Source organism: Pseudomonas sp. G5001 (assembly GCF_013385475.1).
Lineage (GTDB): Bacteria > Pseudomonadota > Gammaproteobacteria > Pseudomonadales > Pseudomonadaceae > Aquipseudomonas.
Genome location: NZ_JACAPZ010000020.1, coordinates 55,185 through 111,085, shown reverse-complemented (window position 1 = coordinate 111,085; position 55,901 = coordinate 55,185). Strand labels below are relative to the sequence as shown.

The 55,901-nt window shown below is 61.5% G+C and carries 52 protein-coding genes, 1 tRNA gene and 2 pseudogenes (2 of these 55 cut by a window edge); 27 read left to right on the top strand and 28 right to left on the bottom strand.

Annotation, left to right across the window (positions count from 1 at the left end):
- The 4 genes from HX805_RS18550 to HX805_RS18535 all read right to left on the bottom strand — a co-directional run.
- Positions 1–806, bottom strand: partial view of a hypothetical protein gene (locus HX805_RS18550; protein ID WP_177117159.1) — the 5' portion only. It extends 364 nt beyond the left edge of the window; only the first 806 of its 1,170 coding nucleotides appear in the window; its start codon is at positions 804–806; its stop codon lies off the left edge, out of view.
- Positions 807–928: 122 nt separating this feature from the next.
- Positions 929–2,629: an acid phosphatase gene (gene acpA, locus HX805_RS18545; protein ID WP_177081276.1), complete on the bottom strand. Its 1,701-nt coding sequence runs from the start codon at positions 2,627–2,629 to the stop codon at positions 929–931.
- A gap of 101 nt (positions 2,630–2,730) precedes the next feature.
- Positions 2,731–3,051 (bottom strand): hypothetical protein, encoded by a 321-nt coding sequence (locus tag HX805_RS18540; protein WP_010177091.1) that lies wholly within the window; start codon positions 3,049–3,051, stop codon positions 2,731–2,733.
- Positions 3,052–3,188: 137 nt separating this feature from the next.
- A complete protein-coding gene (locus HX805_RS18535) occupies positions 3,189–4,607 on the bottom strand; it encodes a short-chain fatty acid transporter (protein WP_008437512.1) in 1,419 nt (472 codons plus the stop codon).
- A 188-nt stretch (positions 4,608–4,795) separates the two neighbouring features.
- On the opposite strand from HX805_RS18535, the gene HX805_RS18530 reads away from it, so the two are divergent.
- Entirely contained in the window at positions 4,796–6,079 is a 1,284-nt protein-coding gene (locus HX805_RS18530; protein ID WP_177081278.1) for an MFS transporter, read from the top strand.
- A gap of 106 nt (positions 6,080–6,185) precedes the next feature.
- Here the strand turns inward: HX805_RS18530 and HX805_RS18525 are convergent, their stop codons facing one another.
- Positions 6,186–7,556 (bottom strand): gluconate:H+ symporter, encoded by a 1,371-nt coding sequence (locus tag HX805_RS18525; protein WP_008437508.1) that lies wholly within the window; start codon positions 7,554–7,556, stop codon positions 6,186–6,188.
- A 217-nt stretch (positions 7,557–7,773) separates the two neighbouring features.
- Between HX805_RS18525 and HX805_RS18520 the strand changes: the two genes are divergently transcribed.
- Positions 7,774–8,679: a cation diffusion facilitator family transporter gene (locus HX805_RS18520; protein WP_003214407.1), complete on the top strand. Its 906-nt coding sequence runs from the start codon at positions 7,774–7,776 to the stop codon at positions 8,677–8,679.
- A 3-nt stretch (positions 8,680–8,682) separates the two neighbouring features.
- Here HX805_RS18520 and HX805_RS18515 read toward each other — a convergent pair whose 3' ends face one another.
- Positions 8,683–9,357, bottom strand: a complete 675-nt coding sequence (locus tag HX805_RS18515) for a heavy metal response regulator transcription factor (RefSeq protein ID WP_102604739.1) — start codon at positions 9,355–9,357, stop codon at positions 8,683–8,685.
- A 161-nt stretch (positions 9,358–9,518) separates the two neighbouring features.
- Between HX805_RS18515 and HX805_RS18510 the strand changes: the two genes are divergently transcribed.
- From HX805_RS18510 to HX805_RS18500, 3 genes are read left to right on the top strand one after another with little or no spacing between them, the layout of a single operon-like run.
- A complete protein-coding gene (locus HX805_RS18510) occupies positions 9,519–10,742 on the top strand; it encodes a TolC family protein (protein WP_003214410.1) in 1,224 nt (407 codons plus the stop codon).
- A gap of 18 nt (positions 10,743–10,760) precedes the next feature.
- Positions 10,761–11,873 carry an efflux RND transporter periplasmic adaptor subunit gene (locus tag HX805_RS18505; protein WP_003214413.1) on the top strand — a complete coding sequence of 371 codons (1,113 nt, stop codon included), beginning with the start codon at positions 10,761–10,763 and terminating at the stop codon, positions 11,871–11,873.
- A gap of 18 nt (positions 11,874–11,891) precedes the next feature.
- The gene (locus tag HX805_RS18500; protein WP_177081280.1) at positions 11,892–15,053 is read left to right on the top strand and encodes a CusA/CzcA family heavy metal efflux RND transporter; all 3,162 of its coding nucleotides are present in this window, start codon (positions 11,892–11,894) and stop codon (positions 15,051–15,053) included.
- Between the two features lie 37 nt (positions 15,054–15,090).
- On the opposite strand, the gene HX805_RS18495 is transcribed toward HX805_RS18500, so the two are convergent.
- The 4 genes from HX805_RS18495 to HX805_RS18480 form a co-directional block, all read right to left on the bottom strand.
- Positions 15,091–16,494, bottom strand: coding sequence for a heavy metal sensor histidine kinase (locus HX805_RS18495; RefSeq protein WP_177020529.1), 1,404 nt, complete (start codon positions 16,492–16,494; stop codon positions 15,091–15,093).
- Positions 16,491–17,165: a heavy metal response regulator transcription factor gene (locus HX805_RS18490; protein ID WP_003214417.1), complete on the bottom strand. Its 675-nt coding sequence runs from the start codon at positions 17,163–17,165 to the stop codon at positions 16,491–16,493. Before HX805_RS18490 ends, HX805_RS18495 begins: the two co-directional genes overlap by 4 nt.
- Positions 17,166–17,384: 219 nt before the next feature.
- On the bottom strand, positions 17,385–17,570 hold the full coding sequence (locus HX805_RS18485) for a hypothetical protein (RefSeq protein ID WP_008437498.1): 186 nt from the start codon (positions 17,568–17,570) through the stop codon (positions 17,385–17,387).
- Between the two features lie 160 nt (positions 17,571–17,730).
- Positions 17,731–19,059, bottom strand: a complete 1,329-nt coding sequence (locus HX805_RS18480; protein WP_177081281.1) for an OprD family porin — start codon at positions 19,057–19,059, stop codon at positions 17,731–17,733.
- A 238-nt stretch (positions 19,060–19,297) separates the two neighbouring features.
- Here HX805_RS18480 and HX805_RS18475 point away from each other — a divergent pair, with 238 nt between their 5' ends.
- From HX805_RS18475 to HX805_RS18465, 4 genes and pseudogenes are all read left to right on the top strand, one after another.
- Positions 19,298–19,630 carry a DUF2790 domain-containing protein gene (locus HX805_RS18475; RefSeq protein ID WP_087693789.1) on the top strand — a complete coding sequence of 111 codons (333 nt, stop codon included), beginning with the start codon at positions 19,298–19,300 and terminating at the stop codon, positions 19,628–19,630.
- A 49-nt stretch (positions 19,631–19,679) separates the two neighbouring features.
- Positions 19,680–20,513: pseudogene (locus HX805_RS32625) on the top strand (PAS domain-containing protein); the annotation flags it as partial.
- Between the two features lie 108 nt (positions 20,514–20,621).
- Positions 20,622–21,053 carry a methyl-accepting chemotaxis protein gene (locus tag HX805_RS32620; protein WP_371132413.1) on the top strand — a complete coding sequence of 144 codons (432 nt, stop codon included), beginning with the start codon at positions 20,622–20,624 and terminating at the stop codon, positions 21,051–21,053.
- Positions 21,054–21,107: 54 nt separating this feature from the next.
- On the top strand, positions 21,108–21,683 hold the full coding sequence (locus HX805_RS18465; RefSeq protein ID WP_177081283.1) for a flavin reductase family protein: 576 nt from the start codon (positions 21,108–21,110) through the stop codon (positions 21,681–21,683).
- A 164-nt stretch (positions 21,684–21,847) separates the two neighbouring features.
- Here HX805_RS18465 and HX805_RS18460 read toward each other — a convergent pair whose 3' ends face one another.
- Positions 21,848–22,732, bottom strand: coding sequence for a LysR family transcriptional regulator (locus HX805_RS18460; RefSeq protein WP_177081285.1), 885 nt, complete (start codon positions 22,730–22,732; stop codon positions 21,848–21,850).
- Between the two features lie 121 nt (positions 22,733–22,853).
- Here HX805_RS18460 and HX805_RS18455 point away from each other — a divergent pair, with 121 nt between their 5' ends.
- The gene (locus HX805_RS18455) at positions 22,854–24,224 is read left to right on the top strand and encodes an MFS transporter (RefSeq protein WP_218167388.1); all 1,371 of its coding nucleotides are present in this window, start codon (positions 22,854–22,856) and stop codon (positions 24,222–24,224) included.
- A 122-nt stretch (positions 24,225–24,346) separates the two neighbouring features.
- Here the strand turns inward: HX805_RS18455 and HX805_RS18450 are convergent, their stop codons facing one another.
- On the bottom strand, positions 24,347–25,147 hold the full coding sequence (locus tag HX805_RS18450) for an AraC family transcriptional regulator (RefSeq protein ID WP_003214430.1): 801 nt from the start codon (positions 25,145–25,147) through the stop codon (positions 24,347–24,349).
- 137 nt (positions 25,148–25,284) lie between these two features.
- Between HX805_RS18450 and HX805_RS18445 the strand changes: the two genes are divergently transcribed.
- A complete protein-coding gene (locus HX805_RS18445) occupies positions 25,285–25,923 on the top strand; it encodes a LysE family translocator (RefSeq protein ID WP_008437491.1) in 639 nt (212 codons plus the stop codon).
- Between the two features lie 43 nt (positions 25,924–25,966).
- Positions 25,967–27,061 carry a D-alanine--D-alanine ligase gene (ddlA, locus tag HX805_RS18440; protein ID WP_177117158.1) on the top strand — a complete coding sequence of 365 codons (1,095 nt, stop codon included), beginning with the start codon at positions 25,967–25,969 and terminating at the stop codon, positions 27,059–27,061.
- 223 nt (positions 27,062–27,284) lie between these two features.
- On the opposite strand, the pseudogene HX805_RS18435 reads toward ddlA, so the two are convergent.
- Positions 27,285–28,012 (bottom strand): annotated as a pseudogene (locus tag HX805_RS18435) (polyphenol oxidase family protein).
- A gap of 23 nt (positions 28,013–28,035) precedes the next feature.
- Complete coding sequence (ggt, locus tag HX805_RS18430; protein WP_177117157.1) at positions 28,036–29,862, bottom strand: gamma-glutamyltransferase; 1,827 nt, start codon at positions 29,860–29,862, stop codon at positions 28,036–28,038.
- A gap of 197 nt (positions 29,863–30,059) precedes the next feature.
- Between ggt and HX805_RS18425 the strand changes: the two genes are divergently transcribed.
- The gene (locus tag HX805_RS18425; RefSeq protein WP_218167386.1) at positions 30,060–30,950 is read left to right on the top strand and encodes a bifunctional helix-turn-helix transcriptional regulator/GNAT family N-acetyltransferase; all 891 of its coding nucleotides are present in this window, start codon (positions 30,060–30,062) and stop codon (positions 30,948–30,950) included.
- Between the two features lie 42 nt (positions 30,951–30,992).
- On the opposite strand, the gene HX805_RS18420 is transcribed toward HX805_RS18425, so the two are convergent.
- From HX805_RS18420 to rimJ, 4 genes are all read right to left on the bottom strand, one after another.
- Positions 30,993–33,401 (bottom strand): TonB-dependent siderophore receptor, encoded by a 2,409-nt coding sequence (locus tag HX805_RS18420; protein ID WP_087693778.1) that lies wholly within the window; start codon positions 33,399–33,401, stop codon positions 30,993–30,995.
- A 75-nt stretch (positions 33,402–33,476) separates the two neighbouring features.
- On the bottom strand, positions 33,477–34,421 hold the full coding sequence (locus HX805_RS18415; RefSeq protein WP_177117155.1) for a FecR domain-containing protein: 945 nt from the start codon (positions 34,419–34,421) through the stop codon (positions 33,477–33,479).
- On the bottom strand, positions 34,418–34,933 hold the full coding sequence (locus tag HX805_RS18410) for a sigma-70 family RNA polymerase sigma factor (protein WP_087693776.1): 516 nt from the start codon (positions 34,931–34,933) through the stop codon (positions 34,418–34,420). The genes HX805_RS18415 and HX805_RS18410 overlap by 4 nt, the downstream gene beginning before the upstream one ends.
- Positions 34,934–34,966: 33 nt before the next feature.
- On the bottom strand, positions 34,967–35,551 hold the full coding sequence (rimJ, locus tag HX805_RS18405; protein WP_177117154.1) for a ribosomal protein S5-alanine N-acetyltransferase: 585 nt from the start codon (positions 35,549–35,551) through the stop codon (positions 34,967–34,969).
- Between the two features lie 145 nt (positions 35,552–35,696).
- Between rimJ and HX805_RS18400 the strand changes: the two genes are divergently transcribed.
- Positions 35,697–36,737 (top strand): DMT family transporter, encoded by a 1,041-nt coding sequence (locus HX805_RS18400; protein WP_177117153.1) that lies wholly within the window; start codon positions 35,697–35,699, stop codon positions 36,735–36,737.
- Positions 36,738–36,818: 81 nt separating this feature from the next.
- On the opposite strand, the gene HX805_RS18395 is transcribed toward HX805_RS18400, so the two are convergent.
- Together HX805_RS18395 and HX805_RS18390 are read right to left on the bottom strand one after the other, a co-directional pair.
- Positions 36,819–36,895 (bottom strand) — tRNA-Met (locus tag HX805_RS18395).
- A gap of 269 nt (positions 36,896–37,164) precedes the next feature.
- Positions 37,165–37,485 carry a DUF6124 family protein gene (locus HX805_RS18390; RefSeq protein ID WP_177117152.1) on the bottom strand — a complete coding sequence of 107 codons (321 nt, stop codon included), beginning with the start codon at positions 37,483–37,485 and terminating at the stop codon, positions 37,165–37,167.
- 426 nt (positions 37,486–37,911) lie between these two features.
- Here HX805_RS18390 and HX805_RS18385 point away from each other — a divergent pair, with 426 nt between their 5' ends.
- Complete coding sequence (locus HX805_RS18385) at positions 37,912–39,129, top strand: MFS transporter (protein ID WP_177117151.1); 1,218 nt, start codon at positions 37,912–37,914, stop codon at positions 39,127–39,129.
- A 114-nt stretch (positions 39,130–39,243) separates the two neighbouring features.
- Here the strand turns inward: HX805_RS18385 and HX805_RS18380 are convergent, their stop codons facing one another.
- Positions 39,244–39,789, bottom strand: a complete 546-nt coding sequence (locus HX805_RS18380; RefSeq protein ID WP_008430705.1) for an RNA polymerase sigma factor — start codon at positions 39,787–39,789, stop codon at positions 39,244–39,246.
- A gap of 263 nt (positions 39,790–40,052) precedes the next feature.
- On the opposite strand from HX805_RS18380, the gene sctW reads away from it, so the two are divergent.
- The 11 genes from sctW (at position 40,053) to sctU (ending at position 50,273) form a co-directional block, all read left to right on the top strand.
- Positions 40,053–41,147: a type III secretion system gatekeeper subunit SctW gene (sctW, locus tag HX805_RS18375; RefSeq protein ID WP_008430704.1), complete on the top strand. Its 1,095-nt coding sequence runs from the start codon at positions 40,053–40,055 to the stop codon at positions 41,145–41,147.
- Positions 41,144–43,240 (top strand): type III secretion system export apparatus subunit SctV, encoded by a 2,097-nt coding sequence (sctV, locus tag HX805_RS18370; protein ID WP_177117150.1) that lies wholly within the window; start codon positions 41,144–41,146, stop codon positions 43,238–43,240. Before sctW ends, sctV begins: the two co-directional genes overlap by 4 nt.
- A gap of 85 nt (positions 43,241–43,325) precedes the next feature.
- Positions 43,326–44,225, top strand: a complete 900-nt coding sequence (locus tag HX805_RS18365; RefSeq protein ID WP_008430700.1) for an FHA domain-containing protein — start codon at positions 43,326–43,328, stop codon at positions 44,223–44,225.
- Positions 44,222–45,580, top strand: a complete 1,359-nt coding sequence (locus HX805_RS18360) for a FliI/YscN family ATPase (RefSeq protein WP_008430699.1) — start codon at positions 44,222–44,224, stop codon at positions 45,578–45,580. Before HX805_RS18365 ends, HX805_RS18360 begins: the two co-directional genes overlap by 4 nt.
- A complete protein-coding gene (locus HX805_RS18355) occupies positions 45,567–45,995 on the top strand; it encodes a YscO family type III secretion system apparatus protein (RefSeq protein ID WP_003208357.1) in 429 nt (142 codons plus the stop codon). The genes HX805_RS18360 and HX805_RS18355 overlap by 14 nt, the downstream gene beginning before the upstream one ends.
- Positions 45,992–46,450, top strand: a complete 459-nt coding sequence (locus HX805_RS32410) for a type III secretion system HrpP C-terminal domain-containing protein (protein ID WP_238544201.1) — start codon at positions 45,992–45,994, stop codon at positions 46,448–46,450. The genes HX805_RS18355 and HX805_RS32410 overlap by 4 nt, the downstream gene beginning before the upstream one ends.
- On the top strand, positions 46,447–47,460 hold the full coding sequence (locus tag HX805_RS18345; protein ID WP_008430697.1) for a FliM/FliN family flagellar motor switch protein: 1,014 nt from the start codon (positions 46,447–46,449) through the stop codon (positions 47,458–47,460). The genes HX805_RS32410 and HX805_RS18345 overlap by 4 nt, the downstream gene beginning before the upstream one ends.
- Positions 47,457–48,110, top strand: coding sequence for a type III secretion system export apparatus subunit SctR (sctR, locus tag HX805_RS18340; RefSeq protein WP_003208361.1), 654 nt, complete (start codon positions 47,457–47,459; stop codon positions 48,108–48,110). Before HX805_RS18345 ends, sctR begins: the two co-directional genes overlap by 4 nt.
- Positions 48,111–48,117: 7 nt before the next feature.
- Positions 48,118–48,381, top strand: a complete 264-nt coding sequence (sctS, locus tag HX805_RS18335) for a type III secretion system export apparatus subunit SctS (RefSeq protein WP_003208363.1) — start codon at positions 48,118–48,120, stop codon at positions 48,379–48,381.
- Positions 48,382–48,391: 10 nt separating this feature from the next.
- Complete coding sequence (gene sctT, locus HX805_RS18330) at positions 48,392–49,183, top strand: type III secretion system export apparatus subunit SctT (protein ID WP_003208364.1); 792 nt, start codon at positions 48,392–48,394, stop codon at positions 49,181–49,183.
- Complete coding sequence (gene sctU, locus HX805_RS18325; protein ID WP_177117149.1) at positions 49,176–50,273, top strand: type III secretion system export apparatus subunit SctU; 1,098 nt, start codon at positions 49,176–49,178, stop codon at positions 50,271–50,273. The genes sctT and sctU overlap by 8 nt, the downstream gene beginning before the upstream one ends.
- Here the strand turns inward: sctU and HX805_RS18320 are convergent.
- Genes HX805_RS18320 through sctC form a run of 3 tightly spaced genes read right to left on the bottom strand, consistent with a single transcriptional unit; the run spans position 50,270 to position 52,967 of the window.
- Positions 50,270–50,629 carry a hypothetical protein gene (locus HX805_RS18320; protein WP_008430695.1) on the bottom strand — a complete coding sequence of 120 codons (360 nt, stop codon included), beginning with the start codon at positions 50,627–50,629 and terminating at the stop codon, positions 50,270–50,272. The two genes, sctU and HX805_RS18320, sit on opposite strands and share 4 nt — an antisense overlap.
- A gap of 5 nt (positions 50,630–50,634) precedes the next feature.
- Positions 50,635–50,829, bottom strand: a complete 195-nt coding sequence (gene hrpT, locus HX805_RS18315) for an HrpT family type III secretion system protein (RefSeq protein WP_003208370.1) — start codon at positions 50,827–50,829, stop codon at positions 50,635–50,637.
- Positions 50,826–52,967 carry a type III secretion system outer membrane ring subunit SctC gene (sctC, locus tag HX805_RS18310; protein WP_177117148.1) on the bottom strand — a complete coding sequence of 714 codons (2,142 nt, stop codon included), beginning with the start codon at positions 52,965–52,967 and terminating at the stop codon, positions 50,826–50,828. The genes hrpT and sctC overlap by 4 nt, the downstream gene beginning before the upstream one ends.
- A 72-nt stretch (positions 52,968–53,039) precedes the next feature.
- Here sctC and HX805_RS18305 point away from each other — a divergent pair, with 72 nt between their 5' ends.
- Entirely contained in the window at positions 53,040–53,366 is a 327-nt protein-coding gene (locus HX805_RS18305) for a hypothetical protein (RefSeq protein WP_173406097.1), read from the top strand.
- 9 nt (positions 53,367–53,375) lie between these two features.
- On the opposite strand, the gene HX805_RS18300 is transcribed toward HX805_RS18305, so the two are convergent.
- From HX805_RS18300 to HX805_RS18285, 4 genes are all read right to left on the bottom strand, one after another.
- Complete coding sequence (locus HX805_RS18300) at positions 53,376–53,594, bottom strand: hypothetical protein (RefSeq protein ID WP_003208375.1); 219 nt, start codon at positions 53,592–53,594, stop codon at positions 53,376–53,378.
- Between the two features lie 107 nt (positions 53,595–53,701).
- A complete protein-coding gene (gene sctL, locus HX805_RS18295; protein ID WP_177117147.1) occupies positions 53,702–54,289 on the bottom strand; it encodes a type III secretion system stator protein SctL in 588 nt (195 codons plus the stop codon).
- Positions 54,290–54,840: 551 nt separating this feature from the next.
- A complete protein-coding gene (gene sctJ, locus HX805_RS18290; RefSeq protein WP_102368124.1) occupies positions 54,841–55,647 on the bottom strand; it encodes a type III secretion system inner membrane ring lipoprotein SctJ in 807 nt (268 codons plus the stop codon).
- A gap of 7 nt (positions 55,648–55,654) precedes the next feature.
- Positions 55,655–55,901: the 3' portion of a hypothetical protein gene (locus tag HX805_RS18285; RefSeq protein WP_023659153.1), read on the bottom strand. Its footprint extends 116 nt past the window's final position; only the last 247 of its 363 coding nucleotides appear in the window; the start codon falls outside the window, past its right edge; it ends in the stop codon at positions 55,655–55,657.

Here is a 55,901-nt window from a genome sequence, read left to right as displayed (position 1 = left end):
GCGACCTGGCTCCCGACGGCCGGGCTGATTTGCGCCAGGCCCAGTACGGCAACGGTTTGCCCGTATTGCTGCTTGATCCAGCTGCGCACCGGCGCGCCGAAGGCCACCATCGGCAACGCGCCGCCCGCGTGCTGGCTCAGCTCCTTGACCATCCGGGTCTGATAGTCGGTGAAGTAACCGTACACACCTTCCAGGTCCTTGCCCGCCGTGGCAGGGGCGGCGATCGGGGCGATGTCGATGATGGTCTGGTATTCCGGCGTCTGGGTCGCCGGGATGCCGTTGGCCGTGAGCAAGGTCGCCCAGCGGTCGGTGGTGGCCGACTCCAGGTAGTCCTGGAAGTGGGTCAGGGAATAATCCGGCGGGAAGTGCAGCAGCTCGATGCTCTTGCGGTTTTCCAGGGCCATGCCCAGCGGCAGGAACAGGTACCAGTTGAACTGCCATTTGCCATCACCATTGAGTTTGCTGGCGCCCTGGTAAGCCAGGTCGGCGGTATCGAGCAAGGTGGTCAACGGCTGGCCATAACCGTCTGGCACACCGCTGAACGTGGCCAGCACCTGGTCATGCTCGGTTTTGACGCTGACTTTGCCCCGGCTGTAACCGTCGCGTTGCAGGCTCTGGTTCAGGTAGTGCTCGACGGTCTGTTCCAGCGTCCAGGGACGAAAACAGATGACGCTGCAATTGTTTGGGTACGCGAACAACTGGGTGACCCGTTGCGGGTTACCCAGCGGTACGGTGATGTCAGCCTGTACGACCGCACTCAAGGTCAGTGCGGCCAGGGTGAAGGACAACCTGGTGAGTTTGAACATGGATGGTTCCCTGTCAGCGAAAGCCCGTCTGCGCGGGGTGAATGCCCACCCTCACACAGTAGCGGTTGACCGGGAAAAGCGCGTAGAAAAACTGCGCGCTTGTCGCTTTTGAGCAAGTGCGTCTACACCTTGAAGTGCAGGGCGTTGGTCAGGTCACCCATGGGTTTCTGGCCGCGCGCGGTCATGGCATCGTCACGCTGCTTGAGCCCGTCGAGGGTTTCCAGCTGGAACACCCGGGTGATCAGACGCAGGATCGACGCGGTGTCGTAGACGGTATGGTCCACCGTGCCCTTGCGCGCGAACGGCGAGACCACCAGTGCCGGAATCCGCGTGCCCGGGCCCCAACGATCGCCTTTTGGCGGTGCAACGTGGTCCCACCAGCCGCCGTTTTCATCGACGGTGACGATCACCACCATGTTCTTCCACTGCGGGCTTTCCTGCAGCACCTTCAAGGCGCGGGTGATATGTCGGTCGCCCGAAGCGACGTCGGCGTAACCGGCGTGCATATTCAGGTTGCCCTGGGGTTTGTAGAAGGTCACCGCAGGCAGCTTGCCGGCCTGGGCATCGGCGAAGAACTTGTTGGTGCTGGCGTCATCCCCCAGGCCGCCATCGCGCAGGCGTTTATTGCGCTCAGCCGGGTTTTCCGGGCCTTGCTGCTTGAAGTAGTTGAAGGGCTGGTGGTGGTACTGGAAGTTCGGAATCTTCGGAATGCCGCCCGAGTCCTTGAACTGATCCAGCGTTGCTTGCCACGCACCGGCGTACCAGGCCCAGTCGACGTTCTTTTTCGACAGTTTGTCGCCGATATGTTCGTGGGTTTGTGGCACCAGCACGTTAGGCAAGTCGGGCTTGGAGTAATCCGGGCGCTCGGGGTCGCGAATCCAGGTCGGCCAGTAAGGCGGGGCCAGGGTGTTCACGCCGAAACCGTCCGGGGTCAGTGCGCTGGGGCCGAATTGCGGCGGGCCGGTCATGGCGCTGGCCGGGGACTTGTCCAGAGGCTTGAGGCGCGGGTCGGTCGGGTCGTCGCTTTGCAGCGTGGCGATCTGTGCCTTGGCCACCGATTGCGCAGCGTTTGGGTACACCGGCGGGGTGGCACTGATCAGGTATTGGTGGTTGAGGAACGAGCCGCCAAACGCGCCCTGGAAGAAGTTATCGCAGAGCACAAACTCCTTCGCCACGTCCCACAAGCGCAGGGCGTAACGGCTCTGAGCGTAATGGCCCATCAGCAGGCCGCCGGAGTCGCCCCAGGCGACGAACGCATCGTTTTTACCGCCATTGATCTGCATCTGGTTCTGATAGAACACGTGCCACAAATCCCGGGTGACCAGGCTCAGGGGCTGGTCTTCGCCGTTCGGGCCCTTCAAGGCGTAGGGGGCGTTAGGCAGGTTTTCCTGGTATTGCACTTCGCTGGGGTAGGTCACGCCATCGACGGTCTGCGGGCCGATTTGCAACACGCCGCCCCAGGTCGGGGGCAGCGTGCTCAGCAGGCTGCCGTCACGGTCGCGTTGTTGATACTCAGCGGCGTTGAGGGCCGAGAGGGGTTTCTCGACCCCGGGGAAATCCGCAAACAGGTTGTTGAAGCTGCGGTTTTCGGCGTAGATCACCACCACGGTTTTAACCTGTTCCTGCAGGGCCTTGTCCAGCTCTTGCGGCGTCAGCGGGCGAGCCACCGGCTTGCCGGGTGCCTCGCTGGTATTGCCGCAGGCACTCAGGGTCGCACCCACGCCCAGCACGGCCGCGCCTCCCAGGAAGCGCCGCCGGCTGGTGTCGACTGGCGGTTTGGCTTCAATGTCTTGGGAAGGGCGGTCTTCGTGCTCGTCGCTCATTGCTGGGAGTTCCTGCTGGTTGAATGTTGCAAGATATTTCGCAGGACGGTAGCAATGCAATGTGACGGAACGAAGACAGTGCCTTGAACGCTACAGGCCACTCATAACAAGCGCAGTGCCAATTGGCTGCCGGCGCGCAAGTACTCTACCTGGGACGCCAGCGCATCCTTGACGATGGCTTCGCCCGTGTCAGTCAGCTTGGCTTTCTTGGCATCGATGACGCAGGACTGCAGCAGTTGCATGGCCACATCCATGGCTTTCTGGAACGCCGTCACGTTGTTGTGCAGGCCAAACTCCTTGATAACAGTGGCCATGCGGCAATCGGCATTGTCGCGCAGGCCCTGGTACTCAACGAACGACACGTTGCCGTCCTTGTAAATAGCATTGATCAACTCTTCCAGCGATTTGGATAGGGGCGTCATCGGATTTTCCTTGGGGGGTGTGAGGCGTTATCCGAATCAGGTTAATCAAAGGCGTTGGCGGCAGAAATCAGGGGTTGCCACCGTAGTGAGTGGGACAACCCCGACGCGTTTGATCAGAAAGGTTACTGGCAGCTGCCCTATGGCATCACCGGCGGCAAATATTTAAGCGTCGTGCCCAACGCCCACAGCAGGAACAACACCAGCGGCGTATGCACCAGCAGCTGCACAAACGAAAAACCGATCAAGTCCCGCGCCTTCAACCCCAGCACGCCCAGCAGCGGCAGCATATAGAACGGGTTGATCAGGTTCGGCAGCGCTTCGGCGGCGTTGTAGATCTGCACCGCCCAGCCCAGGTGATATTCCAGGTCATTGGCGACCTGCATCACGTACGGCGCCTCGATGATCCACTTGCCGCCGCCCGACGGGATGAAGAAGCCCAGCACCGCCGAGTACACGCCCATCAACAGCGCGTAGGTGTCGTGGGACGCGATCGAGGTGAAGAAGGTCGAGATATGGTGCGCCAGGGTCGCGCCGTCACTGCCTTTCACCACGGTCATCAGCGCGGCAATCGAGCCATATAGCGGGAACTGGATCAGCACCCCGGTGGTGGTGGGTACCGCACGGGCCACCGCATCGAGAAAACTGCGCGGACGCCAGTGCAGTAGGGCACCGACCATCAGGAACAGGAAGTTATAGGTGTTCAGCCCCGAGATCGCGCTGATCGCCGGTTTGGTCGAGAATTCATGGAACAACCAACCGGCGGCCAGCAACGCCAGCAGGATGGTCAGCAACGGGCTGTGCTCCAGCCACTCGCCCGGACGGGTCGGGGGTTGCGGCTTGGGCATGTTGAAGGCCGGGTCGATACCGCAAGCCTTGGCGTCACGGGCGGAGTTCGGCCCGGGCGCGGTGGCGTAGGCGATGATCAGCGACACCACGATCAGCGCCAGCAACAGCACGCCGGACTGCCACAGAAAGATGGTGTCGGTGAACGGGATCATCCCGGTGATCGACAGGATCGACGGCGGCAAACTGGCCGGGTTGGCCTGCAACTGCGCCGCCGACGACGACAGCCCCAGCGCCCAAACGGCACCCAGGCCGAGGTAGGCCGCAGCACCGGCCGCGCGGTAATCCATGCGCAAATCCGTACGCCGGGCCAGCGCACGCACCAGCAAACCACCGAACACCAGGGACAGGCCCCAGTTGAGCAACGAGGCGACCATCGAAATCAGCGCCACCCAGGCCACGGCAGAACGGCCGTTCTTCGGGATGCGCGCCAGGCGGTCGATCAATTTCACGGCGGGCGGGGAGCTGGCGACCACGTAACCGCCAATCACCACAAAGGCCATTTGCATGGTGAACGGGATCAAACTCCAGAAACCATCACCAAACGCCTTGGCGGCCTCGGTCGGCGCGGCGCCCATGCCCAGGGTCGCCACGGCGACAATGATCACGGCGAGGGCGGCAAACACCCAGGAGTCAGGGAACCAGCGCTCGGCGAAGTTTGAACAACGCAGGGCGAATCGGGCGTAGCGGCTGTCTTCGATAGCATCGGCCACGTTCAGTACCTCTATTTGTATTTATTATGGGGGCGGCAGTTTTGCTGCATGTTCCTCTACGGCTATTCATTTGGGAATGTAGTTATCTTCATTGATCAATGAGTAAAGCAAATATATCCGGCGAGATTGCCATCACCGGGCCCAGCTCATAACCTGCAGGCCATTTTGTTTGTCTGCCGAGCTTTTCCATGACTGCCACCTCTTATCCACAGGCGCAGCGTTTCTCCCGCTCCGACTACAAAACCCTGGGCCTGGCTGCCCTGGGCGGGGCCCTGGAAATCTACGACTTCATCATCTTCGTATTTTTCGCGCTGACCCTCAGCCAGTTGTTCTTCCCGCCGGAAATGCCCGAGTGGCTGCGTCTGCTGCAAAGCTTCGGCATCTTTGTCACCGGCTACCTCGCGCGCCCGCTGGGCGGAATCCTGATGGCACACTTCGCCGATCACCTGGGGCGCAAACGGGTGTTCAGCCTGAGCATCCTGATGATGGCGCTGCCGTGCCTGCTGATCGGCATCATGCCCACCTACGCACAAATCGGTTATTTCGCACCGTTGATCCTGCTGGCGCTGCGCATCCTCCAGGGTGCGGCAGTGGGCGGGGAAGTGCCCAGCGCCTGGGTGTTTGTCGCCGAACACGCTCCGGACAGCCATCGTGGTTATGCCCTGGGCTTCCTCCAGGCCGGGCTGACCTTCGGCTACCTGCTCGGCGCGCTGACGGCGACGCTGCTGGCGCAAGTCTTCACCCCGGCCGAAATCCTCGACTACGCCTGGCGCTTCCCGTTCCTGCTCGGCGGCGTGTTCGGCGTGATCGGTGTCTGGCTGCGGCGCTGGCTCAGCGAAACCCCGGTGTTCCTGCAAATGCAGGCCCGTCGCCAGGCCGGCGCCGAACTGCCGCTGCGTACCGTCCTGCGGGAACATCGCAGCGCGCTGCTGCCGGCGATGATCCTCACCTGCGTGCTCACCTCGGCCGTCGTCGTACTGGTGGTGATCACCCCGACCATGATGCAGAAAACCTTCGGCATGAGCCCCAGCCACACCTTCGCCCTGAGCGCGTTGGGCATCGTGTTCCTGAATATCGGTTGCGTGTTGGCCGGGCTGCTGGTGGACCGCATCGGCGCCTGGCGTGCGGTGTTGGTCTATAGCCTGCTGCTGCCGGTGGGGATTGCCGTGCTCTATGCGAGCCTGATTGCCGGTGGCGTGTGGCTGGGCGCAGCGTATGCAATTGCCGGCTTGAGTTGCGGGGTGGTGGGCGCGGTGCCGTCGGTGATGGTCAACCTGTTCCCGGCGCAGGTGCGGGTGTCGGGGATTTCCTTCACCTACAACATTGCCTATGCGCTGTGGGCGAGTACCACGCCGCTGATGTTGATCGCGTTGATGCCGACCAGCCCGTGGATCTGCGTGGGGTATTGCGTGGTGATGGGCGCGGTGGGCGCAGTGAGTGCGGCGCATTTTGGCAAGCGCCAACCTACCTGATCGTTCCCACGCTCTGCGTGGGAACGCCTCCCTGGACGCTCCGCGTCCGCTTGTGTGACGCGGAGCGTCACGGGATGCATTCCCACGCAGAGCGTGGGAACGATCATTACGTCAGGAAGTGCCACATCAGCAATGTGCCCACCAGGCCCACCACCGACACAATGGTCTGCAACACCGACCACACCCAGATCGTCTGCTTCAGCTGCAAGCCGAAGTATTCGCGCACCATCCAGAAGCCGGCATCGTTGACGTGGCAGAAGAACACCGAGCCGGCACCAATCGCCAGGGCGACCAGTGAGCTTTGCGTCGCCGCCAACCCCGCCATCATCGGCGCGAGGATGCCCGCCGTTGTCGTGGTGGCGACGGTCGCCGACCCCGTGGCCTGACGCAGCGCCACCGCAATCAACCAGGCCAGCAACAGGTACGGCATGTGCGCGCCTTCGGCCACCTTGCTGATGGTCTGGCTCACGCCGGCATCCAGCAGGGTTTGCTTCAACCCGCCACCGGCGCCGATGGTCAGCAGCAGCACCGCGATCGGCGCCAGCGCCTTGCGCAGGGTGTTGCCGACATCGGCCCGCGGCATGCCGCTGGCCCAGCCCAGGCAGATCACCGCGGCAATCACCGCCAGGCCCAGCGCGATCAACGGCTCACCGAGGAACTTCAAGGTCAGTGCCACCGGGCTTTCCGGCGACATGGCAACCTTGGCCAGGGTGCTGCCGAGCATCAGGATCACCGGCAACAGGATGATCAGCAGCGACACACCAAAACTCGGCTGGCGCGGCGCCTTGGGCGGAGCACTGAACAGCGCGCCAATGTCGGCCGGCTCATCCACGTGCATGCGCTTGGACAGCCAGTTGCCGTACAACGGACCGGCCAGAATCACGGCCGGCACTGCCAGGCAAAAGCCCAGCAACATGGTCAGGCCCAGGTCGGCGTGCAACGCGCTGACCGCAATCAGCGGCCCCGGATGCGGCGGCATCAAGGCGTGCAGGGTGGTCATCCCCGCCAGCGCCGGGATCGCGATTTTCAGCAGCGGCTGGTTCGAACGCTTGGCCATCACGAAGATGATCGGCACCATCATCACCAGGCCCACTTCGAAGAACAGCGGCAAGCCAATCACCATCGCCACCAGCGCCATCACCCAGGGCAACGACTTGCCCTTGCCCAACCCCAGCAGGGTGGTGGCGATACGGTCGGCAGCGCCGGACTCGGCCATCAACGCGCCGAGCATCGAGCCCAGGGCAATGATGATCCCGGCTTCACCGAGAATCGCCCCGGCGCCTTTGCTGAAGGCCTTGGCCACTTCTTCCGGCGGCAAGCCCGCGCCGACACCGGCGATAAACGTACCGATCAGGATCGACAGGAAGGGCGGCAGCTTGGTCGCGCTGATCAACACAATGATGCTGGCGATGGCCAGTAATACGCAGAACATGAGGCGGGTGTCGTGAACCATCCACGCGGCAGTCGATAACTCCAAAACGGGACTCCTTATCGAACAGGTTGGCTAATGTGTTTCTTTTTGTTTCCTGCTCGAAAAGCATACCTGATACAACGGTTCCAGAGCGTTCATGTTCAATTTTGGTGCGTATGGCTTAACGCTCAGCTGACGGCGAGATGACAATTTTGCAACTCGTGCCGGTGGTTTTGGCCTATAGCTCTATGATCAACCGGACGACCACCCACGAGGATATTTCATGAGCGCAGGACACAGCCACGCCCAGGTACGCGCCGGCCACGAACGGCTGTTATGGATCGCATTGGCACTGACCGGCAGCTTTATGATCGCCGAGGTGATCGGCGCCTTTATCACCGGCAGCCTGGCGCTGTTGTCCGATGCCGCGCACATGATGACCGACGCCCTGGCGCTAGGGATTTCCCTGGTGGCGATCCAGGTCGCCAAACGCGCCGCCGACCGCAAGCGCACCTTCGGCTATGCGCGTTTCGAGATCCTGGCGGCAGCGTTTAATGCGCTGCTGCTGTTCGGCGTGGCGTTCTACATCCTGTATGAGGCGTATCAACGCTTGCAGGCGCCCGCCGAGATCCAGTCCACCGGCATGCTGGTGATCGCGGTGCTGGGGCTGATCGTCAACCTGATTTCCATGCGCCTGCTGAGTGCGGCCAGCGGCGAAAGCCTGAATGTGAAGGGCGCTTACCTGGAAGTCTGGAGTGACATGCTCGGCTCCATCGGCGTGATCATCGCGGCGCTGGTGATCATGTACACCGGCTGGGGCTGGGTGGATTCGGTGGTGGCGGCAGCGATTGGCTTCTGGGTGTTGCCCCGCACTTGGACGCTGCTCAAGGAAAGCATGAACGTGCTGCTGCAAGGTGTGCCGGATGGCATTGATATCGACAAGGTGGAGCAGGCGATTCGCGGCGTTCCCGGGGTCAAGGACGTGCACGACCTGCATATCTGGGCCCTCACCAGCGGCAAAAATGTGCTGAGTACTCATCTGGTGGCGGATTCGGCGCAAGGCAGCGAGCAACAGATCCTCAGCCAGGTGACGGAGTTACTGCATGAACAATTCGATATTTCCCACGCCACGATCCAGATCGAGGGCGAAGGTTTTCAGCATGACGAGCACGACGAGGTGCATGCCTGACCGTCACTCACGGTCTTCCAGCACATAACCCACGCCGCGCAAGGTATGGATCAACTTGCGCTCGAACGGGTCATCGATCTTCGCCCGCAGGCGGCGGATCGACACTTCCACCACATTGGTGTCGCAATCAAAGTTCATGTCCCACACGAACGAGATAATTTGCGTGCGCGACAGCACCACGCCGCTCTGGCGCATCAGCAGGTGCAGCAGGGCGAACTCCTTGGTGGTCAGGTCGATGCGCTGCAAACCGCGAAACGCCCGGTGGCGGCCCTGATCCAATTCCAGGTCGGCCACCCGCAACACATCCGGCACCGGCGAATGCACGCTGCGGCGCATCAAGTTGCGCACCCGCGCGAGTAATTCGGGGAACTCAAACGGCTTGACCAGGTAATCATCGGCGCCCAGGTCCAGGCCCTTGATCCGGTCGGCGAGGCGGCCCTGGGCGGTCAGCATCATGATGCGGGTGCTGCTGTTCTGGCGGATGCGTTGCAGCACGTCCCAGCCATCCATCAACGGCAAATTCACGTCGAGCATCACCAGGTCGTAGGCGTGCTGGCGAGACAAATGCAGGCCGTCGGCGCCGGTGGCGGCACAGTCGACGATATAGCCACTTTCGCTCAATCCCTGATGCAGATAATCGGCGGTTTTAGGTTCGTCTTCGATAACCAGAATACGCATGTCGAGGATCCCGCTGGGCAGTGGAAAAGTTGCCCGGAGCTTAAAGCAAAAGCCCGCGCCAGAGCCGTTGCTAACGGATTTGTAATGTTCTGGCCACTCCTCTGATAAGTACCGAAAGTTACATTGCCCACCTGTTAATTCATGGGCATGGAACTCTTGTTATGCCAACTTTTGTCCGCACATTTATCGGCGCTTCGGTGCTGTTGCTGATGACGGTCCAGGGCGCAAACGCGCAAACCCTGACCCTCGAATCGGCCCTGCAAACCGCCTTCGCCAACAACCCCGACATGGCCGCTGCGCAGTGGGAAATCGACATCGCCCAAGGCGGTCGCCAGCAGGCCGGTTTGATCCCGAATCCGGTGGCCTCCTGGGATGCCGAAGACACCCGCCGCAACTCGCGCACCACCACCGTGAAACTGAGCCAAACCCTGGAACTGGGTGGCAAGCGCGGCGCCCGGATTGATGTCGCCACCCGTGCCCAGGAGGCGGCCGCACTCACCCTGGAACAGCGCCGCAACGGTCTGCGAGCGGAGGTCATCGACGGTTACTACGGTGCACTTCGCGCCCAGGAACGCCTCGACCTGGCCCAGCGCTCAGTGGCATTGGCCGAGCGCGGCCTGGTGGTGGCCAATGGTCGCGTCACCGCCGGCAAAACGTCCCCGGTGGAAGCCACCCGCGCCCAGGTGCAACTCTCGGAAATCCGCCTGGAATTCAACCGCGCGCAGATGGGCCTGACCGATGCCTACCGGCGTCTCGCCGCCAGTACTGGCGCGGCCAGCACCGATTTCCAGGCCGTCGCCACCCAAGCCCAGGCCGCCCCGGCATTACCGTCGCCCGCGCAGCTGCTGGCGCGCCTGGAACAGACCGCCGAACTGCGCCTGGCCGAGCTGCAAATCGTCCAAGGCGAAGCGGCCCTGGGCCTGGAAAAAGCCCAGCGCATTCCCGACCTCGACGTGTCCATCGGCAGCCAATACGACGCCAGCGTGCGCGAGCGGGTCAACGTGGTGGGCGTGTCGATGCCGATCCCGCTGTTCAACCGCAACCAGGGCAACGTGCTGGCCGCGAGTCGCCGTGCCGACCAGGCCCGCGACCTGCGCAACGCTGCCGAACTGCGCCTGCGCACCGAAACCCGCCAGGCCCTGGACCTTTGGCAAACCGCGAATACCGAAGTGCGCTCGTTCAACCAACAGATCCTGCCCGCCGCCCAAAGCGCGGTGGACAGCGCCACCCGCGGTTTCGAGATGGGCAAGTTCAACTTCCTCGACGTACTCGACGCCCAGCGCACCTTGATTGCGGCCCGCACCCAATACCTCGCGGCGACAGCCCAGGCCACCGAAGCCTGGGTGCGCATCGAACGGATTTACGGCGACCTCGCCCGGTTTTGATTTTTTCAGGAGCGTTCCATGAACAACAAACACAGGATGGCGCTGGCCGTTGCGCTGATGCTGGCGTGGCCGGCCATCAGCGGTGCGGCAGAGGCGGAAGAAGAAGGCAAGATCGAGCTGACCGAACAGCAGGTCCAGGCCGCCGGTATTCAACTGGCCCCGGCGCAATCCCGGCAGATCAGCACTGTGCTTTCGCTGCCGGGCGAGGTGCGTTTCGACGAAGACCGCACCTCCCACATCGTCCCGCGTGCTGCCGGCGTGGTGGAGTCGGTGAAGGTCAACCTCGGCCAATCGGTGAAGAAGGGCGAGCTGCTCGCGGTGATCGCCAGCCAGCAGATTTCCGATCAGCGCAGTGAACTGGCGGCCAGTGAGCGCCGGGTGGTACTGGCCCGCACCACCTTCCAGCGCGAGCGCCAGTTGTGGCAGGACAGGATCTCCGCCGAACAGGATTACCTGCTGGCGCGCCAGGCGCTGCAAGAGGCCGAAATCGCCCTGAACAATGCCCGGCAAAAGATGAACGCCCTGAGCGGCAGCGCTGTATTGGTCGGCGGCAATCGCTACGAACTGCGGGCGCCGTTCGACGGCGTGGTGGTGGAAAAACACCTGGGTGTCGGCGAGGTGGTGAGCGAGACCAGCAACGCATTCACCCTGTCGGACCTGTCCCAGGTGTGGGTCACCTTCGGCGTGTTCCCCAAGGATTTGAACAAGGTCCGGGTCGGCAAACCGGTGAAGGTCACGTCCTCGGAAATGGGCACCGAAGTACTTGGCACCGTGGCCTATGTCGGCAACTTGCTGGGGGAGCAGACCCGCACCGCCACCGTACGCGTCACGGTGCCGAACCCCGACGCTTCGTGGCGTCCAGGGCTGTTCGTTTCCGTGCAGGTCGCCACCGACACCTACCCGGCCAAGGTCACCGTCCCCCAGGAGGCGATCCAGACCGTCGAGGACAAACCCTCGGTGTTCGTGCGCACCAGCGACGGCTTCATGACCCGGCATATCGAACTGGGCGTCAGCGAAAACGGTTTCGTCGAAGTGCGCCAGGGCCTCGACGCCGGCGCGCAGGTGGCCACCGTCGGCAGCTTCATCCTCAAGTCCGAGTTGGGCAAGGCCTCGGCCGAGCACGCCCATTGATCCTGCGAGTGATTTCCCATGTTTGAGCGCCTTATCCAATTCGCCATCGAGCAGCGCATCATCGTGCTGCTGGCGGTGCTGTTGATGGCCGGTGTCGGTATCGCCAGCTATCAGAAATTGCCCATCGACGCCGTGCCGGATATCACCAACGTCCAGGTGCAGATCAACTCGGCGGCGGCGGGTTTTTCGCCGCTGGAAACCGAGCAGCGCATCACCTTTCCCATCGAGACCGCCATGGCCGGGCTGCCGGGCTTGCAGCAGACCCGCTCGCTGTCGCGCTCGGGCTTGTCCCAGGTCACGGTGATTTTCAAGGACGGCACCGACCTGTTCTTCGCCCGCCAGCTGGTCAACGAACGCTTGCAGGTGGCTCGCGAGCAACTGCCCGATGGCATCGAAAGCATGATGGGGCCGATCTCCACCGGGCTCGGGGAAATCTTCCTGTGGACCGTGGAGGCGAAAGACGGCGCGCGCAAGGCGGACGGCTCAGCCTATACGCCGACCGACCTGCGGGTGATCCAGGACTGGATCATCAAGCCGCAACTGCGCAACGTGCCGGGGGTGGCCGAGATCAACACCATCGGCGGCTTTGCCAAGGAATACCAGATCGCCCCGGACCCCAAGCGCCTGGCGGCCTACAACCTGACCTTGGGCGACCTGGTCACGGCGCTGGAGCGCAACAACGCCAACGTCGGCGCCGGCTACATCGAGCGCAGCGGCGAGCAATTGCTGATCCGTGCGCCGGGGCAAGTCGCGTCCATCGACGACATTGCCAACATCGTCATCACCACTTCCGACGGTACGCCGATTCGGGTGCGCAACGTCGCCCAGGTCGACATTGGCCGCGAGCTGCGTACCGGTGCCGCCACGGAGAATGGCCGCGAAGTGGTGCTGGGCACGGTGTTCATGTTGATCGGCGAAAACAGCCGCACGGTGTCCCTGGCGGTCGCGAAAAAACTCGAAGAGATCAACCGTTCGCTGCCTGAAGGTGTGGTGGCCGTCACCGTCTACGACCGCACCAACCTGGTGGAAAAAGCCATCAGCACCGTGAAGAAAAACCTCTTCGAAGGGGCGCTGCTGGTGGTGGCGGTGCTGTTTCTGTTCCTCGGCAATATCCGCGCTGCGCTGATCACCGCGATGGTGATTCCCCTGGCCATGTTGTTCACCTTTACCGGGATGTTTACCAACAAGGTCAGCGCCAACCTGATGAGCCTCGGCGCGCTGGATTTCGGGATTATCGTGGATGGCGCGGTGGTGATCGTCGAAAACGCCATCCGCCGCCTGGCCCACGCCCAGCAGCGCCACGGGCGATTGCTGACCCGCAGCGAGCGCCTGCATGAAGTGTTCGCGGCGGCCAAGGAAGCGCGGCGCGCGCTGATCTTCGGGCAACTGATCATCATGGTGGTGTACCTGCCGATCTTCGCCCTCACCGGGGTCGCCGGGAAGATGTTCCACCCGATGGCGTTCACCGTGGTGATCGCGCTGCTGGGGGCGATGATTCTGTCCGTGACCTTCGTGCCGGCGGCCATTGCACTGTTCGTCACCGGCAAGGTCAAGGAAGAGGAAAACCTGGTGATGCGCAGCGCACGCCGTGTCTACGCGCCGGTGCTGGATTGGGTGATGGCGCGCCGGCCGCTGGTGTTCGGCCTGGCGGTGCTGGCCATCGTTGCGTCTGGGCTGGTGGCCAGTCGCATGGGCAGCGAATTTATCCCCAGCCTCAGCGAGGGTGATTTCGCCCAACAAGCGTTGCGGGTGCCGGGCACCAGCCTGACGCAGTCGGTACAGATGCAGCAGCAACTGGAAAAGACCTTGATGGCCGAGGTGCCGGAAATCGAGCGGGTATTCGCCCGCACCGGCACCGCGGAAATCGCCTCCGACCCGATGCCACCGAACATCTCCGACAGCTACGTGATGCTCAAGCCCAAGGACCAGTGGCCCGACCCGAAGAAGTCCCGCGAGGCAATCATCGCCGACATCCAGCGCGCCAGTGCGATTGTGCCGGGCAGCGTGTATGAACTGTCGCAACCGATCCAGCTGCGCTTCAACGAACTGATTTCCGGCGTGCGCAGTGACGTGGCGGTGAAGGTGTTTGGTGACGACATGGCGGTGCTCAACAAGACCGCCGGGGAAATCGCCGAGACCTTGCAAACCCTCAAGGGCGCCTCGGAAGTGAAGGTGGAACAGACCTCCGGCCTGCCGGTGCTGACCATCAATATCGACCGCGACAAGGCCGCGCGTTTCGGCCTGAACGTGGGCGATGTGCAAGACACGATCGCCGTCGCCGTGGGTGGGCGCCAGGCCGGGACGATGTACGAAGGCGACCGGCGTTTTGACATGGTCGTGCGTTTGTCGGACGCGCTGCGCACCGATATCGAAGGCCTGTCGCGGCTGTTGATTCCGATCCCGGCGCTGGCGAATAACGCGGCGGGGCAGTTGGGTTTTATCGCGCTGTCGGAAGTCGCCAGCCTGGACCTGGTACTCGGCCCCAACCAGATCAGCCGCGAAAACGGCAAGCGCCTGGTGATCGTCAGCGCCAACGTGCGTGGGCGCGATATCGGCTCGTTTGTCGAGGAAGCCGGGACGGCCATCGACACTCAGGTGAAAATCCCCGCGGGCTACTGGACCACCTGGGGCGGCCAGTTCGAGCAGTTGAAGGAGGCCTCCGAGCGCTTGCGCATCGTGGTGCCGGTGGCGTTGCTGCTGGTGTTCGGGTTGCTGTTCATGATGTTCAACAACCTCAAGGACGGGCTGCTGGTGTTCACCGGGATTCCCTTCGCGTTGACCGGCGGGATCATGGCGCTGTGGCTGCGGGACATTCCGTTGTCGATCTCGGCGGGCGTGGGTTTTATCGCGCTGTCGGGGGTGGCGGTGCTGAACGGGTTGGTGATGATTGCGTTCATTCGCAACCTGCGGGAAGAGGGGCGCTCATTGTCGGTGGCCATCAACGAAGGCGCCCTGACGCGCTTGCGCCCGGTGTTGATGACGGCGTTGGTGGCGTCGCTGGGGTTTATCCCCATGGCCCTGGCCACCGGCACCGGCGCCGAAGTACAGCGCCCGTTGGCGACGGTGGTGATTGGCGGGATTATTTCGTCGACGCTGCTGACCCTGCTGGTATTGCCGGCGCTGTATCACTGGGCGCACCGGCGTGAAGAACAGGAAGACCGCCTGATGCCTGACCAATAACCTGTGGTGAGGGAGCAAGCTCCCTCACCACAATGGGTTATTGGCAGATAGCGTTGGTATGAAGGGGAAACACCAACCGAAACACAGTGAAATCTCCGGGCTCGCTGCTGACTTCTGCCCGGCCTTGATGCAGGGTCATGATCGACCGCACGATGGCCAGCCCCAGCCCGGTCCCCCCTTCGGAGCGGGCGCGGCTGCTGTCGACGCGGTAGAAACGCTCGAACAGGTTCGGCAGGTGGTGCGCTTCAATCCCCGGGCCCGGGTTGCCCACCGACAGCGAGACTTGCTGCCCGTGGGTTTCCACCTGCAACGACACCGTGGAAGCGTGTGGCGTATGACGGATGGCATTGGACAACAAGTTGGAAATCGCCCGCTGAATCATCAGGCGATCGCCATGCACCGAGGCATCACCGTGAAGGCTCAGGCTCAGTTGCTTGTCTTCGGCACTCAACGCAAACAGTTCCATCACCCGGCGTGCTTCAGCGGCCAGGGACACGGGCGCAAACGAAACCCGCGCCGCCGGGTGGCTGACCTGTGCCAGGAACAGCATGTCGGAAACGATCCGCGCCAGCCGCTCCATTTCTTCGGTGCTGGATTCCAGCACCGCCTTGTACTCCTCGGGCGGGCGCTCCCGGGACAACGTCACCTGGGCCTTGCCCATCAAGTTGGTCAGCGGTGCGCGCAGCTCGTGGGCCAGGTCATCGGAGAACTGCGACAGCTGCTGCACACCGCCATCCAGGCGCTGCAGCATGAAGTTGATGCCCTGCGCCAACTCGCCCAACTCGTTGGGCAAATTATCCACAGCCAGGCGGTGGGTCAGATCCTGTGTGGTGACCTTGGCCGCGACGCGGCTGAACTGTTGCAGCGGTGCGAGCCCGCGTTGCACCACCCACCACGCGCCGATGCCGATCAGCAGCAACAGCAGCGGCAGGGCGATCACCGTGGAACGCAGGTAAGCACTGAGCAATGCCTGATCGTCCATGCGGTCCAGGGACAGCAGCACCCGCACGCGTTCGCCGCTGGACAGGCGCATCAGGCTGGAGGCGCTGAGCACCTGGTTACCGTTGCTGTCGTCCCAGTTCAGGTAACCGAGGGTCTGGCGTGGTGCGAAGTCGGTCAGCAACGGTTCCTGTGGCTTGGCACCGACGCTCAGCAGCACCGCTTCATCGGGTGCGGTGCCGACGATGGTCAGGTAGAAATTGTCATGCCCCATCACCAGGTCCATCAGCGAATGCGGGCGGGCCTTTATGTCGCGGGTGTCCAGGCCGAGGGCTAGGCTGTGCTGGATCTGCTCCATCTTGCTTTCCAGGCCCTTGCGCGCCAGTTTCTCAAGCTCGTGGGTCAGCGCCAGGTAGGCCAGTGTCGCGAGCAGCACCACCAGGCCCGCGCCCATCAGGCTCACCGTCAGCCCGAGGCGCATCGACAGGCTGCTGGCTTTCATTGGCGGGCCTCCAGCACATAGCCCACGCCGCGAATGGTATGGATCAGCTTGACGTCACTCTGGTCATCGACCTTGGCCCGCAGGCGGCTGATGGAGACCTCCACCACGTTGGTGTCGCAGTCGAAATTCATGTCCCACACCAGGGAAATAATCTGCGTGCGGGTCAGCACTTCGCCGGACTGACGCATCAGCACATGCAGCAGCGCGAACTCCTTGGTGGTCAGGTCAATGCGCCGGGTGCCGCGATAGGCGCGGTGGCGGCGCGGGTCCAGTTCAAGGTCCGACACGCGGAAGACTTCCGGCACCGGTATGTGCTCGCTGCGGCGCAACAGCGTGCGCACCCGGGCCAGCAATTCGGGGAATTCGAAGGGTTTGACCAGGTAATCATCGGCGCCCATGTCCAGGCCCTTGATCTTGTCAGTCAGCCGGCCACGGGCTGTGAGCATCATCACCCGTTGGTTGCTGTCGCGGCGCAGTTGCTCAAGCACTTCCCAGCCGTCCTTGGCCGGCAGGTTTACATCGAGAATCACCAGTTCATAAGCGTGTTGCCCGGCCAGGTGCAGGCCGTCCACGCCGCTGGCGGCGCAGTCGACCACGTAACCGCTTTCGGTCAGGCCCTGCTGCAGGTAGGCGGCGGTTTTTTGCTCGTCCTCAACCACAAGGATACGCATGGGGGTTTACCTTTTACTGATAGAGAGAGACTGAAATTCGAATTTTCCGAAGCCTGAAGGCTGAAGTAGCTACAGGGTCAATCAGCCAGTTTGTGACTGGTTGTTGCGTTGCAGAACGGGCGGGCAAAAAAAACGCCCCATCCGGGGCGTTAAAAATTCATCTCTTTCCAAAGGAGCTACACAAAAGCTTCAGAGATGAATGTGCTCGGTGTGCGCCGTTCAGATCGACTGCTTCTGTGCGTCGGCGGGCGCGGTCTCGGCCACGGACTGTTCACCGTGGACCTGCTGCTGTTGCTGGCGGAACTCGGCGAGGAACTGCCGGGAGCGGTCGGCGCCGTCGTCGGCGAATGCGAGGGTGGAAGTGGCGCCGAGAAAACTGATCAATAACAGGTGGGATGGCTTCATGACGTGTCTCCAAATAAGGCGTGTGCCGTTAGTTGTGACCAGTATATGAAGCGCAACTTAACGAGAAGGTGAGGCGCATATTACAGTTCTGACAGGCTTCAATTTGTGAACAGATGTTAGTCAACGGCAAATGAATGTAAGCATTTGCCGTTGTGTTCATTTACAGAATTGCCAATGGGTATTCGACAATCAACCGAACTTCTTCCAAGTCCGACTCAAAGGCACTTGAGCGAACGGTCGCCTGGCGCAAACGCAGCGACAGGTCTTTCAAGTTACCGCCCTGCACCACGTACTTCGCCTCGATATCCCGCTCCCAGCGGCGTTGATCGGTCAGCGGGTCGCCGGCCGCGTCACGGCGCATGTACACGCTGTTGGCGTTGCTATAGTCGGCGCCGGTACCTTTGCCATAGCGGGTCATGAAGGTCAGGCCAGGAATGCCGAAGGCCTGCATGTCGAGGTTATAGGCGAGCATCCACGAGCGTTCCCTGGGCGAGTTGAAGTCGCTGTACTGGATCGAGTTGTTGAGGAAGATCGAGTCCGACATGCGCAGGTAGTCAAAGTCGTCATCGCCGTTGTTGCGCTGGTGCGACAGGGCCAGGCTGTGGGCGCCGACCTTGACCCCGAGCCTGGCGCTCCAGATGTTGTTATCGAACTCGCCAAGGCGTTTCTTGCCCTCGTCCACGGCCTTGTAGTAGTTGAAGTCGCCAAACAGCGACACGTCATCGTTCAGCGGGTAGCTGGCGGCGCTGCCGAAGTAGTACTGGTCCCAGGCATCCTTCAGGCGGCTGGTGTACAGGCTGACGCTGAGGTGTTTGTTCACCTGGTAGTCGCCGCCGGCATAGCCGATCCAGGGGGAATCCACCTTGCCCGCATAAAACGTCGCGAAGCCTTTATCCATGCCGCTTTGGGTGGGCTGGCTCATGCCGCTCAAGTGCCCGGCCTGCAAGCTCAAGCCGTCAATGCTGGTGTTTTGCGCGGTGACGCCACGGAAGCTTTCCGGCAACACCCGCGAGTCGCCGTAGGCCACCACCGGGGTCAGCGGGAACACGTCACCGGCCTTGATCACGGTATCCAGCAGGCGCACTTTTACCGCGCCGCCGAGCTTGCTGTAGCCGTCCTCGGGGTGGTTGTCGCTGTCTACCGGCAGTACGCCGAACGAGCCCTTGCCGCCGCTGCGACCGGTGCCGGAGTCGAGTTTCAGACCATACATCGCAAACGCATCGAGGCCGAAACCCACCGGACCCTGAGTGAATCCGGATTCGAACTTGCCGATAAAACCCTGGGCCCAGGCTTCGGAATAGCCATTGCCGGTGGGGCTCGACTGGCCCTTGCGGTCATCGCGGTTGAAGTAGAAGTTGCGGGCCAGCACGTTCAAGTTACTGCCTTCGATAAACCCTTCGGGTTTTTCTTCCACGGCCATGCCTGACAGCGGGGTGAGCCCCGCCAGGGCGGCAATCATGGAGAGTGAAAATGTGCGGTTAGTGCTCATGTAGCGCTCCTCGGTAGTGGCAGCTATCAGCTTCTTATCGATGGGGCATTCTTGTTGTGATGGTGCCCGGGCAGATAGTTGCAAACGCGAGATAACGGCGAGGTGGCGCACAGATTACAATTTTGGAATTTCAATAAAACATAACGGATAAGTAATCTTTCGGTGAACTTTGCGACAGGCTTGGTTAGTTATTCTTGCTCTGAACTTTTAATTCAATAAGTCAGACGAGGACGCCCTCATGAATACCCTGAAAACCACTGTCGCTGCATTGGCCCTGATCGTTTCCGCCGGCGCGATGGCCGAAGGTGGAGGCGACCGCACCTTCGCCCAATTGATGCAAAACAATGAGCAAGCCATGGCCGCCTACGCCGCCAGAAAGGGCAAGCCTGCGCCCGAGGTGCTGGTGTATCGCTACGGCATGAAGCTGGACATTGCCAAGGTGGTGAATGTCACGCCGCCGATCCGCTCGTGCAGCGCGGTGCCGTCACGCATGACCTACGAAGACTCCACCGGCAAGCTCAACACGCTCCACTACCAAGTGATGGGCATCTGCCGTAACAACGGCAGTTGAGGGGCTGAAAAAATATAGTTGGGCAATGGGCTAAAGCTCTCTTAAGAAAATGCCGGCAGCGCCGATGCAGGTCAGATCCCGCCCTCATTTGCCCACCGGTGCCTCCATGTTCAACACCCGTCTCAAGCAGGAGCTGTCTGCTCTTCGCGAAGAATTATCCAGTTTGCAGCAGGTCAAGGAGAGCCTGGAAAGCGAAATGATGGCCCTGACCCTGGATCCCGAAGGGCGCATCGAATCCGTCAATGCCATCTTCCTTCAAGAGATGGCTTACCAGGCAAGCCAGCTGCAAGGCCGCCTGATCGAGGATCTGGTGCCGGCGCACGTCAAGCACGACACTTTTCAACTGCGCTTCACGAACGCCCTGGTGCGTGGCGAACACTTCGCCGGTTCCGTACGCCTGATGCGCGGCAACGGCAATGAGGCGTGGCTGCGCTCCATCGTGCAACCGGTGCGTGGCAGTGACGGGCGTATCAAGCATATTTCGATGTACTCCAGCGACCTGACCCGCACTATCGAGGCGTCCCGCGAGCACGAAAACCTGATCACCGCGCTGGTGCGTTCCACGGCAGTGATCGAGTTCGACCTCAACGGTAATGTACTGACGGCCAACGACCGTTTTCTCAACGGCATGGGTTACAGCCTGGCGCAGATCCAGGGCAAACATCACCGGATATTCTGTGAGCCGCAGGATGCCGGCAGCGTCGAGTACCAGCAGTTCTGGAAGCGCCTGAACGCCGGTGAATTCGTCGCGGGCCGCTTCAAGCGAGTGGACAGCCACGGGCGGGTGGTGTGGCTGGAGGCTTCGTATAACCCGGTGCTCGACGCCAACGAGCGGCTGTACAAAGTGGTCAAGTTCGCCACGGTGATCACCGACCAGGTCAACCAGGAACAGGCCGTGGCCGACGCGGCCAACATCGCCTACAGCACCTCGCTGCACACCGACAGCAGCGCCCAGCGCGGCACCACCGTGGTCACCCAGGCGGTGGAGGTGATGCGCGACCTGGCCAAGCACATGGAGCAGGCGGGTGAGGGCATTGAAGCGCTGAACGCCCAGTCCCAGGTGATTGGCAGCATCGTCAAGACCATCAGCGGCATCGCCGAGCAGACCAACCTGCTGGCGCTCAACGCCGCCATCGAAGCCGCCCGTGCCGGTGAGCAAGGCCGTGGTTTTGCGGTGGTGGCCGATGAGGTTCGGCAACTGGCGTCGCGTACCAGCAAGGCCACCGAGGAAATCGTCGGCGTGGTGCGCCAGAACCAGGACATGGCCCGCGATGCAGTGGCGCTGATGACCGATGGCCGCCTGCAGGCCGAGCAAGGGCTGGCATTGGCGGCCGAGGCGGGCACGGTGATCGTCGAGATCCAGGACGGCGCCCAGAAAGTGGTCAGCGCTGTAGGGCAATTCGCCAATCAACTGAGCAGCTAGTCACCCGGGCTCATGCTTGAGGTATCGTAGGTTTTTTTTCCGAGCCTTTCGTCCATGAGCCCTAACCATCGCCGTCCCGTCCCGCTGTCCAAGGCCTACCGCTTGCTCAACCACGGCCCGACCGTACTGGTCAGCGCCGCGCACAACGGCCAGCGCAACATCATGGCTGCGGCATGGGCGATGCCGCTGGATTTCGAGCCGCCCAAAGTCGCCGTCGTGCTGGATAAGGCCACCTGGACCCGGCAACTGCTCGAAGGCGCCGGCACTTTCGTGCTCAACGTACCGTGTGCGGCCCAGGCCGATATCGTGCAGACCGTGGGCAACACCACCGGCAGCGAGACCGACAAGTTCGCCGCATATGACTTGCAGACGTTCAGCGGCGAACACGCCGAAGCGCCGATGCTTGAAGGCTGCGTGGCGTGGCTGGAATGCCGCTTGCTGCCGGAACCGCATAACCAGCAGACCTACGATCTGTTCCTCGCCGAAGTGGTGGCCGCCCAGGCTGATGAGCGCGTATTCAGCGACGGTCGCTGGCATTTCGAAGGGCAGGATGCGCTGCGTACCTTGCACCATGTGGCGGGCGGGCATTTCCTGACGATTGGTGAGCCTATTGATGGGCGACAGCTTTAAGCCCAGTGCCAATTCTTCCGGTACAGCCTGGTTTTGTGGCGAGGGAGCTTGCTCCCGCTGGAGCGCGAAGCGGTCCCATTGTTTCCTGCCAATACACTTGGTCGGTAGATATACGACTGCTGCGCAGCCGAGCGGGAGCAAGCTCCCTCGCCACAAAGGTTGTGTTACCACTGGGCTTTGCTGAGTGCCTCGGCAAACGCCATCAACTTCGGCGAGTACTGCCGCGATGGCGGATACACCAGCGATATCGCCCGACTGCGCCCGGCAAATTCCTCCAGCAAGGGCACAAGGCGCCCGGCCGCCAGATCTTCCCGCACCGCAAAGTCCATCACCTGGGCGATGCCGAATCCGCCCAGCGCGCCGTCCACCAGCGCATCGCCGATATCAAAGATCAACCGCCCCTCGACACTCACGTCCTGCACCCTGCCATCGAGCATGAACTGCCAGTCCACCAGCCGGCTGGTGCGCAGGTTGCGCACGGTCAGGCAATTATGGTCCTTGAGTTCATCGACGGTTCGCGGCGTACCAAAACGCGCGAGATAAGCCGGGGCGGCCACGGTGACCCAGCGCAGCGGTGGCAGTGCCCGGGCGATCAGGCGTTGGTCCTGGATGTCGCCGGTGCGCAGCAAGGCATCAAAACCTTCGTCGACGATGTCCACCAGGCGGTCGGTCATTACCGCTTCAATGCGCAGGTCGGGGTATTGCAGGGTCAGCTCGCCGATCACCGGCATCACCACCTTGCGGCCAAACAACGAGGGCGTGCTGATCTTCAGCAAACCGGACGGTGAGGCACGGCGGTCGAGCATTTGCCGCTCGGCTTCGGCCAGTTCCGCCAGCAGCGGCGCGCTGCGTTCATACAACATCTGCCCGTCGGGCGTGAGGCTGACGCTGCGAGTGTTGCGTTGCAGCAGGCGCACGCCCAGCTGGTTTTCCAGTCGGGAAATGGCCCGGGACAAGCCCGATTGGGTCAGCCCCAGGTCTCCGGCGGCGCGAGTGAAACTGCGGGTTTCGGCGACGCGCACCAGCAGGCGAACAGCATTCAGATCCATGATTAAAGTCATTACTGAAAGAGTGATAGGGGTATTTATCATCTGTTGGGCATGAAAGAAACTGGCGCCTCTCATTTTCAGGCAGGACGCTGTGATGTCTTCTTCTCGACCCTCTGGCTGGATGCTGTTGCTGCTGGCAACCGCGCAACTGATCATCGCCCTCGACGCGACCATTGTGTTTGTCGCGCTGCCGCAAATCGGCAGCCACCTGGGGTTTTCTGCCCAGCAATTGCAGTGGGTGGTCAGTGCCTACAGCGTGGCGTTTGGTGGCTTCCTGTTGCTGGGCGGTCGGGCGGCGGACCTGTTGGGCAAGCGGCGCTTGTACATGCTTGGCCAGTCGCTGTATGCGCTGTCTTCCCTGGCGGCGGTGCTCGGTGGCAGCGCCTTGCTGCTGGTGCTGGCGCGGGCGGTGCAGGGTGTGGGTGGGGCGCTGTTGTTCCCGGCCACGCTGGCGCTGATCAACACCCACTACGCCGAAGGGCCCGCGCGTAATCGGGCGTTTGCCGTGTGGAGCGCGGCGTCTGCGGCGGGCCTGGCATTGGGCGCGTTGCTCGGCGGCGTGCTGACCCAGGCCTGGGGCTGGGAAGCGGTGTTCCTGGTGAACGTGCCATTGGCCGGTGCCTGTGCCCTGGCGGCGCGCTACTGGATTCCCGCCGATGGCGAACGGGCCCGCGGGCGCAACTTTGATATCAGCGGTGCGTTGACCGTGACGCTGGGCGGCACCTTGCTGGTGTTCTCCCTGGTGCAGGGGCCGGAGTGGGGCTGGGCGGCGCCGTCGACCCTGGGCTGCATGGTCCTGGCGTTGGTGCTGCTCGGGTTGTTTGGGTGGGTCGAACACCGGGGCCGTGATCCGTTGATGCCGCTACGCTTGTTGGGCTATCGCGAGTTGCGCATGGCCATGGTGTTGACGGCGGTGTTCATGAGCAGCTTTGGCGTGCAGTACTACTTTCTGGCGGTTTACTACCAGCAGGTCTACGGCTACAGCGTGTTGCAGGCGGGGTTGGCGTTTTTGCCGGCGACGCTGGTGTGCACCGCGGGTATCTGGCTGGCGGAGCGTTCATTGGCGCGGCTGGGGTTGCGCAACACCCTGGTCAGCGGCCAGTTGGCGGGCGCGGTGGGTATCGCTTTGGTATGTGTGGCGTTGCCGACGGGGGCGGGGTTCTGGTCGTTGCTGCCGGGGATTTTCATCCTGAGTATTGGCCAGGGCATGACCTGGACGGCGATGTGGGTGGCCGCCGGGCTGGGCATCCGGCCGGGCGAGCAGGGCGTGGCGGCAGGCATGGCGTCCACCAGCCAGCAGATTGGCGGTGCGTTGGGGCTGGCGTTGCTGGTGTCGTTGGCGAACGCCGGTGGGTCGACGGGCGCGGCGCAGGCGGGCGGGATTGAACTGGCGTTGTGGTGGAGCGCGGCGATTGCCCTGGCAGGTGCGGTGCTGGCGTTGGCCCTTAAAGAACGAGCTCCAGCGTCGAATACGATTTCGGCAGCGACATAGTTCAACTGTAGGAGCTGGCTTGCTCGCGAAGGCGGTGGATCAGTCAATGCATTCAGTAGCTGACACACCGCATTCGCGAGCAAGCCCGCTCCCACAGGTTGATCGCATTTCAAGGCGGGATTTCAGCGCCCGAGCATCTTCACCCAGCGCGACGGCGGCATGCCGAAAGTGCTGCGGAACTGGCGGGTCATGTGGCTCTGGTCGGTGAAGCCGGCGGTCAGTGCCGCATCTACCAATGACTGGCCCTGGCCCAGCAGGCTGCGCACCAGGTCCAGGCGGCGCATGGTCAGGTAGCGATAGGGGCTGGTGCCGAACAACAAACGAAAATCCCGCGACAACGCCCAGCGGTCGCGGTTGGCGTATTCCGCCATTTCATCGAGGGTAATCGGCCGTCCCAGGGCACTGTGGATAAATTCCCGTGCGCGCTCGGCGGCCCGGTAGTCGAAGGTCTTGCGATTGACCGTGATGCCCGACGCGTTATTCAGCGCCTGGGCCAAGTCAAACATCGCGTCCTGTTCCTGCAGCGGGTCAATCGGGCAATCCAGGCTTTGCAGCAACACTTCACTGGCGCGGTACAGCCACGGGTCGCTGGACAATCCGCCGGGGATGAACGGTAACGGCTTGCCGCCGAGCACCTGCTGGATCAGCGCCGGCTCCACGTAAATCATCCGGTATTTGAAACCTTCCTCGCTGCCGGCCCAGCCGTCATGCACTTCATCGGGATGGATCACCATGGTCCGCCCCGGCAGGCTGTGGGTCATGCCGCCGCGATAGTGAAAGCTCTGCACACCGAACAGGGTACGGCCGATGGCATAGGTGTCGTGGCGATGGGGGTCGAAGCCAAACCCGGCAAAATACGCCTCGATGCGCTCCAGGCCACTGGCGTGGGGCGCGCGGTGCAGCCAGTCGATATTGGTCGCCATGATGAGTTGTCGCGCAAAGAGATGGAAATACGGTAACCCAGTCTGAATCCGCTGTCTGCCGGGGTCTTGTACGATTGTGCAGGGCGGGTACCGGGCATATGATCCTTATTCCTGCACTGCCCTCGGCGGAATCCCAAATGGAATTGTTCAATCCGGCCTACGCGGCTCCTCTGGTCTCGCTGGCCCTGCTCTGGACCGTCGCGGTCGTCACGCCCGGCCCGAACTTCTTCAACACCGCGCAACTGGCCGCCAGTTGTTCACGCCGCCATGGCGTGGTGGCGTCGGCTGGCGTGGCCACCGGCACCGTGATGTGGGGTCTGGCAGGCGGTTTGGGGATCAAGTCGCTGTTCACCGCAGCACCCATGTTGTACCTGGCGTTCAAGATCATCGGCGGCTGCTACCTGATTTACCTGGGGTTGAAACTGTTCCGGCGCTCGGCACCGTCGATGGCCCAGAACCTGTTGCCCGACGAACCTCGGCGTTCACTGTTCTCCGCCTGGCGCCTGGGTTTGCTGGGCAACCTGTCCAACCCCAAGGCGGCGCTGTTCGTCGCGACGATCTTTGCGTCCACCATGCCGCAGTCACCGTCGCCGACGCTGCTGACCCTGGCCGTGATCACCATGGCGACCTTGTCATTCAGTTGGTACTCCTGCGTGGCACTGGTGTTTTCCAGTGAGCGGATGGCCAACGTCTATGCCCGCTCGCGCAAGTGGCTGGACCGGTTTGCCGGTGGTTGTTATGTGCTGTTCGGGGCCACGCTGGTAGCGAATCGCTGACGGCTCATGGTAAGAAGCCTTACTTTCAAACGTGAGGCCGATCATGAGCAAGCTGCGGGTAGGGATTATTTTTGGTGGCCGTTCGGCCGAGCACGAAGTGTCGCTGCAATCGGCGCGCAACATCGTCGATGCACTGGACCGTTCGCGCTTCGAGCCGATCCTGATCGGCATCGACAAGGCTGGCCACTGGCACCTCAACGACACCACGGGCTTTCTGCTCAACGAAGAAAACCCGGCGCTGATCGCCCTCAATCAATCCAATCGTGAACTGGCCGTGGTGCCGGGCAAGGCCAGCCAGCAACTGGTGGAAACCGCCAGCCAGGCCTCGTTGGAACATGTCGATGTGATCTTCCCGATCGTCCACGGCACCCTCGGCGAAGACGGCTGCCTGCAAGGCCTGCTGCGCATGGCCGACTTGCCGTTTGTCGGCTCCGACGTGCTGGGCTCGGCCGTGTGCATGGACAAGGACATCAGCAAACGCCTGCTGCGCGATGCCGGGATTGCCGTGACGCCGTTCATTACCCTCAACCGTCGCACGGCGGCGCGAACCACCTTCGAACAAGCCCGGCAGAAACTCGGAGTGCCGATGTTCGTGAAACCGGCGAACCAGGGTTCATCCGTGGGCGTGAGCAAGGTGGGCAGCGAGGCTGAATATCATGCCGCCGTAGAACTGGCCCTCGGGTTTGATGAGAAGGTGTTGGTGGAGTCGGCGGTAAAAGGCCGGGAAATCGAATGCGCCGTGTTGGGTAACGAGAATCCCATCGCCAGCGGCTGTGGCGAGATCGTGGTGCGGGACGGTTTCTACTCCTACGACAGCAAATACATCGATGACCAGGCAGCCCAGGTGGTGGTGCCGGCGGATATCAGCGTTGAAGCCAGCGAGCGCATTCGTGCGTTGGCTATCGAAGCGTTTGAAACACTGGGCTGTGCCGGGCTGGCGCGGGTGGATGTGTTTCTGACGGATGAGGGTGAGGTGCTGATCAACGAGATCAACTCGTTGCCGGGCTTTACGCGCATCAGCATGTATCCGAAGCTGTGGCAGGCGGCTGGCATGAGCTACAGCGAGCTGGTGAGCCGGTTGATCGAGCTGGCGCTGGAGCGGCATGCGGGGCGTAAGGGGTTGAAGATCAGCCGGTGATTTTTACGGCGTTAGACTTGGGAGCGCCGATTACTTTTTCATGAGCGACTCCATTGTGGCGAGGGAGCTTGCTCCCGTTGGGCTGCGCAGCAGCCCTGAAACTGAGTTTGGTGCGCTTGCTGAAAAAACGCATCAGCTCATTCTGGGGGCGCTTCGCACCCCAGCGGGAGCAAGCTCCCTCGCCACAAATATGGTGTTGCCGGGGAGGTTGTATTCGGCCGCTTTATCGTTGCGTTTTTCGCGAAATCCACGAATACAACAACGTCTTGCGCTCCGTACTGTCATGGGTCCTTCGGCGGTAACTCGCAAATGCAGGCGAGGTGCAATACGTACACACCTCGCTCACCTCAACCTGCTCAGGTTTTATCCCTGCCGCCTCCAGCAAGATCAGCGCATACCGGCCCAAATCAAACCACGCACTCAACGCCTGCCTGGGTTCTGGCGGCTGAATTTCCGGTGCCAACAACGGCCCCGGCTGCTCAAACGTCCACGGCGCATTTCCATCCCGCCACAAATGCCCCTGGCTCGCCTGCAACTGCGCCACAAACTCGCCACTCACCTCATAACAACACGGCTTGATCGACGGCCCGATCGCAATCCGCAACTGGTCCAACGCCACTCCCTCGGCGGCAAACCGTTGCATGGCATTGGCGATGATCCCGCCTTGCAGCCCCTTCCAGCCGCCATGAATCGCCGCGAAAAATCCCCGCTCTCCGAGGCCATCAGCAACGGTAGGCAATCGGCGGTGATCACCGCAATCGGCTGCACATCCCGGCTGAAAACCCCGTCAGCCTCCACCGTGTTGGGCGTAAGCTCCGGGTGCCATTCAATGGTCGTGGCGCTGTGCACCTGCTTGCAGATGAACACCTCGTCGGGCCGCAATGGATCGTCAATCGTACAAAACCCATGGTCGACGCCAGCCAGGGCGCCGAGGTTATTTGCCTTGTGCACGCGCAGCTCTCCAGTGAGTCAATTCAATCCCCCAACGCTTCGCCTTCACGGCGTGGATCAGCCCCGCCGATCAACGACGCTTTGCCCTGCGCATCGCGCACCCGGACGATCGCCTGGGCGCCGCTGGTCATGTCGATTTCGCTCAGGGCGTGGCCCTTGTCCTTGAGCGCCTGTTTCAGCTGAGCACTGAACAACCCGGCTTCCAGCTCGGTCGCGCCGTTGCGGCTGCCGAAGTTGGGCAGGCCGACGGCCGCTTGCGGGTCGAGGTTCCAGTCGAGCATGGCCACCAGGGATTTGCTCACATATTCGATGATCTGCGAACCGCCCGGCGAACCCACCGTGGCCACCCACTCACCGCTCTGGCGATCAAACACCAGGGTCGGTGCCATCGACGAACGCGGGCGCTTGCCCGGCTCGATCCGGTTGGCCACCGGCTGGCCGTTCTCTTCGGGGATGAAGGAGAAGTCGGTCATCTGGTTATTCAGCAAAAAGCCCTGGACCATTACATGGGAACCGAATGCGGACTCCACCGTGGTGGTCATCGACACCGCACCACCCACGTCATCCACCGCCACCACTTGCGAGGTGGAAATGCGCAACGGCGAGCGATCCGGCGCGTAGGCCACTTCAATTCCCGCAGGCTTGCCCGGCTTGGCGACGCCCATGCTGCGCTCACCAATCAATGCGGCACGGCCGGCCAGATAGTCCGGCGCGACCAGCCCGGCCACCGGCACCGGCACGTAGTCGGAATCCGCCACGTACTGGGCGCGGTCGGCATAGGCCAGGCGGTCGGCCTCGGCGATCAGGTGCACCGCTTCGGGCACCGGTTCCAGGCCGGCCGGGGAGTCGTTCTTCACCGGCTTCAACAGCCCAAGCGTCATACGCGGGTCGCGGGTTTCCAGGGCCTGCAACGTGCCGAGGATCTGCGCAATGGCGATCCCGCCCGACGACGGCGGCGGCATGCCGCAGACTTTCCAGCGTTTGTAGTCGGTGCACAACGGCGCCCGCTCAACTGCGCTGTAGCCCTTGAGGTCGGTCAGCGTCAGGCTGCCGGCGTTGCTGTTGCCTTGCACCTTGCGGGTGATTTCGTCGGCAATCGGGCCGTAGTACAGCGCGTCCGGCCCTTCCTTGGCGATGCGCTTGAACACGTTGGCCAGCGCCGGGTTTTTCAGCAGCGTACCGGTGGCCTTCGGGCTGCCGTCGGCATTCAGGAAGTACGCGGTCATTTCCGGCGAGCGGCTGATGTAGCGGTCAGCGGCAATCAGGCTGTGCAGGCGCGCAGAGATCGGGAAACCCTCTTCGGCCAGGCGAATGGCCGGCTCAAACAGTTTGGCCCATTGCAGGTGGCCGGTCTTTTTATGGGCCATTTCCAGGGCACGCAACACCCCCGGGGTGGCCACCGAACGCCCGCCAATCTGTGCCTGCGGGAACGACATCGGCGTGCCATCGGCGTTGAGGAACAACCGCTCGGTAGCGCCCGCCGGTGCGGTTTCGCGACCGTCGTAGGCGTGCACCTGCTTGCCGTCCCACAGCATGATGAACGCACCGCCGCCGATCCCGGAGGACTGCGGCTCCACCAGGGTCAGCACGGCCTGCATGGCAATCGCGGCGTCGATGGCCGAGCCGCCCTTGCGCAATATCTCGCGCCCGGCTTCGGCGGCCAGCGGGTTGGCGGCGGCGGCCATGTGGCGCTCGGCGTGGCGGGGGCTCATGTCGGTGCGATAGCCCGAGCCGAGCTCCGGGGCGGGCGGCAGTTCCGGCGCGGTAGCGCTGTGGCAGGCGGCGAGGGTGAGGGCGGCGGTGATCAGCGAGAGGGTGAAAAGGCGTTGGCGGTGAAAAATCGAAAACACGCGATGACTCCGTTCATTTGAGAATGATCTGTTGTCCGTGGGGAGGGAATGTACCTCAGTGGTTTGCAGGTTGGGAGATTGATCTGTATTTAGTTGTGCGGTACAACTATATCCTTCGTCATTCGGGCAAGAGGTTTCCCCCCGTGAACCGTTCCAAGCCAGACCTTATCGATCAGATCCGCTGTGCCTCGCGTCTTATGGTGCGAGAGCTGGGCTTCATGCAGCCGAAGTTGGCGGCCAGCAGTTACCCACCGTCATCGGTGCACACGATTGTTGAAATCGGCGAGCGTGGCGCGCTGACAGCGGCTGAACTGGTCATGTTGCTGGGGCTGGAAAAGTCGTCGGTGAGCCGCATGGTGCGCAAGCTGGTCGAGGCGGGCGAGCTGGAAGAGTTTGCCAACGAGGACGATGCCCGTTCGAAAAAGCTGCGGCTCACCACACGAGGCCAGAAGACGTTACGCGACATCGAAACGTTTGCCCGGCGCCAGGTGGGCGAGGCGATTGGCGACTTGTCCAGCGAACAGCAACAGGCCGTCAGCCGCGGGCTCGATCAATACGCCGCAGCCCTGCAAACCCAACGTACTGGCGCCCGGCAGCCGAGGCACTACCGCATTGCCCATGGCTACCGGCCAGGCATCATCGGGCGTATCGCGCAGATCCACGCCGAGTACTACGCCCAGCATGCGAATTTTGGCCAGCCGTTTGAAAGCCTGGTGGCGGCGGACATGGCCGAGTTGATGGGGCGCCTGGCCAACCCGCGCAACCAAGTCTGGGCAGTGCTGGACGCAGAGCAGATCGTCGGTTCGATCGCGATTGATGGCGAGGGCGAAAACGGCGAGGCGATCCTGCGCTGCTTCATCCTCGACCCGTCGGCTCACGGCCAGGGCTTGGGTAAACGGTTGTTGCAAGAGGCGCTGGATTTCTGTGACGGGCACCGGTTCCCGGCGGTGCGGCTGTGGACGTTCAAGGGCCTGGATGTGGCGCGCAAGCTCTATGAAAACGCGGGCTTTGTGCTGGAGTCGGAACAGGAGGGGCAGCAGTGGGGCAAATCGGTGGTGGAGCAGTGTTTTGTGCGGCACGCTGTTTGACGCAACAGCGCCCCATGTCACGGGGCGCTGGCGCCTGGCCGGTTAGAAGTCCCAGCGCGTGGTGAGCATCACGTTGCGCGGGGTGCCGTAATAGGCCGTGTTATAGAAGCCGATGTTGGTGTAGTACTGCTTGTCGAATAGGTTGTTGACGTTCAGCGTCGCGGAAAGATGTTCGCTGACCTGATACTTGGCCATCGCGTCCACCACCCAATACGCTTCCTGCGAGAACTCTTCGTTTTGCGCCTTGGGCCGGTTGTACACCACTTGCCAGCTTCTGCTCTGCCAGCGCGCGCCGCCGCCGACGGTCAGGCGGTCCAGCGGGCCCTTGAGTTTGTACGAGGTGAAGAAACTGAGCTGGTCCTCCGGCTCCCAGGTCGAAGCCTTGTCGCCATGCTCATCCCGCAGGATCTTGTGGGTGTAGCCGGCCTGGGCCTGCCAGCCCGGCGCCAGCTCGCCGGACATCTCGGCCTCGAAACCCTTGGTTTTGGCCTTGATGCCTTTCTCGGCATACCCGAGGGATGGGTTGGTCGGCGCGGCGTTGTATTCGGCGTCCGGCTCCGCACGGTTGGTTTCGTGCACTTCGAAGTAGGCCATGCTGGTGTTGAGCCGGCCCTCGAAGAACTCACCCTTGAGGCCGGTCTCGTAGTTCTTGCCTTCATCCGGTTCCAGCAATTTGTTGTTGCGGTCGCGGCTGTAGGTCGTCGGCATGAAGATGTCGGTGTAGCTGGCATACGCGGTGAAGTTGTCGTTCAGGTCGTAGGTGACCCCGGCGTAGGGCACCAGCTTGCCGGTCTCGGTGGAGTCGTCTTCGCCACGCAATTTGTAGTTGGCCACGCGGCTGCCGAGGAACAGGTTCAGGTCATCCATGAGGTTGAAACGTGCGGCCATATAGCCTGCGGATTGGCGGGTCGTGGCATCGATGATCCGTGTCGGTTCACCCCAGTTCGGCTCCGGAGCGTTGCCATCGAAGTTCCAGAAATCGATCTCGTTGTTGCCCACATAAGTGGGGGCGCCGTAGTCCTTTCCGGTCCAGTGGGAGTTCGAGGCCGACGCGCCAATCACCAATTCATGGGTACGGCCCAGCAGGCTGAACGGACCGCTGGCGTAGACATCGCCCGAGTCGGCGCGGGTGTTGCCGGTGAACTTGTTCGCGTACAGGGACGACAGTCCGGTGGCGGGGAACGGGCCACTCATGATCGAGCCCAGGGGCGCGTCGTAGCCCATGAGTTGGTGGGTGTATTGGCCCTTGATCACCCAGCCATTGTCGAAGTTGTGTTCCAGGGTGGAGAACACGCTGCGGGAGTACTGCTCCCAGCGGCTCCACTTGGCGCCGTTGTTGTAGGAGCGTTTTACATCGATGCGGTTGCCGTTGCGATCGAACAGCGCACGGCTGCCGGACCAGCCCGAGCCTTGCGGGTCGCTGTCCAGGTAATCGAAACCGACGGTGAGCAGGGTGTCGTCGGTCAGGTCGGCTTCCAGCGTGCCGAAATACACATTGGTGCTGCGCTGGTAGTGGTCCATGAACGAGTGCTTGTCCTGGTACGCCGCCACCGCACGCCCGCGCACGTTGCCGCTGTCGGTCAGCGGGCCACTCACGTCGATCTGGGAACGATAGTTGTCCCAGCTGCCGGCGCCGAGTTCGACGCTGGCCTTGAAGTCCCGCGTGGGCTTTTTGCGGATCAGGTTGATCGTCGCGCCAGGGGCGCCGGCGCCGGTCAGCAGTCCGGTGGCACCCTTGAGGATTTCCACGCGGTCATAGATCGCCATGTCGCTGAGGGTCTGGCTGGACGAGTAGGCGGAGTTGCGCAGGGTCGGGATGCCGTCGTACTGGAAGTTTTCCACCGAGAAGCCGCGGGCGTAGTAATTGTTACGCTCGCTGTCGAAGGTCGACACGGTGATGCCCGGTGTATGGCGCATCACGTCGTCGATCGAAGTGAGCGCGAAGTCATCCATATGCTGGCGCGTGATCACGGTGATCGACTGCGGGGTTTCCCGTGGGGTCAGCACCATGCGCGTGGCGGTGGCGATGGTGCCCGGGGTGTAGGAACCGCTGCCCTCAGTGATGGTGCCCAACTGATTCGCGGTGATCTCTGTGGCACCCAGCGACAGCGCGCCGCCGGCCACCGGCAGGCTTTCCAACTGGTAGCCATCGGCATTGCCGCGTGCTGCGAAGCCGGTGCCGGCCAGCACCTGCGCGAACCCGTCCTCCACGTTGTAGCTGCCGCGCACGCCGGGGCTGTCCAACCCGGCCACTTGTTGCGACAGGAACGAGATCGGCACGCCGGCGGCCTGGGCGTAACGCGTCAGCACGTCACCGAGTTTTCCGGGGGCGATGTCGAACGCCTGTACCTGCTGCTGCGCGTAGGCCAGGCCCGGCACCGCCAGGGGCAGGCAGCCAAGCAACAGTCGACTGGCCAGCAACAGGCCGCCGCGTGTGGGGGTTGAAGACATGTTATCGGTGCTCCTTTGGATGTTGGCCAAGGAAAGGACGCGGCAAAACCGAAAACACGCAACGGTGCGTAAGAATTATCCGGCGGGGGATTTCAGGCGCACACGTGTGAGCCACGGGGTGTAGGTGTTGACTTCAATCGGCAGGGTGCGTGTGAGCAGGCGCAATGCGCGGTCGCTGTCGTCCGTCGGCAGCATCACCGTCACCCGAATGCCTTGCAGCGCCTGGCGATCGAACATCAGCACACCCGGGCGATGCCGCGCCAGGCGCTCAAGTACATCCGCCAGCGGCTCGTCGTTGGCCAGCAACTGGTGGGCCGTCCAGGCTTGCTGCTGCGCTTGCACATCAACGCTTTTCGGCGTGCCGGGCCCGCTTGCATCCAGGCGCACCTGCTCGCCGGGGCCGAGGGTAATCGTATGCCCGGCACTGTCGATGCGGGTCGAGGATTCGAGCATCTTGACCACGGTGGCGGTGTCGCTGAGTTCGACGATAAAACGCGTGCCCAGGGCGCGAATGCTGCCCTGCGGGGTGTCGACATAAAACGGGCGCTGGGTGTCCTTGGCCACTGTTACCAGAATCTCACCATGCAGCAGTTGCACGCGGCGCTGGCTGGCGTCCAGGTGCAGGTTCACCGCAGAGCTGCCTTCCAGTTGCAGGTCGCTGCCGTCGGCCAGCAGCGTCTGGCGCCATTGGCCACGGTCGGTGCTCAGGTCGGCGAACAGATAGCCACGTTGCTCGTACTGGTACGCCGGCACCCCCGCGAGCAGCAGGGCCAGGGCGAGACACTTGACCAGCGTTGCCCCTTGGCGAGGCTGCCGGGCCCGGCGCAATGCGGCACGGGCCGGGGCTTGTTTGAGAGGCAGCAAGTGGCCCTGAAGGCGGGCAATGGCTTGCGGGTGCTGCGGGTCGGCGGCCAGCCAGGTGCGAAACGCCTGTTCGCTGGCGTCGTTGCCTTCGTGATCCAGCCGCACCAGCCATTCGGCAGCCTGGCGCAGCACTGCGTGGGGCAGAGGCTGGTTCATGGCTGGGCGCACGCATCACACGCCAGCAAGGCTTCCACCAGATCGTTCTGTACCGTGCGCACCGAGACCCCGAGGCGCTGGGCGATTTGCGCCTGGTCCAGGCCTTCGAGGTAACGCAGGATGAAGGTGTCGCGTATCCGCTTGTTCATGCGCGCCAAGGCCCGATCAATCGCTTCAAGCATTTGCGCGGCTTGCAGGATCTGCTCCGGCGAAGGCGCCTGTTCAAGGTACGCGGCGCAGCGTTCGAGCTCTTCGCGGTAGGCCTGTTCCAGGCGTCGGCGGCGGCCATTGTCCATCAGCAACCGGCGCGCGATGGTGGCCAGATAAGCCCGTGGCTCACCCGGCGCCACGTAAGTACCCGATGCCAGCAAGCGTACGAAAGTGTCTTGCGCCACGTCGGCCGCCTGATGGGAGCAATGCACGCGACGCCGCAACCAGGTCAACAACCAGCCGTGGTAGCCGCGGTACAGCGCATCGAGCGTAGGAGCGTCGGTGGGCGAAGACAGCTTCATGAGAGAGAGTCGTAAGTGAGAATTAATCCCATTCTAGTGGTTTAAAACTTCGGGCTGCAATAGACGGTCGCTTGCCGGATTGATCAGTGCCGTTAACACATGGTCCGCCCAGACCCCGTTGATCCTCAGATACGCCCGCGCCTCGCCCTCTTTTTCAAACCCCAGCCGTGCCAGCAGGCGCGCACTGCGCTCATTCTCTGGGCGGTAGTTGGCCATGATTCGGTGCAGCTGCATTTCATCGAATACATGGGCAATCGCCGCCGTCAGCGCTTCGTGCATCAAGCCTTGGCCTTGGGCGGATTCAGCCAGGGCATAACCCAAGTGACAGGCCTGAAACGCACCGCGCACGATGTTGCTGAAGTTGCAGGCGCCGATGATTTGGTCCTGGCTGAATATCAGCAGGTGCAACGCTTCGCCGCTGGCGGTTTTGTCGGCCATGTCGTGGAGGCGTTCGGTGATGGCGTCCAGTTCAAAAAAGGCGTCGTCACGCGAAGGCTCCCAAGGCTGCAGAAAGGCGCGATTTTGCAGCAGGTACATTTGCAGGGCGCGAGCGTGGGAAGGGTGGGCGCCCAGCAGTAAGAGGCGGTCAGTGCTGATGCCGGTAGCGGGGAATGTCATGCGTCACCTTCTTGTGGTTTGCCAGCCGGGCTATCCTGCCGCTTCAGTCGTACAGAATCCAGCCAGGCTGGCATTCACATAATTCTTACCCGGGCACAGCTATGATGCTCGTCCTTATGCAATAAGCCTGACAGGGCGACCCATTATGAATGTGAGCATTCTCTACGCGTTGGCGGCGGCGGCGTTGTTCGGCGCCAGCACTCCGCTTGCCAAGCTCCTAGGGGTGGATACGCCGCCCATCCTGTTGGCAGGGCTGCTCTATCTGGGCAGCGGCCTGGGCCTGGCCATCGTTCGGTTTGCTCGCGACCACGGCTGGAAACGGCCCGGGCTTGCAGCCGGAGAGTGGCCCTGGTTGATGGGCGCCATCGTCTTTGGGGGCGTGCTTGCGCCAGTGGCGCTCATGTATGGCCTCACCCGTACCGCGGGCGCCACCGCATCGCTGATGCTCAATCTTGAGTCGGTGCTCACGGCCGTGCTGGCGTGGGTCGTGTTCAAAGAGAACGCAGATCGCCGCATCGTGATCGGCATGATCGCTATTGTTCTGGGCGGGATCGTTTTGTCATGGCCGCAGGGGACGGCGACGGCTCATGATTGGACGGGGCCGCTGGCCGTGGCTTTCGCCTGTTTTTGTTGGGCCATCGACAATAACCTGACCCGTAAGGTCTCTGCCTCGGATGCGCTGTTTATCGCCGGCAGCAAAGGCTTGGTGGCGGGTGTGGTCAATTGCTGTTTGGCGTTGGCCATCGGGTCGCAACTGCCAGCGGTGGCCACGCTCGGGTCAACCATGGTGGTTGGGCTGCTTGGGTATGGCGTGAGTCTGGTGCTGTTTGTGCTCGCTCTGCGCGGGCTTGGCAGCGCGCGCACCGGCGCCTATTTTTCCACGGCTCCCTTTCTGGGTGCGGTCATCTCGATCCTGATCCTGGGCGAGTCGGTTTCGCTGATGTTCTTGCTCGCTGCCGCCTTGATGGCCATCGGGGTGTGGATTCATCTGATGGAACATCATGCGCACGAGCATCAGCACGATCCCCTCACACACGGTCATCGCCATACACACGATGAGCACCACCAGCATGTGCATAACTTTGCGTGGGACGGTACCGAGCCACATAGTCATGCCCATGAGCACGCACCGATTCAGCATAGTCATGCGCATTTTCCCGATGTGCACCATCGGCATAAACACTGACGTCTGTGGGGCAATAGGGCGGTTTACTTTTCTTCAGGCATAAAAAAACGGCCTACCTTTCGGTAAGCCGTTTTTAGTACTTGGTGGCTACACAGGGACTTGAACCCCGGACCCCAGCATTATGAATGCTATGCTCTAACCAACTGAGCTATGTAGCCAAGTGGCGCGCATTATTCGCGGAGAACGGGAATGCGTCAAGCGCTTTTTTTGAAAATTTATCTACGCTATCAACTGTTTAACGGGAAACACCGGGTTTGGTGACGAGCGGTTGGGGTTTGCGCAGGTCCCAAGGCAGCGAAGATCAAAAGGTGGGAGCGGGCTTGCTCGCGAATGCGGTGTGTCAGTCAGCAGAGGTATTGGCTGGTCCACCGCCTTCGCGAGCAAGCCCGCTCCCACATTTGATCTGCGGTGTTCTGGCGTTCGCGCGTCAGGTTTTGCGCGGGTGCAGGCACTCTATCGAGCGGTCGACCATGGCCTTGGCGATTTCCAGCAGGTGCCACACGGCGAGGACTTTCGCACGCTCGGGGCTTTGCAGTTGTTCGCCACAGTCGAGCGCGGTGGCCGAGGCGCTGTGCAGCAGGTCGGCAGTGAAGAGCAGGGAGTCTTCGAAGCTGATGTCGTCGCTGATGGCGTAGAAGTTTGTCGAGGGTTGCGGCGGGTCGGTGGGCAAGTAGTGGTCGAGCGCTCGGGTGAAGGCGGCGCGGTCTTTGGCCTGGTCACGGGGTGGATCGGGGACAATTTTAAACATGGCATAGCTCCTGATTAACTTGGAGCCGTACCGCTCGCGACTAAACGAAGGGTGGCGGCTGTACGCAGGTTAGTCGACCGGCTAATCAGGAAAACCCGGCGCACCCGAAGGTGCCCTGCGCACAGCCACCATGAAACCTCATGGGAGCATGCGCCTGATATAAGTCCGGGCGACTAAACCCGATCACTGAAAACCAGCGACGGACCGAAGACTAGCCACCGACTCCCCCAGGCACAAGGCCGAAAGATTCTCTAGGAAACGTCCCGCAAATTAAAGGGATTCATCTTGCTGGCCCTTTACAAACCATGACCGCTGCATCGATTCATCTACTCGTTAGCCTGCTAACGGGATAGCCTTCCTGCACCCAAAAGTGGCACATTGTCGCACCTGCACCTGTGCATCCATCTGCTGTACGGAAAACCTCCCATGGCTCTGAGCAATTCCCAGCCCTCCGTGGCTACGACGCCTGCCGCCGGGCAAACCAGCCCGTTGGTGATGCGTGTAATCGGCGCGGTGGCGCTGGCGCATTTGATCAATGACTTGATCCAGTCGGTACTGCCCTCGATCTACCCGATGCTCAAGGCCAATTACGGCCTGACGTTCACCCAGGTCGGCCTGATCACCCTCACGTTCCAGCTCACCGCGTCCCTGCTGCAGCCGTGGGTCGGTTATTACACCGACCGTCATCCCAAGCCGTACCTGTTGCCCTGCGGGATGATCTGCACGCTGGTGGGCATCCTGATGATGTCCCAAGTGGGCAGCTTCCCGCTGATCCTGCTGGCGGCGGGGCTGATTGGTATCGGCTCGTCGACCTTCCACCCGGAAGCCTCCCGCGTGGCGCGCCTGGCCTCGGGCGGGCGTTATGGTTTGGCGCAGTCGACGTTCCAAGTGGGCGGTAATGCCGGCTCGGCCTTCGGCCCGTTGCTGGCGGCGGTGATCATCATTCCGTTCGGCCAGGGCAATGTGGCCTGGTTCGGCCTGTTCGCGGTGTTTGCGTTGTTTGTGCTGTATGCGATCAGCCGCTGGTACGCCCACCACTTGAACCTGTTCAAGCTCAAGCAAGGCCAGGCGGCCACTCACGGCCTGTCCAAGGGCCGGGTGCTGAGCGCGCTGGTGGTGCTGGGGCTGCTGGTGTTTTCCAAGTACTTCTACATGGCCAGTTTCACCAGTTACTTCACCTTCTACCTGATCGAGAAGTTCGACCTGTCGGTGGCCAGTTCACAGCTGCATCTGTTCCTGTTCCTCGGCGCGGTGGCGGCGGGCACGTTCTTTGGCGGGCCGATTGGCGACAAGATCGGCCGTAAGGCAGTGATCTGGTTTTCGATCCTCGGCGTGGCGCCGTTCACCCTGATTCTGCCCCATGTGGACCTGTTCTGGACCAGCATCCTGAGCGTGGTGATCGGCTTTATCCTGGCCTCGGCGTTCTCGGCAATTGTGGTGTATGCGCAAGAGTTGGTGCCGGGCAATGTGGGGATGATCGCCGGGGTGTTCTTCGGTTTGATGTTCGGTTTTGGCGGGATTGGTGCGGCGCTGCTGGGGCACCTGGCAGACATCCACGGCATCGAGTACGTGTACACGCTGTGCTCGTTCCTGCCGCTGTTCGGGGTGTTGGCGATTCTGTTGCCGCGTACCAAAAAGGCCTGATACCAGATCAATCGAGTCGGGCAGATATCCCTGCTGCCCAACGCTTGCGTCAAACGGGTAAATCAACTGCTCCTGCAAAGGGTGTCGGCGTTGCGCCGGTGCCCTGATTTACGCCTACAGCGGGTTGTAGGTGGCCCGCTTCAGGTGTTCGCGCGCCCGGGACAAACGTGAGCGCACGGTGCCAATGGGGATGTCCATGGCGTCGGCGGTGTCCTGGTAGCTGCCGTCGGTCTCCAGTGAGGCGTACAGCGTTTTACGCATTTCCAGCGGCAAATCCGTGATCGCCCGCAGGGTTCTTTCGAGCTTGCGGTTGACCTCGAACTGCCAGTCCAGGTTGTTGTTGTCTTCCTGCCCATGCCACAGCGCCTCATCGAACTCGCAATGCACCGGCTTGGCATACATGCGCCGAAAGTGATTGCGGATCAGGTTCTGGGCAATCCCGCACATCCACGTGCTGATGGTGGCCTGGCCGCTGAAGCGGTCTCGGCTGCGCCAGGCTTCCAGGTACGTCAGTTGCAGAATATCGTCTGCATCTTCTGGGTTGAGTACGCGTTTATGAATGAAGCGCCGGAGTTTCTTGTGGTGGTCTTCCGACAGGTTCTGGATGGAGCGGTGCGGGTCAGGTGTAAGGTGAACTAAAACATCGATAGGGATATCCATGATTTTTTCCTCAGGGTAGACACGGTCGAAATGATTTCGACGGGAACCCTCTTAGCACTGCCTGTGCCAAGGGAAAAAAATTCACAACTAATTGATTTATATAAATAAATATCTTGTTTCCAGGCTTTTTTGTGCAAGGTTTTGCACAAGTGGCGACGGGCGCGTGCCGATCTTTTCACATGCCCGGTATCGTCGATAAACATGGAACCGTAACGGGATTGCCAGCCACACAAGGAAACGAAACTTCCTGTCCAGGCATCTCCATGAAACTTGATCCTTCTATTGATGTGCAAAAAAACCAGAGCCTGGATCAGCCTGTTCCAGCGAGTATTGATAACCCGCCAGTTCGCCAGGCACCCGCCGGGACGGCGGTCGACAATTTCGAGGCGCTGTTCGGCCTGGAGGTTGAACTCAACAGCAAGGCCTTGAGCCGGCGTATGTTGGGGCTGGGCGTGACGCCTGTGGCGCAGTTGACACAACTCTATGAGCAACTGGGCCATCCCGCTCAGGCAACACTGGCGACCATTGCGCGCTCCATCAGGGTTCAACTGTTGCTCAAGCCCAGCCTCGAGAAGTTGCTGGAGCTGACAGGAAACGACCCGGCCCGTACGTTTGTCGTACTCAAGCAGGTGGCTGCGCAGGCACAAGCTGAAGCGCGTACCTCCGAGGCGGCGCTGGCCAGCGATGCCCTGGCGCGGCTGGAGGTCCGCTTCAAGCCGCAGATCCAGGCCGGCCTGAACATCGCGCAGGCTTTGCAGGCAAGCAGTGACGACCCGAGTTTGCGGCAGGCGGTACGCAGTGTGTATTACGCCAGCGTGGTCGCCCGGCAATCGCTCGCCAGCATGATGCAGGCGCTGTTGGGGTTGTTCGGTGGCGATGAGTTTGGCCGCGGGTTGAAATTGATGCGTCGGGCCCTGGCAGACGACATTGCGGCGTATTGCCCTTCGCTCCCCACCGCCCAACTGCGCACCTTGCTGTTGGGGTTGAGCAGTTGTGGCCAACTGGGCAGTGTGCTGGCCAGCTGCCGTGACTTGATCGATCGGCTGGCCGTATTGCACCCCGAAATTGATCGGGACACCGTAGCGCTGCTGCAGCGCATTCTCGGTTACGCGGGCACGGGCATCGCGTCTGCCGAAGTCCAGCGCCTGGCCTGCGAGTTGGGTGGGCCGGCATCATCCGTCCAGATTGTTTCGCTCAATGCCCTTTACCCCGTGCTCGGGAGCCTGCCCCTGGCGTTGTGGCGCGACAGCAAGGGCCGCCAGGAAGCGTTGCACAATTTCATGGTGGTAATGGATGAGTACGCTCGCATCGAACGAGGCTCCCGGCATGTCGGCGCGCTGCCGATAAACCACTCATGAGTGCGCTGCGGGCAGTCAACGCGATACTGCTCAAGGTTGCACAACGCGCCGAGGTGCTGGGTGCGGTCGTGATCCTGGGCATTGTGTTCATCTTTATCGTGCCGTTGCCGACCTGGCTGGTGGATATCCTGATTGCCGTCAACATTTGCATTTCGTGCCTGTTGATCGTGCTGGCGCTGTACCTGCCCGGGCCGCTGGCGTTTTCCTCGTTTCCGTCGATCCTGCTGTTGACCACCATGTTCCGCCTGGCGTTGTCGATTGCGACCACGCGCCTGATCCTGCTGGAGCAGGACGCCGGTGACATCGTGGAGGCCTTCGGCAACTTCGTGGTGGGGGGCAACCTGGCGGTGGGGTTGGTGATCTTCATGATCCTGACCATCGTCAACTTCCTGGTGATCACCAAGGGTTCGGAGCGTGTCGCCGAAGTGGCGGCGCGCTTCAGCCTGGATGCCATGCCCGGCAAGCAGATGTCCATCGACAGCGACTTGCGTGCCGGCCTGATCGATGGTGGACAGGCGCGCGACAAACGCGAGCAGTTGTCCCGTGAGAGCCAGCTGTTCGGGGCGATGGACGGGGCCATGAAGTTCGTCAAGGGCGATGCCGTGGCCGGGCTGATTATCGTGGTGATCAACTTGCTGGGCGGGTTCAGCACCGGCATGTTCCAGCATGGCATGAGCGCCGCCGACTCCATGGCGCTGTATTCGGTACTGACGATTGGCGATGGCCTGATTGCGCAGATTCCCGCACTGCTGATCTCCCTGACCGCCGGCATGATCATTACCCGTGTAGCACCGGCCGGGGCGAATAAAGGGGCCAATAACATGGGCGCCGAAATCGCCCGGCAAATGACCAGTGAGCCCAAGAGCTGGATCATTGCTTCGATCGGCATGCTGGCTTTTGCAGCGCTTCCGGGCATGCCGACGGTGGTCTTTATCCTCATTTCGCTGATGACGGGCTCGCTGGGTTATTACCTCATGCGTCAGCGTCAAAAGCAGGACGCGCCCGCAGATGCGGCGGCTGACGCCGTCCCGGCGGAGATAAACGGTGACGAAGACCTGCGCGCCTTTGATCCATCCCGGCCTTACTTGCTGCAGTTTTCATCGGGCCTGCAGGGCTCTGACCGAACAGCGCAAGTGGTTCATGGCATTCGCCAGGCCCGAAACCGCCTGGTTGCCCATATCGGCCTGACACTGCCGCCGTTTAACGTCGAGTTTATTCCCGCCTTATCCGACGATGAGTTTCGCTTTTGCGTGCACGAAGTCCCTGTGATCAAAGCTACTTTCGGTGATCGGGTAGCGGTGGAATCGGCGGCGCTGGGCGTCGAGCCACAAGCAGGTATCCAGGGTCTGGCGGAGCGAGACGAGCAAGACTGGTTATGGTTGGCGCCCGATGATCCGCTGCTCGACGATGCACAGCTTGAACGCCATACCGCCCATGACTTGATCATCGAGCGCATGACACGGGCGATGCTGCTCAGCGGGCCGCAGTTTCTCGGTATCCAGGAGTGCAAGTCGATTCTCAGCTGGCTCGAGTTCAACCAGCCGGAGCTGGTTCAGGAGCTGCAGCGGATCATGCCGCTTTCGCGCTTCTCTGCCGTGTTGCAGCGCCTGGCCAGCGAGGGCGTTCCGCTGCGGGCGGTGCGGTTGATTGTCGAGTCGTTGATCGAGTACGGCCAGCATGAGCGTGAAGCGGATGCCCTGGCCGACTATGCGCGAATCGCCCTCAAGTCGCAGATTCTGCACCAGTACAGCGAGGCTGATGGCCTGCACGCCTGGTTGTTGTCACCGCATACCGAGAATGTCCTGCGCGAGGCGCTGCGCCAGACCCAGACCGGGGTGTTCTTTTCCCTCGACAACGACAGCAGTGCGGCGCTGGTGAGCTTGCTCAAGCAAGCCTTTACCGTGCGGGCCAAGAGCAAAAGTGTGCTGCTGGTTGCGCAAGACTTGCGCAGCCCCCTGCGGACATTGCTTGTGGAAGAGTTCAACCATGTGCCGGTGTTGTCGTTTGCCGAGTTGGGCAGTTCGTCGAAGGTCAAGGTGCTGGGGCGGTTTGACCTGAGTCATGACGATCTGCTGCGTGGGGCCGTGGCATGAGTACTGTTTTGGCGATTGCGCATTGCCTTGAAACGGACGGTGCTGCGTGGGGCCGTTTGGTCCGTGCGGCCATGAGGGCCTGACAATGTTTGAGCTACGAGTACTCGATGGTATGCACCAGGGGGCGGCGCTGCCGTTGTTCGGCGAGCAATGGAGCATTGGTGCGCACCCTGACGCTGACCTGGCGCTATACGACCCGGGCATTGCCGAGCGTCATGTGCGATTGCAGTGTGTTGACCAGCGCTGGTCGGTGCAGGCCGAGGGAGGGGTGATGCAGGATGCCGCCGGCCTGATCCTGGCGCAGATTGCCGACCTGGCACTCAACACGACATTTTCGATTGGCAACGTTCGGCTCTGCGTCACCCGCGCCGACCAGCCCTGGCCCCAGCCGACGGTGACTGCCGAACAGGCGCCCACGCCTGCGGCAGAGCCCCTCGTGCCGCTGAAGCTTTCTTCAATTTCGAGCACGCAGCAGAAACGCTTGATCAGCCTGGTCGTCGTCGTTGCGGTCATCATCACCGCGCTGGGCATGACCACTAGCGGTGACCGCGAAGCCCAGGCGTCGTTGATGTCACCGGTGATCCGCAAGAACGAGCTGGCCTCACCTTTCGAGGTGCGCCAGCAGTTGCTCAGGATGCTCAGCGAGCGCGAATTGATCAACCGTATAAGCATCCAGTTGGTCAATGACCAGGTGCTGCTCGACGGCGATGTACTCCAGGAAGACATGGAGTTGGTATCGCGCATGCTCAGCCGGTTTGGCGAACAGTTCGATACCGCGGTGCCGGTGATGAGCCGGGTCAGGACTCGCGACGGAACGTTCCCTTTCAAGATTTTGCAGATTGTCGGCGGCCCCAACGGTCACGTGGTTCTGGAACAGGGGAACCGACTGTTTGTGGGGGATGAAGTGGACGGCTTGCGACTGGTGCTGATCGATAACACCAAAGTGGTGTTCGACGGTAAGCAACGCTTCGAGGTGCGCTGGTGAGCCGTGACCTGCAAGCCCGTCTTGAGGCCTGGGAGCAACGCCAGTCGAGTGCGCTGGTCAGCTTCGCGCCGGTGTCGGTGCGCGGTCGTATCCAGCGGGTGAACGGCATGTTGTTGCAATGCCGGCTGCCCCAGGCGCGCATCGGTGATTTGTGCCAGGTCGAAAAGTCCATCGGTGAATACATGCTGGCGGAGATCATCGGTTTCGACCAGCAGGATGCAGTGCTCAGTGCGTTGGGCAATCTTGAAGGCGTGCGCGTGGGTGCCAGTGTGCAACGCCTGGGGGTGCCACACCGGGTACGGGTCGGCGACGATTTGCTCGGCCAGGTGCTCGATGGATTTGGCCGGCCGATTGCGGGCGATGGCCCCAGCGCCTTTGTGGAGGCCGACATCGCAGAGGCGAGCACGGTGTTGTGCGAGGCGCCGTTGCCTACCGAACGCCCGAGGATCAGCCGGGCGTTGTCCACCGGCGTACGCTCGATTGATGGATTGATCACGCTGGGAGAAGGCCAGCGCGTCGGCCTGTTCGCCGGTGCGGGGTGCGGCAAGACCACCTTGTTGGCCGAGATCGCCCGAAACGTCGAGTGCGATGTGATCGTGTTCGGGTTGATTGGTGAGCGCGGACGCGAGCTGCGGGAATTTCTCGACCATGAGCTGGATGATCAGCTGCGCGCCAAGGCGGTGCTGGTGTGTGCCACCTCCGACCGCTCAAGCATGGAACGCGCCCGCGCAGCGTTCACTGCGACAGCGCTGGCCGAAGGGTTCCGGCGCAAGGGCCAGCGGGTACTGCTGCTGATTGACTCCCTGACCCGATTTGCCCGGGCCCAGCGTGAAATCGGCCTGGCCGCGGGCGAGCCCCTGGGCCGCGGCGGCTTGCCACCGTCGGTATACAGCCTGATGCCGCGCCTGGTGGAGCGGGCCGGGCTGACCCGTGACGGAGTGATTACCGCCATCTACACCGTGCTGATCGAGCAGGACTCGATGAACGATCCGGTAGCGGATGAAGTGCGCTCCCTGCTCGACGGCCACATCGTGTTGTCACGCAAGCTGGCCGAGCGTGGCCACTACCCGGCGGTGGATGTGCTGGGCAGCCTTTCGCGGATCTTGAGCAACGTCGCCACGCCCGAGCATATAAGGGCGGGCACCGCCTTGCGCCGCTTGTTGTCGGCGTACCAGCAGATCGAACTGATGCTCAAGTTGGGCGAGTACCAACCCGGCAGTGATGCCCTGACCGACCTGGCGGTGGACAGCCGCCAGGCCGTCGATGGCTTTCTGCGCCAGGACCTGCGTGAGCCGGCCGCGATGGCGATGACGCTGGACCAATTGATGGAGTTGACCACCGATGTCCCTTTCTGAAATCGATACCTTGCGGCGTTTGCGCAAGCATCGGGCTGACCGGGCGGAGCGCGCGCTGCGTGCCGCCAAAAGGCAACAGCAAGCGCTGCTGTTGCAGATCCGGCAGGCGGCGGATGCCCTTGAACAGACCCGGCTGGACGAAGCCCGGAAAACCGCTGAGTTGCTGAGCAAGCATCAAGGGCAAGTGATCTCGTTCCAGGACATCAAGTCCTGGAATGCCCAGGAGCGCACCTTGTCCGCCGACACTCGCCGCGAAGAAGGGCAGTTACATGAGCTGCACGGCCAGCGCGATGAGCAGTTGATCCACATCGACAGCGCGCAGAAGCAGGTTACCCAGTGCTTGCGCGAGGTTGAAAAACTCCAGGAACTGTCCCTTTTGTTGGGGCAGGAAGAAGCCGTGCAGGAAGAAACATGACGCAAGTTCCAGTGAACAGTCCTGAGCGCCCGCGTCCGGGCGAGCCTCGGGATGAACGTGAACCCGGCCCGGGGGCGATAGTGCCATGGGAGCACGGACGGTTATTTGCCCAGCTGTTTGGCAACGATGATGAAGGGGGCGGTTTCGGTTCCGCCCTACCGGGAACCCCTGCATCAAGTCATGCCGCGATGATCGCGGCCATGACCGAGCAGTTGGTACCGCGGATTCACGCCGCTGTTCAGTGGCCTTTGCACGCTGTGCTTTACCTGCCGAGCCTGGGGCGGATCAACGCCAGCGTGCGCCGCGAGCAAGGTACCTGGAACGTTGAGCTGGAGGCGCAGGAAGAGCGCACCGCGCGCTGGCTGCCTGGGGTGCGCCAGCACCTTGAGGACGGGCTGGCCGGCGCGTTGGCGCAGCCTGTCACCGTACACCTGGCACATGTGGACCCGGCATGATCATGCCGTTTTTAACCTTGCCGGTGGTCAGCGGCGCCAATGTCGCGGCGCGGCGCAGGCTGGGGCGCGGCTTGCGCATGGCGTTTCAGGTCGCGGGGCAGAACGGGGAACTGTTGATGGAACCGGGCCGTGCCCCCGCAGGCGTCAAGCCGCTGTTTTTCGAGAGCGCCTGCGGGGTGCTGGCTTTCGCCGAACCAGGGCCGCTGTTCAGCCTGCTGGGGGAGTGCCCGGTGACGCTGGCAGAGGCCGACAACGATCCAGACTCGTGGTTCTGGGAACTGTTCCAGCACCACCTGAGCCCGCAGGTGCGGGGGCTGTTTGGCTTCCTGCGGTTGCTGCCGGCGCCCAGGAAATTGAACTTCGGTTGTCGCTTCACGGTGACGCTGGGGAAGTCCAGGGTCGTGGGTTACCTGTGGCTGACTCCTGAGCGCTTGCTGGCACTGTGCGAGGCCGGTCCGTGGCAGTCGATAGCGGGGCCATTGCCGGCGTCGTTCCAGTTGGCAGTGGCGATGACCCTGGGCCGCCTGAAGCTATCCATCACGCAATTGAGCGGTGTCCGTGCCGGTGACGTGGTGATGCTTGAGCAACCCTTTTTCGATGTGCAGGGCAATGGTCACCTGTATGTCGGCAAGCACCGGCTGCAAGGGTGCATTGATGATGAATCCGGGCCGTTGTGCCTGACGCTTGTTTCGATCGAGGAAACGTCCGTGGACGAGGATTTTGCAACATCGCAGTACCCGGGGGATGAGCTGGATGAACCGGTAGTGGATGTCTTTGGCCACGAGCCTTTCGATGAGTTGAACATGGCCCTGACGGTACGTTGTGGCACCCTGAATCTGACCCTGGGCGAACTGCGCAATCTCGCCCCCGGTGCGGTGTTGGGCATTGCCGGGTACGCGCCGGGCATGGCCGGGCTTTATTACGGCGATAGGCCGATAGGGCAAGGGCAGTTGGTGGAAGTAGATGGGCGCCTTGGTTTGCAGTTGTCCCGCGTGATTTTTTCGCGATGACATTTCAGGGGGTCGACCCTCTTGTCCTGGCGCTGTTTTTAGGTTCGTTGTCGCTGATGCCAATGCTACTGATCATCTGCACATCGTTCTTGAAGATCGTGATTGTGCTGATGATCACCCGTAACGCCATCGGCGTGCAGCAGGTACCGCCGAGCATGGCCATCAACGGAATAGCGCTGGCTGCGACACTGTTCATCATGGCGCCCGTGGGGTACCAGATTGCCGAGAACGTCAAGGCCTCGCCCGTGGACACGAGTAGCGTGCAAAGCCTTCTGGAAACCGGGCAGGCGGCCATACAGCCGTTGCGTGCGTTCATGCTGCGCAACACCGATGCAGATGTGTTGACTCACCTGCTGGAAAACAGTGCGCGCATGTGGCCGCCTGAAATGGCGCAGAGCACCCAGCGCGAAGACTTGATCCTGCTGGTCCCGGCCTTCGTGCTGTCGCAACTGCAGGCGGGGTTCGAGATCGGCTTTCTGATCTACATTCCGTTCATCGTCATCGATTTGATTGTGTCCAACCTGCTGTTGGCCCTCGGTATGCAGATGGTCTCGCCCATGACCATTTCGCTGCCGCTCAAACTGCTGTTGTTCGTCATGGTTTCCGGGTGGTCGCGGCTGCTCGACAGCCTGTTCCTTTCTTACCTCTGAGTGCCCTATGGAACCGATCGTGCTGTTCAAGCAGGGCATGTTGCTGGTGGTGGTGCTGTCGGCGCCGCCGCTGATCGTGGCGGTGGTCGTCGGTGTGTTGACGTCGCTGGTGCAGGCCCTGATGCAGATACAGGACCAGACGCTGCCCTTTGGCATCAAGCTGGTTGCGGTGGGCATCACGCTGATTTTGACCGGTCGCTGGATTGGCGTGGAGCTGATCCAACTGATCAACCTGATGTTCGACATGATTGCCCGCTCGGCATTGAACTGAGGGCCTGCGTGTGCTGCTTTATCTTGAATTCCTGCCCAGCCTGCTCGTGGCCATGGCGCGCATTTATCCCTGTGCATTTCTGGTGCCTGCGTTTTGTTTCCAACATATACGCGGTATGCCCCGCCACATCATCGTGATGGTCATGGCGTTGATTCCGGCGCCCGGCATTCATGCCGTCCTGGCTGCCAAGGATTACTCCGCGCTGATGATCAGCGGGTTGGTACTCAAGGAAGCTGCCCTGGGGTTTTTGCTGGGGATTCTGTTGGCCATGCCGTTCTGGATGTTCGAGTCAGTGGGCGCACTGCTGGATAACCAGCGGGGGGCTTTGGCGGGTGGCCAACTCAACCCCTCGCTGGGGCCGGATGCGACGCCGATCGGGCACCTGTTCAAACAGTTGGTGATTTATTTGCTGATTGCCGTCCTGGGCTTGAGCGTGCTGACCCAAGTGATCTGGGACAGCTACCTGATCTGGCCGCCAACCGCCTGGTTGCCGCTGCCGGCGGTCAATGGGTTCAGTGTATTCATCGGGCTGCTGGGCGATACTTTTACCCACATGATGCTGTATGCCGCACCGTTTATTGCCGTGCTGCTGTTCCTGGAGTTCGGCTTCGCCTTGTTGGGCCTGTACAGCCCGCAATTGCAAGTCTCTACCCTGGCAACGCCGGTCAAGAGCCTGGCGGGGCTGGTTATCCTGCTGCTGTACTTCCCGCTGTTGCAGGACTTGATCGTCGGGCGCATGGCGCAGTTGGGAGACCTCAAGCATTCCCTCGGCCTGATGTTCAGGGGCTCGGGACATGAGTGATTCGGGTGAGAAAAAACACGCGGCCACGCCCAAGAAACTCAAGGATCAGCGCCAGAAAGGCCAGGTCGCCCAAAGCCAGGACGTCGGTAAGCTACTGGTGTTGACCGCCCTCAGCGAAATCGCGTTGTTCACCGCCGAAACCAGCATGCAGCGCTTCCAGCAGTTGCTGGTGATGCCCATGTCACGTTTCGGGCAGCCCTTTGTGCGGGCGCTGGAGGAAGTGCTGACGGAAGGCTTGATCGTGTTTTTTTCCTTCGCCTTGCTGATGGCCGGACTGGCGATCACGGTGAAGTTGATCAGCGGCTGGATTCAGTTCGGTTTCCTGTTTGCGCCGGAAAGCCTGAAGCTGAATTTCAGCCGTCTCAACCCACTCAGCCAGGTCAAGCAGATGTTCTCTGCCAAGTCAGTGACGAACCTGTTGATGGGGTTGGCCAAGGCGCTACTGCTTGCGCTGATTTTGTACGTGGTGATCAGTCCGTCACTAGGGGCCTTGATCAATCTGGCCACCAGCGACCTGCAGAGTTACATCCTCGCGCTGATCATCCTGTTTCGCCATCTGCTGCACGCTTGCCTGGGATTGCTGCTGGTCCTGGCATTGATCGACATGGCGCTGCAGAAGCACTTCTTTGCCAAGAGCATGCGCATGACTCAGGTCGAGGTGGTCAAGGAATACAAGGACATAGAGGGCGACCCTCACGTCAAAGGGCAGCGTCGCGCCCTGGCCCAACAGCTGGCCCAGGAGGAGCCGAAGGTCAAGTTGCCCAAGCTGGAGGAGGCCGACATGTTGGTGGTCAACCCGACGCACTTTGCGGTCGCGCTGTACTACCGGCCGGGCAAAACGCCGCTGCCGCTGCTGGTGGATAAAGGCACGGATGCCGAGGCCCGGAAACTGATAGACCAGGCCAAGGCGGCCGACGTGCCGGTGATCCAGTGTGTATGGCTCGCGCGCACGCTGTACGAGAAGAAGCTTGGGGCGAACATTCCCCGGGAGACGTTGCAGGCGGTAGCGTTCCTCTACCGCACCCTGCGTGAGCTCAATGACGAGGCCAAGCGTGAAACGCTGGAGTTTCCGGAGCTTAAGCAACGTTAACGGTAGCGGTGCACGTCCAGCATATCGAGGCAGCCCAGCGAAAGCAGCTTGCCGATGATCTCATCTGCCTCCTCTGCACCTGCCGGCAGCGCGTGCCAGATCACCAGGGCATCCTTGGCATCGAGACAGGCAAAGCAGCCGTCAAACGCCACCGCCTGTTCAAAAAGCCGCTCCAGTACCCGTTCCAACTGTCCGGCTTCCAGCGCTCCACGGTCGACCAGCAACGCAAGCCCGGGTTTACCACCGGCCTTTAACCGGCACACGCTTATGCCCGGGCCGAGGGACAGGTGGGCGTCCTTGCCGCCCACCAGGTTATCCAGGAATACCTGGCGAGACGACGTATCGTTCGGCCCCATGGAACTTACCGTTCCAGTGAGATCGTTTGATAGTCGGAGCGCTCGCCGGCAGGGCCCGATTCGACGCGCATCTGCGGCGGCCACCAGACCACCAGCTTATCGGCGCCCGATTGCGGGCGTGAACAGGAGTCGCCCTTGCACGTCGGCGTACAACCAACGATAAGCAGGGCCAGGCCGAGGAGGGTGAGTAGGCGTTTCATGGCGCGTTCTTCCGGGTGGGGGTGATCAGGGAGGGGCGGGACACACCGATGTGTTCATCTTTGACCACGGGCCGCATGGCGATAAATACCTCCGCCTCTTCTCCCGGCTTGAGCCAGGCACGTGGCCAGACGCTGACGGCCAGGGTCTGGGAGTTGCTGCATTCTCTTTCATCGATGCGCACGTTACGGTTGAACTGATTGCGTACCACCACCACGGCCACATTGAACTGCGGGCCTGCATACCATTGGCTGCGTTCGGTGTTCAGGGCCAATAGCTCGCGGGTGCTGCACAAGGTGTCCAGGCCCAGTGGCATGGGCGCGGCCTTGAAGGCCGTGGGTACTTGCCCGCTGACGAGGTGAGCCAGGGTGCTGGTGATGTCGCTGCGCTTGATCACCGGTTGATGCTCGGCATACCGCCGGGCCAATGGCTTGAGTGCGGCCTGCAGTTCGGCTTGATCCTCCTGGGGCAAGTAGCGTGAAGGATCAGCCTGATCGCCGATCACGCGCGGCGTCAGGATAAACAGGCGTTCGCGCCGGTTGTTCTGGCGCTCGGAGGAAGAAAACAGGGCCTTGCCCAGCAGCGGAATGTCTCCCAGCAGAGGGATCTTGCTTTGTTTGTCGGTGCTTTCAGTGACATGGAAGCCACCGACCACCAGCGAACGTTTTTCCGCCATGACCGCCTGGGTGCTGACTTTGCCGCGGCGTACATCGGGGCTGGTGCGCGCGGGGTTGGACTCGTCGAAGTTACCGTCCTCGATATCCACCACCAGGTGGATCTGGTGATTGCCGCGGGTAGTGATCACCCTCGGTACCACCTGGAAGCTGGTGCCGACCGTGATGGGCAGGATGGTTGCAGTCTCGGTGCCGGCGGTGAGGTATTGGGTGCGGTTGAAATCGATCACCGCCGGCTGGTTTTCCAAAGTAAGCACCGACGGGTTGGACACCATGGTCGCCAGGCCACGTTGCTCCAATGCGCGAATATCGGCGTTGAAACGATCACGGTGCTCGATCGACAGCTGTGATGAAGACCCGGGCGCCATGTTCACGCCACCCCGGAAACGGCTGTTTTGAAAACCCCATCTAATCCCGAATTCCCGCAGTTGAGTGCGCTCGATATCAAGAATGATCGCATCGATTTCCACCAGCTTGCGGGCTACGTCGAGCTGGCTGATCAGCTCACGGTACATCGCCTGGCGCTCCGGCAGGTCGTAGATCAGGATGGCGTTGTTGCGCACATCGGCTTCGACTCGGATTTTGCTGGTGGAGACCGGTGCCCGAGGGGTGAGTGACATGCCGGTGTCCGACGGCACCGGGTTCATCGCCTGGCCGAGCATTTGCCCCAGCATCGGGTTACTCAGGCGCGGAAATACCGGGGTTATGGGTGAGGGTTGGGCGGCAGAGGGAGGGCGTGGGCTCATGCCTGAAAGCGTCGAGGCCGTGCGAGGTTCCAGCAGCCCCCGCAGCATGCTGGCAACGCCTGGGATGGTCAGTTTCTCGCCGCGATAATCAATCTGGCGGTCCGCCGCATTGGCGAACTTCAGCGGGTAGCTGAGGACGCTCTGCTTTTCATCCGGGGACTTGCGCTGGCTGCTGAACTGCTTGATCTGTTCGATATAGCGCTTGGGCCCGGAGACCAGTACGACGCCGTCCTCAGGCAATTCGCCCCAGCCGAAGCGGCTATCGAGCAAGCCTATATCGGTGAGGGCCTGCTTGAGGTCGGCGATGGTCTCGGAGGAGACCTCCAGGCGTGCAGATTCCTGTTGGTCCAGGGTGCTGACGTACAGCGTGTTGTTGTACAGGTACCACTGGAAGCGGTGCTCTACGCCGAGCCTGTCGAGAAGCGATTGTGGGGTATTGGCGCGTATCTTGCCGTTGACGTTGCCTTCGAGGAGGCCGTCGATTTGCAGTTGGGTGCCGAAGGTCTGGGCGAAGTCTTCCAGCACATCCCGCAGGGGCTTGTGTTCGGCCTCATAGGCATAGGCGGTGTTTTTCCATTCGCTGGGGACGGCGGCCAGGGTGCTTTCCAGGGGCGCCAACAACCAGGGCATGAGGATCAGGTAGCGCCAACGGGCAGGCTTTACGGCGGCGGCAGGCGAATTGACGCGCAAGCGGATGTGCTTGTCGATCTTGTTAGGCATTGAGAATTCTCTGTTTTAGTGACGCAGCGACCGAAGCGAAGTAGGCCTAAGTTTCCGGGCTGGGCTGGCAAGGTGCGCAACAATGCCCCGCCAGGTATCACGCTGGTTCAGCAGGGTTTCGAGTTTGCCAAGCAGGTGGGGCAGGGCACAGTCGCCAGGGAGTTTTTGAAGCAGCCAAAGATGACCAGTCATTGCTTCCTGCGCCAAGGCACCCTGGAAATGCCTCAGACTTTCCAGTCCGAGGCGCATCCACGCCTCCAAGGCTCTTTTGTCGACCCGATGGTGGGTCAGTTGAACACTGATCAAAAAAGCTTGTTGGTCGCGCCGCACCTTGATTTCGTCATTATCTTCAAACAACGTGATCAGCGGTTCGCTGCTACTCAACCAACGACCGAGTAACGCTTCCACTCACTGTATGCCTTCGATAACGGTCTTGGCTGTTTCGCTCATGTAATTGGTGTAGGTGGAACTGGCTGATAACGTGGCCGCGAGGAAGACTTTTTCGTCATTCATTGCCGCCAGGGCTTCGTCGTTGTTCAATCCATCGCGTTCTATCTTTTCAAAGCGCTTTTGCGAATTTTCCAGTTGCCTGTAGAGATTCGCTTGCAGGCGATAATCAAAGCTCATTGGTTTTGCTCCAGAGGATGTTACGTCCTGTGTGGCTCGACGCGTGATTCCAGTTCCACGGGTATTTCGTTAAACGTCAGCGCTCGTTGAACCGCAGCCCCTGCGTGTTATTGGGTTGAACCCGACGTGCCGGAATTCCATAGCGTTTCCACCATCGAATCCCAGTCGATCCGAAATCCACCTTCGGGCGTTTCCAGAATGAGCATTTGAGGTGCGATGTTCTCCTCGGTGCGCAGTGTCCAGGGAAGGTCTGTGTGCCTGCTCAGCCACTGGTCTACGTTTTTACGGTCCAATGGATTGCAGAGCAAAGTGGCTTGGATTCGCGGGACCTGGGTGGCCAGTAATTGCTTTAGCAGGACGCTCAGGCGTTGGGGGGAGACTGTTTCCTCCAGTAGGTTACGAATGGCCAGGCTGGTGATGGAGGCGGCAATGGGTTCAATGTTGTCGCAGATAGCCTGGCGTTCAATCTCCCAGCGTTGCAACTGAGTGTTGGCGCGTTCCCAGAACTCACGGCAAGCATTTGCGTAAAGTATTTCGCGCTGCTCTTCGGCCTGGCGTAGTAGTTCGCGCGCTTCGGCTTTGGCGCGAATAAGTAATGTGCCCGCCTGAGCACAGTCGATAAGCATCTCTCGGGCAATCAGGGTTTGTGGCAGGTCCTGGCCTTTATTCAGCTCAATTTTACGTCGGCATAACATGCAGGTTGTTTGCTCCTGATCAGGGCCACGCGTGATCATTCGTGATGGCGGTAGCTCGCCAGATGACGGCTCGCCACAGAGTATCCAGCCGACCATGACGGTCGGGCAGGTTGGAATATCTCTCCAGGTCGACTACCCGTTTATTCGCAAAGCCAAGTCGTAGGCGTTGCCATACCGCAGGCTCAACCCAGGCGCGCAGGTACTGCAGAGGATCGTCTGTGTTCAGTACCCGTGAGTCCGCAGGGAGCGCTTTGGCAAGGCGCTGACACCAGAGGTATTCATCCTCCTCCAGCAAGTGGTCGCGTACAGGCTGGCAGACACTGCCGATCAGCGTCAGCATGCGGTCGCGTTGTGGTGGGGAGGCTTGCACCAGGTGCAGCAAGGCAGGGGAGGGTGAGGGTGGCAGGCAGGGGGTGATGGCCAGTGCGGTGCTCACTCGTTCATGCCGGCTGCGACATAGATCGGTCGAGGCGATATATGGTCTGAGGACCTCCCAGTCACACGCTGGCGTTTCCCATGGGCGGGCCCACCATCGAACCCACGCCAGCTGATTACTCATGAACAGACGGGTTTAGTGAGGCATGAGCCGGTACGACAGATGAGTCGTGTTGTTGATTCACCCCCCGCTTGCGCCAGATAAACGCGCCAGCCCCCGCAAGCGTCATTATGATGAGGAATGCGGTAAGACTCATGCGCCAGAAACCGAGATCGTTATCCTGAACCAGGAACGGACCAAAATAGGTCAGACGTTGCTGCTCCAGATACGCCGCGGCGGGGACAAACACTACGGTTAATTTTTGAGTGTTTTCTACAGCAGCTGCCATGCCGGGGATACTGCTGGCCACCATCCTGCGTACTCGGGGGCGGATATTATCAGGCTCAAGTCGTGGATCATGTTTGATGAACACCGAGGCTGATGCCGGTTGTACGGGTTCACCCGGGGCAATCCGTTCGGGGAGCACGACATGGACTCGAGCGACGATGACCCCGTCGATGTTCGACAAGGTTGCCTCCAGCTCCTGAGACAATGCATAGATATAGCGGGCACGTTCTTCCAGCGGTGTTGAGATAACGCCTTCTTTACGGAAGATATCGCCCAGGGTCGACCGGGCCAGTTTTGGCAGGCCAGCGGCCTCGAGCGTCCGGACCGCCCTGCTGATGTCCGACGCGTTGACGCGCACAACAACGCCGTCTTTGGCTGGCACTTTTTGGGCCCGGATTTGTTTATCCGCGAGTTCTGCAACAACCTCATTAGCCTCCTGTTCGGACAGTCGGCTATGGAGTTCTACTTTTTCACCGCAACCGGCCAGCAGCAATGCCAATGATAAAACTAATGGGGTGGTGATCCAGCGGAGCATGACTTACCTACTGAAGGTTGGTTATTTTCTCGCAACATTGCACGGTTTTGCTGATGACCTTGACTGACATGGACAGCTCCCGATGGGCGTCTGAAAGTGACTTGGCAATTTGATGCATTTCCGTTGATTTTTTATTAAGGCTCAGGTCACGCAAACCTTTGGTCGCACGTTTTGATAGCCTCGTTAAATGAGAAGACTGTTCGGATAGCGCGTTCGTACCGACCATTGAATTTTGGCTACCCGGGGAAGACGCG

What these genes read in the sequence shown, in the direction of transcription:
- acpA (WP_177081276.1), bottom strand. Translation starts at nt 2,629, where the DNA reads ATGAGCGACGAGCACGAAGACCGCCCTTCCCAAGACATTGAAGCCAAA.
- HX805_RS18540 (WP_010177091.1), bottom strand. Translation starts at nt 3,051, where the DNA reads ATGACGCCCCTATCCAAATCGCTGGAAGAGTTGATCAATGCTATTTAC.
- HX805_RS18530 (WP_177081278.1), top strand. Translation starts at nt 4,796, where the DNA reads ATGACTGCCACCTCTTATCCACAGGCGCAGCGTTTCTCCCGCTCCGAC.
- HX805_RS18520 (WP_003214407.1), top strand. Translation starts at nt 7,774, where the DNA reads ATGAGCGCAGGACACAGCCACGCCCAGGTACGCGCCGGCCACGAACGG.
- HX805_RS18515 (WP_102604739.1), bottom strand. Translation starts at nt 9,357, where the DNA reads ATGCGTATTCTGGTTATCGAAGACGAACCTAAAACCGCCGATTATCTG.
- HX805_RS18510 (WP_003214410.1), top strand. Translation starts at nt 9,519, where the DNA reads ATGCCAACTTTTGTCCGCACATTTATCGGCGCTTCGGTGCTGTTGCTG.
- HX805_RS18505 (WP_003214413.1), top strand. Translation starts at nt 10,761, where the DNA reads ATGAACAACAAACACAGGATGGCGCTGGCCGTTGCGCTGATGCTGGCG.
- HX805_RS18500 (WP_177081280.1), top strand. Translation starts at nt 11,892, where the DNA reads ATGTTTGAGCGCCTTATCCAATTCGCCATCGAGCAGCGCATCATCGTG.
- HX805_RS18495 (WP_177020529.1), bottom strand. Translation starts at nt 16,494, where the DNA reads ATGAAAGCCAGCAGCCTGTCGATGCGCCTCGGGCTGACGGTGAGCCTG.
- HX805_RS18490 (WP_003214417.1), bottom strand. Translation starts at nt 17,165, where the DNA reads ATGCGTATCCTTGTGGTTGAGGACGAGCAAAAAACCGCCGCCTACCTG.
- HX805_RS18485 (WP_008437498.1), bottom strand. Translation starts at nt 17,570, where the DNA reads ATGAAGCCATCCCACCTGTTATTGATCAGTTTTCTCGGCGCCACTTCC.
- HX805_RS18480 (WP_177081281.1), bottom strand. Translation starts at nt 19,059, where the DNA reads ATGAGCACTAACCGCACATTTTCACTCTCCATGATTGCCGCCCTGGCG.
- HX805_RS18475 (WP_087693789.1), top strand. Translation starts at nt 19,298, where the DNA reads ATGAATACCCTGAAAACCACTGTCGCTGCATTGGCCCTGATCGTTTCC.
- HX805_RS32620 (WP_371132413.1), top strand. Translation starts at nt 20,622, where the DNA reads ATGCGCGACCTGGCCAAGCACATGGAGCAGGCGGGTGAGGGCATTGAA.
- HX805_RS18465 (WP_177081283.1), top strand. Translation starts at nt 21,108, where the DNA reads ATGAGCCCTAACCATCGCCGTCCCGTCCCGCTGTCCAAGGCCTACCGC.
- HX805_RS18460 (WP_177081285.1), bottom strand. Translation starts at nt 22,732, where the DNA reads ATGGATCTGAATGCTGTTCGCCTGCTGGTGCGCGTCGCCGAAACCCGC.
- HX805_RS18455 (WP_218167388.1), top strand. Translation starts at nt 22,854, where the DNA reads ATGCTGTTGCTGCTGGCAACCGCGCAACTGATCATCGCCCTCGACGCG.
- HX805_RS18450 (WP_003214430.1), bottom strand. Translation starts at nt 25,147, where the DNA reads ATGGCGACCAATATCGACTGGCTGCACCGCGCGCCCCACGCCAGTGGC.
- HX805_RS18445 (WP_008437491.1), top strand. Translation starts at nt 25,285, where the DNA reads ATGGAATTGTTCAATCCGGCCTACGCGGCTCCTCTGGTCTCGCTGGCC.
- ddlA (WP_177117158.1), top strand. Translation starts at nt 25,967, where the DNA reads ATGAGCAAGCTGCGGGTAGGGATTATTTTTGGTGGCCGTTCGGCCGAG.
- HX805_RS18425 (WP_218167386.1), top strand. Translation starts at nt 30,060, where the DNA reads ATGGTGCGAGAGCTGGGCTTCATGCAGCCGAAGTTGGCGGCCAGCAGT.
- HX805_RS18420 (WP_087693778.1), bottom strand. Translation starts at nt 33,401, where the DNA reads ATGTCTTCAACCCCCACACGCGGCGGCCTGTTGCTGGCCAGTCGACTG.
- HX805_RS18415 (WP_177117155.1), bottom strand. Translation starts at nt 34,421, where the DNA reads ATGAACCAGCCTCTGCCCCACGCAGTGCTGCGCCAGGCTGCCGAATGG.
- HX805_RS18410 (WP_087693776.1), bottom strand. Translation starts at nt 34,933, where the DNA reads ATGAAGCTGTCTTCGCCCACCGACGCTCCTACGCTCGATGCGCTGTAC.
- rimJ (WP_177117154.1), bottom strand. Translation starts at nt 35,551, where the DNA reads ATGACATTCCCCGCTACCGGCATCAGCACTGACCGCCTCTTACTGCTG.
- HX805_RS18400 (WP_177117153.1), top strand. Translation starts at nt 35,697, where the DNA reads ATGAATGTGAGCATTCTCTACGCGTTGGCGGCGGCGGCGTTGTTCGGC.
- HX805_RS18390 (WP_177117152.1), bottom strand. Translation starts at nt 37,485, where the DNA reads ATGTTTAAAATTGTCCCCGATCCACCCCGTGACCAGGCCAAAGACCGC.
- HX805_RS18385 (WP_177117151.1), top strand. Translation starts at nt 37,912, where the DNA reads ATGGCTCTGAGCAATTCCCAGCCCTCCGTGGCTACGACGCCTGCCGCC.
- HX805_RS18380 (WP_008430705.1), bottom strand. Translation starts at nt 39,789, where the DNA reads ATGGATATCCCTATCGATGTTTTAGTTCACCTTACACCTGACCCGCAC.
- sctW (WP_008430704.1), top strand. Translation starts at nt 40,053, where the DNA reads ATGAAACTTGATCCTTCTATTGATGTGCAAAAAAACCAGAGCCTGGAT.
- sctV (WP_177117150.1), top strand. Translation starts at nt 41,144, where the DNA reads ATGAGTGCGCTGCGGGCAGTCAACGCGATACTGCTCAAGGTTGCACAA.
- HX805_RS18365 (WP_008430700.1), top strand. Translation starts at nt 43,326, where the DNA reads ATGTTTGAGCTACGAGTACTCGATGGTATGCACCAGGGGGCGGCGCTG.
- HX805_RS18355 (WP_003208357.1), top strand. Translation starts at nt 45,567, where the DNA reads ATGTCCCTTTCTGAAATCGATACCTTGCGGCGTTTGCGCAAGCATCGG.
- HX805_RS32410 (WP_238544201.1), top strand. Translation starts at nt 45,992, where the DNA reads ATGACGCAAGTTCCAGTGAACAGTCCTGAGCGCCCGCGTCCGGGCGAG.
- HX805_RS18345 (WP_008430697.1), top strand. Translation starts at nt 46,447, where the DNA reads ATGATCATGCCGTTTTTAACCTTGCCGGTGGTCAGCGGCGCCAATGTC.
- sctR (WP_003208361.1), top strand. Translation starts at nt 47,457, where the DNA reads ATGACATTTCAGGGGGTCGACCCTCTTGTCCTGGCGCTGTTTTTAGGT.
- sctS (WP_003208363.1), top strand. Translation starts at nt 48,118, where the DNA reads ATGGAACCGATCGTGCTGTTCAAGCAGGGCATGTTGCTGGTGGTGGTG.
- sctU (WP_177117149.1), top strand. Translation starts at nt 49,176, where the DNA reads ATGAGTGATTCGGGTGAGAAAAAACACGCGGCCACGCCCAAGAAACTC.
- HX805_RS18320 (WP_008430695.1), bottom strand. Translation starts at nt 50,629, where the DNA reads ATGGGGCCGAACGATACGTCGTCTCGCCAGGTATTCCTGGATAACCTG.
- hrpT (WP_003208370.1), bottom strand. Translation starts at nt 50,829, where the DNA reads ATGAAACGCCTACTCACCCTCCTCGGCCTGGCCCTGCTTATCGTTGGT.
- sctC (WP_177117148.1), bottom strand. Translation starts at nt 52,967, where the DNA reads ATGCCTAACAAGATCGACAAGCACATCCGCTTGCGCGTCAATTCGCCT.
- HX805_RS18300 (WP_003208375.1), bottom strand. Translation starts at nt 53,594, where the DNA reads ATGAGCTTTGATTATCGCCTGCAAGCGAATCTCTACAGGCAACTGGAA.
- sctL (WP_177117147.1), bottom strand. Translation starts at nt 54,289, where the DNA reads ATGTTATGCCGACGTAAAATTGAGCTGAATAAAGGCCAGGACCTGCCA.
- sctJ (WP_102368124.1), bottom strand. Translation starts at nt 55,647, where the DNA reads ATGCTCCGCTGGATCACCACCCCATTAGTTTTATCATTGGCATTGCTG.